This is a genomic window from Mesobacillus boroniphilus (assembly GCF_018424685.1).
Classification (GTDB): domain Bacteria; phylum Bacillota; class Bacilli; order Bacillales; family Cytobacillaceae; genus Mesobacillus; species Mesobacillus boroniphilus_A.
The window spans coordinates 1-57,671 of the sequence record NZ_QTKX01000003.1; the positions used below are offsets into that span (position 1 = coordinate 1).

Sequence of the window (57,671 nt, forward strand, 5' to 3'; positions counted from 1 at the left end):
AAGATGAGATTTCCCATAGCGCAAGCTAGTAAGAACCCTGAAAGATGATCAGGTTGATAGGTCAGAGGTGGAAGCGCGGTGACGTGTGGAGCTGACTGATACTAATCGTTCGAGGACTTAACCAAATAGATTACTCGTTCTTCTAAATTCTTCTTACACATTATCTAGTTTTGAGGGAACAAAGTTTTTGCGCAAGCAAAATAATTTTCCTCAAACCAAATAGTCTGGTGGCGATGGCGAGAAGGTCACACCCGTTCCCATACCGAACACGGAAGTTAAGCTTCTCAGCGCCGATGGTAGTTGGGGGTTTCCCCCTGTGAGAGTAGGACGCCGCCGGGCACTGATAAGAACAGCTGTAATGGCTGTTCTTTTTTTGCGTATTAAAAACAAGAAAAATATTATAAATGATCTTCTTAATGGTGTACATTTTATGAAATACCTTGGCTGTTAATGAACATATCCCTCAACTCTTCCGATATTACTCTAGCATGTAGTAACAATTAGCTTCCTGGAGGAAATAACGGCATCAGCAAATAACCTATCTACAATGGCAAAATCGTTAAAAGATACAGTCAGCCAATTTACGATATAAATAGAGAACATCAAGCCAATCCGGTCACGGTTTTAGGCTTGATGTTTTTTATGATTTTTTCAATGCTGTGTCAATCGTCGAATATAACTTCTCATTTATGGCTGCCACAAAGTATTGTTTTTGAACAAACTCCTTACCGCCATGTTCTTCGTACCAATTTTGAATCCGTATAAGATGCTCTTTATCGCTTCTGACATGGTTTTCTATACTGACGTAATCCTCGTAGCTGTCATACTCCCAGATCGCGAATATTTCGGTTGTTGTTTCATTATGGGGCAGCATCCATCTCCCGATCAACCTGGATCCATGCTTCAGTTGATTTGGCATGTTTATTTCAGTAAAAAGCCTATTGAATGGTTCTACAAAATCATTTTTTATTATGTAAAATTTCCGGCGATAAAACAATTCTTCCAGCCCCTTTTTGAAATGGTATACTCTTCCATATTATTCAGCCTATTTTCAAAGCCGTCAATGCCCTTATTATTTTTCATATAAAATAGTTTCAAATCCATAGCTTAAGGAAACCTTAAAATGAGATATCTTTTTCGTTAAAATTTTGCAAGTTGCTTTACAAGCGGTTTGATTAATGCGAACATAAGGGATTATTAGAAGAGATGTCTGGAGGGTTTTGAATGCTGGAGAATAGTTTTGTCATGGTAGCCATCATCTTAATCATTAATATTGTGTATGTGTCATTTTTTACAATCAGGATGATCTTGACGTTGAAAGGTCAGCGTTATATGGCTGCTGGGCTCAGCACGATTGAGGTCGTGATATATGTTGTTGGGCTTGGATTGGTGCTAGAGAACTTGAATGAGATACAGAATTTAGTTGCTTATGCTGTTGGTTATGGCATTGGTGTCATTGTAGGGATGAAGATTGAGGAGAAGCTGGCGCTTGGGTATATTACGGTTAATGTAATCACAAAGGAATCTGACGTTGATTTGCCGAAGGCTTTACGAACACGGGGCTATGGAGTGACGGACTGGGCTGCGCATGGACTTGAAGGCGAGCGGATGGCAATGCAGATTTTAACGCCAAGGAAGTATGAGCTGAAGCTGTACCAGACCATCAAGGAGCTGGACCCTAAGGCATTTATCATTGCCTATGAACCGAAAGCGATCCATGGCGGGTTCTGGGTAAAATCGGTACGGAAAGGAAAGCTGTTTTCATGAGCAAGGGTAAAAAGAAGCAGATGTATGAAGTCGGTGAACATGAATCAATCGATGACTGTCTTAATAGAATGAAGAAGGATGGATTTGCTCCTGTCCGCAGGATGGAAAAGCCGTTTTTTAAAGAAGTCGAAAAGAATGGTGCGGTTGAATATGAGCCTGCTGGCAGGCAAATCATTTTTGAAGCGAAGTTGATTGAAAGCTGACTTGCGTTAGTTGTTTAAAGTCCTAAACACGAACAATACAAAATATAAATTATTTAATGTTCGATTATTGATTGACAACAAGTCGAATTAGTTGTTAATATGTAGTTGTCGAAAGTGAAATTAAGTTTTTCCCTCGTATAATAATGGGGATATGGCCCATGAGTTTCTACCTGGTAACCGTAAATTGCCGGACTATGAGGGAAAGTAGTTGTTAAGTGAAGGGAAAAGAAATCGCATTCACTTATGGATTTCTATGCTTGCGCACCCGGACGGACTACTTTCTCTTCTAATCAAGAGGAAGAAGTCTATCCGGGTTTTTTGTTTTAATACTCCACGGGGAGGTTAGAGAAATGACGGTTGCGGTCATTATGGGGAGCAAATCGGATTGGGAAACGATGAAGCATGCGTGTGACATACTTGATCAGCTGGAAGTTTCATATATAAAAAAGGTGGTTTCGGCCCATCGTACACCTGATTTGATGTTTCAATTTGCGGAGAGTGCGAGGGAAGCGGGAATTAAAGTGATAATTGCGGGTGCTGGCGGTGCAGCACACTTGCCTGGAATGGTAGCGGCGAAAACGACATTGCCTGTGATCGGGGTACCAGTTCAGTCAAAAGCACTTAATGGATTGGATTCACTGTTGTCGATTGTCCAGATGCCGGGTGGTGTGCCGGTTGCGACAGTAGCGATTGGCAAAGCTGGAGCGACGAATGCAGGTTTGCTCGCAGCACAGATTCTTGGAGCATTTGATAATGAGGTTGCAGAGAGACTCGAACGGCTGAGGGAAGAGACGAAGATGTCGGTGATGGAAAGCAGTGATGAGCTTGTCTAGAGTGATTTTACCAGGCCAGACGATTGGGATTATCGGGGGCGGACAGCTTGGCAAGATGATGGCGCTGTCGGCAAAATCGAAGGGTTTCAGAGTTGTGGTGCTTGACCCGACTGAGGATTGCCCGTGCGGCCAGGTGGCTGATGAGCAGATTGTCGGCGGTTACGATGACCTTGATAAAATAAAGCAGCTATCTGAAAGCAGTGATGTAGTTACTTATGAGTTTGAGAATATTGATGCAGATGCCCTTGCATGGCTGAATAAACATGCCTATGTGCCGCAGGGGACGGAATTGCTGCGAGTCACTCAGGACAGGATAGAAGAGAAACGAAACATCCAAGCAGCTGGCGTTAGCGTGGCTCCATATGCGGTAGTGACAAGAGTGGAGGATGTCAGGGCTGGAGTTGATGAACTAGGATTGCCTGCGGTTCTGAAAACAGCACGCGGCGGGTATGATGGCAAGGGACAGCTGGTCATCAGGTCAGTTGATGATATCGATTTGGCTGAAACATTAGTCAGCCAAGGTGCGTGTGTACTGGAAAAGTGGATTCCTTTTGAAAAGGAAATCTCGGTGATCATCACTCGTGGTACGAATGGTGAAACAGGCGTATTCCCGGTGGCGGAGAATGTTCATAAGGAAAACATTTTGCATCAGACAATTGTTCCGGCAAGAATCAGCTCTGTGGCAGAAGCAAAGGCTATAGAAGCAGCGAAACAAATTGCGTCAGCATTTAGGTTAGTTGGAACACTGGCAGTTGAGATGTTTTTGGCCAAGGATGATGAGCTTTACATAAATGAATTGGCGCCGAGGCCTCATAACTCGGGGCATTACAGTATCGAGGCCTGTGAGACATCGCAGTTCGAGCAGCATATTAGGGCGGTTTGCGGCTGGCCCTTGGGACGCACGAATTTGCTGAAGCCATCGGTGATGGTGAATATTCTGGGTGAACATCAGCAGCCATTGCTGGATAAAATCGGAGAGTTGCAGGATTGGAAAATCCATTTATACGGAAAAAAGGAAGCTAAACATAAACGCAAAATGGGGCATGTTACCCTTTTGCGAGAGACAGTGGAGATTGCGCTCGAGGAAGCTGAACAAAGCGGCATCTGGGAAGTCGCAGCAGAAATGATCGGAGGACAAAAGAGATGATAGATCGTTATACAAGACCGGAAATGGGAGCAATCTGGACGGAGGAAAACCGTTTTAAGGCATGGCTGGAGGTTGAAATTCTTGCTTGTGAAGCATGGGCTGAGCTTGGGGAGATTCCTAGTGAAGACGTAAAGAAATTGCGTGAGAATGCCTCTTTTGATATTGACCGGATTAAGGAAATCGAAGAGGAGACACGTCATGATGTGGTTGCTTTTACAAGAGCGGTTTCTGAAACGCTTGGCGAGGAACGCAAATGGGTGCACTATGGCCTGACTTCAACGGATGTGGTCGATACTGCGCTTTCTTATGTGCTTAAGCAGGCGAATGAAATTTTGCTGAAAGACCTTGAGAACTTCGTTGAAATCCTGACTAATAAGGCCAAAGAACATAAATACACGGTTATGATGGGCCGCACGCATGGGGTGCATGCGGAGCCGACTACCTTTGGCTTGAAGCTGGCGCTTTGGCTGGAGGAAATGAAGCGTAACCTTGATCGCTTTAAAATGGCATCGAGGAACGTTGAGTTTGGAAAGATTTCCGGAGCTGTTGGCACTTATGCGAATATCGATCCATTTGTTGAATCATATGTTTGTGAAAAGCTTGGACTGCAGCCTGCACCAATTTCGACACAGACTTTACAGCGTGACCGCCACGCGTTCTATATGTCAACACTGGCATTGATTGCAACTTCGATTGAGAAGTTCGCGGTTGAGATCCGTAGCTTGCAAAAGAGCGAAACACGTGAAGTCGAAGAGTTTTTTGCAAAAGGGCAGAAAGGATCTTCGGCAATGCCGCATAAGCGCAACCCGATTGGTTCTGAAAACATGACAGGGATGGCGAGGGTCATTCGCGGTTATATGACAACTGCGTATGAAAATGTGCCGCTATGGCATGAGCGCGATATTTCACATTCCTCTGCAGAGAGAATTATTTTACCAGACGCAACAATCGCATTGAACTATATGCTGAACCGTTTCGGCAATATCGTGAAGAACTTGACGGTTTATCCAGAAAACATGAAGCGCAATATGGACCGGACGCTCGGCTTGATCTACTCACAGCGTGTGCTGCTTGCTTTGATCGACAAGGGCATGTCCCGCGAGGAAGCTTATGATACTGTACAGCCACGCGCGATGGAAGCGTGGGAGAAGCAGGTGCAGTTCCGCAGCCTGATCGAACAGGATGAAAAAATCGCTGGACTTTTGAGCGAAGCAGAAATCGATGACTGCTTTGATTACAATTACCATATCAAGCATGTTGATATGATTTTTGAACGACTGGGTCTTTAATTCAAAGGGGCAAGATATCTTGCCCTCGTTTTATCTCTAGGTGACTGAAGATTGCCAATTATCTCAATCGGGGGCGTTGAAATGGAAGAGCAGGCACTGTTGTACGAAGGAAAGGCAAAGCGGATTTACGCAACGGATGATGAGCAGGTAGTAAGGGTGCAATACAAGGATTCGGCGACGGCATACAATGGCGAGAAAAAAGCGGAGATTATCGGCAAGGGCAGGCTGAATAACGAGATTACGAGTTTACTATTTTTAAAGCTTAACGAAGCGGGAATTCAATCCCATTTTATCGAAAAAATTTCCGAGAATGAGCAGCTGGTGAAGCGAGTTTCAATCATCCCGCTTGAGGTGGTTGTGAGGAACTTCGCTGCAGGCAGTTTTTCTAAGCGGCTTGGCGTCGTGGAAGGAAATAAACTTTCAAGGCCAATCGTTGAGTTTTACCTGAAGGATGATTCACTGGGTGATCCGCTGATCACAGATGAACATGTTGATGTGCTGAACCTGGCAACTGCAGAAGAAGTGGCTGAGCTGAAAGAAGCCGCTTTGAAAATAAATGATGTTCTTAGTGGGTTTTTCAGGGAAATTGGAGTTACTTTAATAGATTTCAAGCTTGAGTTCGGAAAGGATGCTGACGGCAATATCTCGCTTGCAGATGAGATTTCGCCGGATACATGCCGCCTTTGGGATATGGAAACGCAGCAGAAGCTGGACAAAGACGTTTTTCGCCGCGATTTAGGGAATTTGACAGATGCTTACGAAACCATTTTAACGAGATTGGGAGGACAACAGCATGTATAAAGTAAAGGTGTTTGTAACGTTAAGGGAAAGTGTTTTGGATCCACAGGGGACGGCTGTTAAAAATGCGCTGGCGACACACGGTTACGAAGGCATACAGGATGTCCGCATCGGCAAGTATATGGAGCTTACTTTGGATGAGTCTGTTAAGGATATCGACGCAGCGGTGAAGGAAATGTGCGAGCGCCTGCTGGCAAATACGGTGATCGAGGATTACAGGTACGAGGTTGAGGAGGTTGTTGCACAGTGAAATTTGCGGTGATCGTATTTCCTGGTTCGAACTGTGACATCGACATGTACCATGCTGCAAAGGATGAGCTTGGCGAAGAGGCGAAGTATGTATGGCATGATGCTGAAAGTCTGGAAGGCTATGATGCTGTGCTATTGCCTGGCGGCTTTTCATATGGAGACTACTTGCGTTCTGGTGCGATTGCGCAATTCAGCAATGTCATGAAGGAAGTCGTAAAAGCGGCTGAGGCTGGAAAGCCAGTTCTTGGCGTCTGCAATGGATTTCAAATTTTGCTTGAGGCTGGACTTCTTCCCGGGGCAATGCGCCGCAATGACAGCCTGAAGTTTATCTGCAAGCAGGTCGAGCTTAAGGTCGAAAATAACGAAACGATGTTCTCGGCAGGCTATGAAAAGGGTGAAGTCATCACGATTCCAGTTGCGCACGGTGAAGGCAATTATTATTGCGACGAAGAGACTCTTGCTCGTTTGAAGGCAAACAATCAAATCGTATTCACATACCATGGCGAAAATCCGAACGGTAGCCTTGAAAATATTGCGGGAATCATCAACGAAAGCGGAAACGTGTTAGGGATGATGCCTCATCCAGAACGTGCCGTCGACGAACTGCTTGGCGGCGCGGATGGACTGAAGCTTTTCAAATCAATCGTCAAACAATGGAGGGAAGCAAATGCGGTTAATGCTTGAACCAAGTCCAGAGCAAATTAAACAGGAAAAGATTTATCGGGAAATGGGACTGTCAGACAGCGAGTTTGCTTCTGCCGAAAAGATTCTCGGGCGAGTGCCGAACTACACGGAAACAGGCTTGTTCTCCGTAATGTGGTCGGAGCACTGCAGCTACAAGAACTCGAAGCCTGTGCTGAGAAAGTTCCCGGTCACTGGTGAGCGAGTTTTACAGGGACCAGGCGAAGGTGCAGGAATTGTTGATATCGGTGATGGCCAGGCGGTTGTTTTTAAAATCGAAAGCCATAACCATCCTTCGGCTATTGAGCCTTACCAGGGTGCAGCTACAGGTGTCGGCGGAATCATCCGCGACGTTTTTTCGATGGGAGCAAGGCCAATTGCATTATTGAATTCCCTCCGTTTTGGCGAGCTTGAGTCGCCAAGGGTGAAATATTTGTTCGAACAGGTTGTAGCAGGGATTGCAGGCTACGGAAACTGCATCGGCATTCCGACTGTTGGCGGTGAAGTGCAGTTTGACGCTGCTTATGAAGGTAATCCGCTTGTGAACGCAATGTGTGTTGGGCTGATCAACCATGAGGACATCAAGAAGGGGCAGGCGCATGGTGTTGGTAACACTGTCATGTACGTTGGCGCGAAGACTGGCCGCGATGGAATCCATGGGGCGACATTTGCTTCTGAAGAATTGAATGAGTCATCTGAAGATAAGCGTCCTGCTGTACAGGTTGGCGATCCATTTATGGAAAAATTGCTGCTTGAAGCTTGCCTTGAGCTTGTGAAAAATGATGCGCTTGTCGGCATCCAGGACATGGGTGCAGCTGGTTTGACCAGTTCATCTGCAGAGATGGCGAGCAAGGCTGGTTCAGGCATTGAAATGAACCTTGACCTCGTGCCGCAGCGTGAAGCGGGAATGACTGCTTATGAGATGATGCTTTCCGAATCCCAGGAGCGTATGCTGATCGTCGTGGAAAAAGGACGTGAGCAGGAAATCATCGACCTTTTCTCAAAGTATGAACTTGAAGCAGTCGCGATTGGCAAGGTAACGGATGACAAGCAGCTTCGTCTTTTACATAAAGGGGAAGTGGTTGCTGATGTTCCGGCAAATGCGCTGGCTGAAGAGGCACCTGTATATTACAAGCCATCCAGCGAACCAGCTTATTTCCGTGAGTTCCAATCGATGGACAATGATATTCCTAAAGTTGAAGACTATGAAGCTACTCTCTTGCAGCTGCTGCAGCAGCCAACAATCGCAAGCAAAGAGTGGGTCTATGACCAGTATGACCATATGGTGCGAACGAGCACGGTTGTTTCACCTGGCTCGGATGCGGCGGTCGTAAGGGTTCGCGGTACAGAAAAAGGATTGGCGATGACGACGGATTGCAACTCCCGTTATATCTACCTTGACCCGGAAACAGGCGGGAAGATAGCTGTGGCAGAAGCTGCAAGAAACATCGTCTGCTCGGGCGGCGAACCGCTGGCGATCACGGATTGCCTGAACTTTGGAAATCCTGAGAAGCCGGAAATCTTCTGGCAGTTTGAAAAAGCGGTCGACGGCATGAGCGAAGCGTGCCGGACGCTGAGCACACCTGTAATTGGCGGAAATGTGAGTTTATATAACGAAACGAATGGAACGGCTGTCTACCCAACTCCGGTTGTCGGCATGGTCGGTCTCGTTGAAAATCTAAAGCATGTCACGACGCAGCAGTTTAAAAATGCAGGCGATTTGATTTATCTGCTTGGAGACACAAAAGATGAGTTCGGCGGCAGCGAGCTTCAGAAGCTTGTGTATGGCCGGATTTTTGGCAAGGCACCTTCACTTGATTTGGAAGTGGAAGCTAGCTATCAATCACAGATTTTAACAGCGATTAAAAATGGTCTGGTTGCATCTGCACATGATGTCGCGGAGGGCGGAATGGCTGTTGCGCTTGCTGAATCGGTGATTGGCAGCAAGGGTCTGGGAGCAACTGTTGAATTGGATGGCAATGCTGTATCGGCGTTGTTCAGCGAATCGCAATCCCGCTTTATTCTATCTGTAAAACCAGAGAACCAGATCGAGTTTGAGAGTTTAACAGACGCAGTGCTGATCGGTAAAGTAGTCAAAGCGCCAGTTTTAAAGATTGATATAAATGGCACGAATGTGATCAAACATGATGCAGAGGGGCTGAAAAAGGCCTGGAAAGGAGCCATCCCATGCTTGCTGAAATAAAAGGCTTGAATGAGGAATGCGGCGTTTTTGGTATTTGGGGTCATCAAGAGGCAGCACAAATCACCTATTACGGACTTCACAGCCTCCAGCATCGCGGTCAGGAAGGTACAGGAATTGTTGTAAGTGATGGTCAGCAGCTTAAGGGCCGTAAAGGCGAAGGGCTTGTTACTGAAATTTTTACAGCAGACGCAATGGAAGACCTTCAGGGTGTTGGCGCAATTGGCCATGTCCGCTATGCGACGGCAGGAGGCGGCGGCTATGAAAATGTACAGCCGCTGCTGTTCCAATCACAAAACGGAGGACTTGCGCTTGCGCACAACGGCAATCTAGTGAATGCGGATGCTTTGAGAAACCAGCTTGAGGCACAGGGCAGTATTTTTCAAACGAGCTCTGATACTGAGGTCCTGGCTCATCTGATCAAGCGCGGCGGTTTCAGCCAGCTGAAGGATCGCGTGAAAAATGCGCTTCCGATGCTAAAGGGTGCTTACGCTTTTTTAATCATGACCGAAACAGAAATGATGGTGGCGTTAGATCCACATGGACTGCGCCCACTGTCTTTAGGACGGCTTGGGGATGCTTATGTGGTCGCCTCTGAGACTTGTGCGTTCGATATTGTCGGCGCTGAGTTTGTCAGGGATATCCTTCCTGGGGAATTGTTAGTGATTGATGCAGACGGCCTTCATTCTGAAATGTACTCAATGAATTCAAATACTGCCATCTGTACGATGGAATACATTTATTTTTCACGGCCAGACAGCAACATCCACGGCATCAACGTCCATGCAGCCCGTAAAAATCTCGGCAAACAGCTGGCGAAGGAAGTGCCGATCGAGGCGGATGTCGTGACAGGTGTTCCGGATTCAAGTATTTCAGCAGCAATCGGTTATGCGGAGGAATCAGGCATTCCTTATGAAATGGGCTTGATCAAGAACCGTTATGTCGGCCGGACGTTCATCCAGCCTTCCCAGTCTTTGAGGGAGCAGGGCGTTAAAATGAAGCTTTCTCCGGTGCGCGGGATTGTAGAAGGCAAACGTGTCATCATGGTCGATGACTCAATCGTGCGCGGTACGACGAGCCGCCGGATCGTCAATATGCTAAAAGAAGCGGGTGCGACCGAGGTCCATGTCGTCATTAGCTCGCCGCCAATACAGAATCCGTGCTTCTACGGAATCGATACATCGACGCGTGAGGAATTGATTGCTTCCGATCATTCGGTCGAAGAGATTCGTGAATTGATCGGTGCGGATTCGCTGACGTTCTTGAGTGTCGAGGGTATGCTTGAGGCGATTGGACGCAATGAACCTGGCGAAACACGAGGCCAGTGTCTTGCTTGCTTTACCGGGAAGTATCCAACGGAGATTTACCCGCAAGCAACACCTGCCGGGCAGAAGTGTTGATGAGTATTAAGGTGGATTTACCAAAATTAGGATGGAATTGCAATTGTGTCAGGTCATTGCGCAATTATGTGAAAAGACCGTGCAATTATAGGGTATGTTCGTCCAATTAGCCCGGATGACCGTGTAATTAACGCGAGTTTTCGTGCAATTAACCTTTATGGGTGTGCATTTAGACAACTTTCGTTGAATTCCGCTATATAGCAGGGCGGCGAATATCATATTTAATCAGGAACTATGAAGCTGAATGATAGATAAACAGCCAAATCGGAGGTAGTGAACATGGCAAATGCGTATAAGCAGGCTGGTGTGGATATTGAGGCCGGGTACGAGTCGGTCGAACGGATCAAAAAGCATGTGAATCGGACGGTCAGGCCGGGTGTGATGGGGGCATTGGGTGGATTTGGCGGAATGTTCGACCTTTCCAGCCTTGGGCTGAAGGAGCCGGTCCTCGTTTCTGGCACGGATGGTGTCGGCACGAAGCTGATGCTGGCGTTCATGATGGACCGGCATGATACAATCGGCATAGATGCTGTCGCAATGTGCGTGAACGATATCGTTGTCCAGGGAGCGAAACCTTTGTATTTCCTTGACTATATCGCCTGTGGGAAAGCCGAGCCGCAAAAAATCGAAGCGATTGTCAAAGGGATTGCTGATGGCTGTGAGCTGGCCGGCTGTGCGCTGGTCGGCGGGGAAACCGCGGAAATGCCAGGGATGTACTCTCCGGAAGAATACGATTTGGCTGGCTTTTCGGTCGGTGCCTGTGAAAAAGCTGATATCATCAGAGGGCAGAAAATCAAAGAGGGCGATGTGCTGATCGGGCTTGCATCCAGCGGCATCCACAGCAATGGCTATTCGCTTGTGCGCAAGGTGTTTTTCGAGCAGGCTGGCTGGGAGCCTGACCGTTACGTAGAAGAGTTCGGCTGCACACTTGGCGAAGAGCTGCTCAAGCCAACCCGTATTTATGTAAAATCGGTGCTTGCCGCAATGAAGCAGTTCGAGCTTAAAGGACTGGCCCATATTACGGGTGGCGGCTTCATCGAAAATATTCCGCGGATGCTGCCAGAAGGACTTGGTGCAAAAATCGAAGAGGGCAGCTGGGAAATCCCGCAGGTGTTCAAGACGATTGAATCCCTTGGTGAAATTGAACGCCACGATATGTACAATATCTTCAATATGGGGATTGGCATGGTAGCGGCTGTTGATGCAGGTATTGCGCAAGAAGTTGTGGCGTTTTTTAACGAAAACGGAGAGCGTGCTGCAGTAATCGGCACAGTTACTGGTACTGAAGGAATCCAGGTGAAAATGGCTGGTGAGGAACTATGAAAAAAATAGCTGTTTTTGCATCGGGAAGCGGGAGTAATTTTCAGGCAATTGCCGTCGCTGTTCAGTCTGGAAGTTTGAATGCTGAAATCAGCTTGCTTGTATGTGACAAGCCTGGTGCTTTTGCCGTTGACCGTGCGGAAATGCTTGGGATTCCTGCACTGGTCATCAGCCCGAAAAGTTATCCTTCAAAGGAAGCATATGAGGCTGAGATTTTACAAAAACTAACCAACCTTGATGTGGATTTAATTGTCCTTGCAGGCTATATGCGCCTCATTGGACCGACATTGCTAAAAGCATATGAAGGGGAAATTGTGAACATCCACCCGTCTTTATTGCCGGCGTTTCCTGGGAAGGATGCGATCGGCCAGGCGCTGGCAGCGGGAGTAGAGAAAACGGGAGTGACCATCCATTACGTGGATGAAGGAATGGATACCGGGCCAATCATTGCGAGCGCTTCGGTAAAAGTAGAAGCAGGTGAAACAAGGGAGTCACTTCAGAAGAAAATACAGCGGATTGAACACAGCATGTATCCAGAGGTCTTGGAGGAGCTGTTGAACGGAGAAGAGGAGGCAGTACAATGGGAAAAAAGCGTGCATTGATCAGTGTTTCGAATAAAGAAGGAATTGTAGAGTTAGCGAAAGAGCTTGTCGAGCTTGGGTTTGAAGTCGTCTCGACTGGCGGCACAAAAAATGCACTCAAGGAAGGTGGCGTTCCTGTCATTGGAATCAGCGATGTCACAGGGTTTCCGGAAATCCTTGAAGGGCGTGTGAAGACGCTGCACCCTAAAATACATGGCGGCTTGCTAGCTAAGTACGATGATCCTTCTCATCAAGACCAGCTGGCTGAAAATGAAATCGAGAAAATCGAACTTGTCTGTGTCAACTTGTACCCTTTTAAAGAAACAATTTCAAAGCCTGGCGTGACAGCAGAAGATGCGATTGAAAATATTGACATCGGCGGTCCTGCGATGCTGCGCGCGTCAGCTAAAAATCACCAATACATAACAGTGCTCGTTGACCCTGCGGATTATAAGCAGGTAATTGAAGAGTACAAGAATCAGAATGAAACCACGCTGGAAACCCGCCGACGCCTGGCTGCGAAAGTTTTCCGCCACACGGCTGCGTATGATGCATTGATTTCTGAGTACATGACAAACCTTGCTGGCGAGGAACAGCCGGAAAAAATGACCGTGACTTACGAACTGAAGCAAAGCTTGCGCTATGGAGAAAATCCGCATCAGAAGGCTGCTTTTTACCAAAAGCCACTTGGTTCGGCATTTTCAGTGGCGGCAGCTGAACAGCTTCACGGAAAAGAGCTTTCCTATAACAATATTAATGATGCCAACGCAGCCTTGCAGATTGTAAAAGAGTTCACTGAACCCGCAGCGGTTGCGGTCAAGCATATGAATCCTTGCGGAGTTGGTACTGGTAAGGACGTATTCGATGCGTTCGGAAAAGCTTTTGAAGCGGATCCGGTTTCGATTTTTGGCGGCATCATCGCCTTGAATCGGGAGGTGGATGGTGAGACTGCCCGCAAGCTTTTTGAAATCTTCCTTGAAATCATTATTGCGCCTTCTTTTAGCGACGAAGCACTTGAAATTTTAACAGCGAAAAAGAATCTTCGTTTGTTGAAGGTCTCATTTGATGGCGAAGCTTCAAAGGAAAACACACTTTCCTCAATTGAAGGCGGATTGCTCGTTCAGGAGCAGGATGCTTATGGATTTGACGATGCAGAAATCTCTGTACCGACAAAGCGTGAACCAACTGAGGCAGAGTGGGACGCACTTAAGCTTGGCTGGAATGTTGTAAAACATGTAAAATCCAACGCGATTGTCGTGGCGAATAAGGATATGACATTAGGAATCGGCGCAGGTCAGATGAACCGGGTTGGCGCGGCAAAGATTGCGCTTGAACAGGCTGGTGTGAAAGCGGATGGAGCTGGGCTCGCATCTGACGCGTTCTTCCCGATGGATGACACCGTCGAAGCGGCAGCAAAAGCCGGAATCACGGCCATTATCCAGCCAGGCGGATCCGTCCGCGATGCAGATTCAATCAAAAAAGCGGATGAATATGGTATTGCGATGGTGTTTACAGGCGTAAGGCATTTCAGACATTAATGGCTGGCAGGACGCAGGTTTGGTTTGAGATTAGGCGTCAAGTTAAATAGCTATCCTGAAATTAACGGAGGTGCGATTTATGAAGGTTCTTGTGGTTGGTAAAGGCGGACGGGAGCATGCGGTTTGCCGGAAGCTCAGCGAGAGTCCGCTTGTCACGGAGGTTTTTGCGGCTCCTGGCAATCCTGGAATGGAGGACTGCGCGAAGCTGGTCGACATCAATGAAACCGAAACAGAGGAGCTTGTTTCATTCGCGAAGGAACAGGGAATCGGCCTGACGATCATCGGGCCAGAGGTGCCATTGCTGGAAGGCTTGGCTGATCTTTTCATTGAGAAAGGCCTCAAGGTTTTCGGCCCGCGTAAAGCAGCGGCCATTATTGAGGGAAGTAAGTCGTTCGCGAAGGACCTTATGAAAAAATACGGCATCCCGACTGCCGCATACGAAACATTCACGGATTATGCTGACGCAAGGGATTATCTTGCGAAGGTCGGCGCCCCGATTGTCATCAAGGCAGATGGGCTTGCGGCCGGCAAAGGTGTTGTCGTGGCAATGACTATGCAGGAAGCTGAAAAGGCCTTGCAGGAAATGATGCTCGACGGGAAATTCGGTGATGCATCGGCAAGCGTGGTCATAGAGCAATTTTTAACAGGGGAAGAGTTTTCGCTGATGGCTTTTGTGAACGGGGAAACCGTCATTCCACTGGAAATTGCCCAGGACCATAAACGGGTGTTCGATGGTGATAAAGGTCCGAACACCGGCGGGATGGGCGCCTATTCACCAGTCCCGCAAATACGCGAGGAATCAATCGCGGTTGCAGTGGAACAAATCCTTCAACCGGCGGCGATTGCGATGGAGATGGAGGGGCGGAGCTTTACAGGGATCCTGTATGCCGGTCTTATAGAGACCTCTGAAGGACCAAAAGTAATCGAATTCAACGCGCGATTCGGAGACCCGGAAACCCAGGTGATTTTACCGCGGATGAAATCAGATTTGGCAGAGGTCATTCTCGAATTGCTTGAAGGCAAAAAACCTGAGGTTGAATGGCATGAGGAAGCAATGGTCGGTGTAGTCGTGGCGGCCAAGGGCTATCCTGAGGAATATGAAAAAGGTGCTGTATTGAAGGGCATCGAAAACATGTCACAGGTGTTTCATGCAGGCACAGCGAAAAACCGCGATGGTGAGTTAGTGACCAACGGCGGCAGGGTGCTACTTGTCGGTGCGAAAGCGGCATCGTTAAAAGATGCGCAGCAAAGGGTGTACGCAGAGCTTGAAAAGCTGGACTGCCCGGAAACCTTTTACCGCAGGGATATCGGCAGCAAGGCTATCGGGCACGTCTCTTGTTAGAGCCTTTCATATAAACGAGCAGCAGGGCGATGATGCTGCCAATCAACGCGATCCAGACGAAGCTGACGTCCATGATATATTCCCAGAACATAATATCATCTCCTTTTGGTGAAGCCCCCGGTTTAATGGGGGCTTTTTATTATTGCAAAAGCATCACATTTCACTTCGAGCATTGTTTAGCTCCAGCGCATGTCGAGGCTGACTAAGGTGCATGCGCTTTTCAATTTAACTTGGGTTATAAGGGATCCATCCTTCAGAATCACCATTTTCGGCATTCTGCTGTTCCATCATACCCTGGCCCTTTTCATAGGCAGCAGTCAACGGGCAATAGCGGACAATCCCTTCTCCGACTTTCATCGCGCCAAGCATCGCCATGAAAATGTAGGAATCTCTCCAAGGGCGTTTTACCATTTTCGAGGTTGACCAGGCAAGGACGGTCAAGCCAATTGTAATTCTTACAAGTGCATTGATGATTCCGATATTCGGGCGTACATTCATATTCTCATCGCTCCTTACTCCATTTTTACAATTAATTTGAAATTCTTTAATGCGTTAAACAGTGAAATATGTTACGATAGTACAATAATGTAAGGGCTTTCTTTTTTTGCGAATAGCTTTGTTGAAATTCAATTTGGTATTAGATCCTGTTGTTTGTAGTGGAAGGCGAAGCGCTTGTAACGAAAATCAACAGTCAATTGATTGAATATAACTTTTTAACATAGAGAAAAGGGGAACATGGTATGGAACAACGTTATCGATGGAAAAACAAACAATTGCGCAACCATGCTGCTGTTTTGGACGGCACCCTTTCACCGACGGTCTTATTGAAGAATGCAACGTATTTGAACCAGACATTCCGGAAGTGGATGACTGCGAACATTTGGATTTACAATGACAGGATTGTGTATGTTGGTGAAAACCTGCCTGAAAATACGAAGCAATGCGAAATAGTGGATTGCACCGGGATGAAGCTGGTGCCGGGCTATATTGAACCTCATGCCCATCCATTTCAACTTTATAATCCCCATTCTTTCGCTGCCTATGCATCGCAGACGGGGACGACGACGCTGATTAATGATAATATGGTACTCGCTTTACAACTAGATAAAAAGAAAGCGTTTTCTTTTATCAACGAGCTCAATGATAATCCTGTCACAATGTACTGGTGGTGCCGTTTTGATGCGCAGACCGAAATCCAGCATGAGGAAGAGGTCTTCTCCAACAGCAATGTCAGGGCCTGGCTTGAGCATGAGAATGTAGTCCAGGGTGGGGAACTGACATGCTGGCCGAAGCTGATGAACGGCGATGACATGATTCTACACTGGATGCAGGAAACAAAGCGCCACCACAAAAAGATTGAGGGGCATTTCCCTGGTGCATCAGAAAAGACGCTCGCGAAAATGATGCTGTTCGGCGCAGATTGCGACCATGAAGCGATGACTGGTGAGGAAGTCCGCAGAAGGCTGATGCAGGGTTATATGGTATCGTTGAGACATTCCTCGATCCGTCCGGATTTGCCGAAGCTGCTTGATGAGATTCATGAACTGGATATTGCGGTGTACGATCGTTTCATGATGACGACTGACGGGGCATCCACTGCTTTTTATGAAAATGGTGTGATCGATGAATTGATTCGCATCGCAATGGAGAAAGGCGTTCCGGTCATTGATGCTTACAATATGGCAACGATCAATGTGGCCCGTTACTATAATTTCGAGCATCTTCATGGCAATATAGCGACAGGACGAGTTGCAAATATCAATATTTTGAATGATGAAATGAACCCGACGCCTGTTTCAGTGCTGGCAAAAGGCCAGTGGGTGAAGCGGGATGGTGAAGCAATCGAAGCAGCGAAGGAAATGGACTGGTCCGAAATGGGCTTCGAGCCGCTAAAAATGGATTGGGACCTGACTATGGATGATTTGCAATTCTCGATGCCGTTCGGAATCAAGATGGAGAATTCGGTCATTACGAAACCGTATTCAATTTCAATCGATGTGTCCGATGATGAACTGTCCTCAAACCATGATGAGTGCTTTTTCATGCTCATCGACCGTCATGGCAAATGGCGCATCAATACGGTGTTAAAAGGCTTTGCGACGGATTTGCAGGGTCTGGCAAGCTCGTTTTCAAATACCGGCGACATCATACTGATTGGCAAAAATAAGCAGGATATGATTGCTGCTTTTAACAGGATGAAGGAGCTCGGCGGAGGGATTGTGGCCTGTGAAAATGGAGTGCCTGCCAAGGAGATTCCTTTGAGGCTTCAGGGCATCATGTCCAGCCATCCTGTGACGGAGCTGATGGCGGAGGAGAAGAAGCTGCTTGAATATTTAAAGGAAAAAGGCTATAAATTCGCCGATCCGATTTATTCACTATTATTCTTCAGTTCAACGCATTTGCCATATATCCGTATCACACAAGAAGGCATCTATGATGTGATGAAAAAAACGGTACTCTTTCCAACGATAATGCGTTAAAATATAACAGTGCATCTAGAGATAGACAGCCATGAACGAACTTGGAGTTCAAGGGGTGGCGAAAATGAGAAAAAAATGGATCGCTGTGCTGGCGGCCGCCGTGGTGCTTATGGCCGGGTGCAGCAGTAAAGAGACAGATAAAAAAGAAGTAACAGAACATAAAGAAAAAGAAGTTGAAGTGGAAGAGAATGCTTCACCGGAGGAACTTCCGTATCAATTCCCGCTGACCGGGTTGGGAACTGACGAGGAGAGTTCCGATCGGGCAGTGGCCGTGGTGGTGAATAATCATCCAAAGGCACGGCCGCAATCAGGTCTTCACAAAGCTGACATCGTCCACGAGGTCCTTGCTGAAGGAGACGTGACAAGGTTCGTGGCGATTTTTCAAAGCGAACAGCCTGAAAAAATAGGGCCAGTCCGCAGTGCGAGGGAATACTTTATCGACCTGGCATCCGGGTTTGACAGCTTTTTCATTGCCCATGGCTACAGCCCGGAAGCGAAGGAAATGCTTGAACGCGGAGTGCTCGATAACATCAACGGAATGCAATATGATGGAACATTGTTCAAACGGGCCGATTTCCGGAAGGCACCCCATAATTCTTATATTACCTATAAGAATATCGTGAAGGGTGCAGAGAAGAAAGGTTACGGACTTGATGAAGCACCATCTCCTGCAGTATTCTTGAGCAGTGAGGAAGCTGGACAGCTGGACGGTACTCCGGCTGAGGAACTCATGGTAAAGTACGGTTCGCCGTCGTTCGATGCGATTTATGAGTACGACGCGGAAAATGAGAAGTATCACCGCTTTAATGGCAGCGAAGAGACTGTTGATCTTGAATCGAAGGAACCTGTCCTGCTCGACAACATCCTTGTCGTGCAAATGAACCATCAGGTAATCGATAATGCCGGGCTCAGGGAAATCGATATGGCAACTGGCGGCAAGGGATACCTGTTCCAAAAAGGCAAAGTGAATGAGATACAATGGAAAAATGAAGCTGGCAGGATCGTCCCTTATAAGGATGGGGTAAAAGCTGGTTTCGTTCCCGGGAAAACATGGATCAACATTGTCCCTTCAATCAGCGATGTCTCATTCGACTCTCAACAATAAAATTCTGAGTGAATTAAGGGGTAGACTATATGCAAATTGATAAATTAAGAGGAAAAGAACTCGATCAATTATTCAAGGCAATTTTATCGCTGAAAGATCTCGACGAAGCGTATCGCTTTTTCGATGACCTGGCGACAGTGAACGAAATCCAGTCGCTAGCACAGCGCCTTGAGGTTGCCCGCATGCTTCGCGAAGGCAAGACCTACCATAAAATCGAGACAGAAACAGGCGCGAGCACTGCAACAATTTCCCGTGTCAAGCGATGCCTGAATTACGGAAACGATGCGTACGAAATGGCGCTCGAAAGATTGAAAGAGCAGGAAAACGCTGGAAAAGCGCAATAGTTGTTTGATGAGGGCGGAACCGATTTTGGTTTCGTTCTTTTTAATTGGAAGGCTCTGTTATAGCCCATTGTTGTTTTATATCCCGGTTGATTGTAGTGGAAGGCGCGTAGACTCCTGCGGGCTTAGCTGGTCAGATGAGACCCCGCAGGAGCGAAGCGACGAGGAGGCTCATCGCCAGCCCCGCGGAAAGCGAAGCGCCTGGAACAAAAATCAACAGCCAAGTTTAACAGAGCCAGTTGGAAAAAAACGCAGGTAATTTCCAATTCGCTATAAAAATGAAAATTTCGCTATAAAAAAATTGTTTTCGCTATAATATTTAGATTTTCGCTATAAAATCCAGTTTTTCGCTATAAAAAGTTTATTTTCGCTATAAAAGTATTATTGTCGAAGCAATAACCAGGTTGGGTAATTAACCGCAATGAATGGAGTGTTTTTCTCACATGTTTCCTTTTTTATATATACAAAACAAATGCTATAATGATGGAATGGATATATAGAATGGGGGCAATTCTGGAATGTACGATGTTCGCGAGTGGAGACATGTGTTCAAACTCGATCCTAATAAAGAGATAACTGATGAAGAATTAGATAGAATTTGCGAGTCTGGAACCGACGCGATCATGGTAGGAGGGACAGATGGAGTCACTCTCGAAGGTGTCCTTGATTTGATGTCCCGAGTCCGCCGTTATACGGTTCCTTGCATTCTGGAAGTTTCGACGATTGACTCGATCACACCGGGATTCGATTTTTATTTTATTCCAACGGTGCTGAACAGTGGAAACCCACAGTGGATCACAGGGATGCACCATGAAGCGGTCAAGGAGTATGGCGACCTGATGGAATGGGACGAGGTAAAAATGGAAGGCTATTGCATCCTGAATCCGGATTGCAAGGCGGCAAAGCTGACCGATGCGAAGACGGAGCTATCGATTGAGGATGTACGGGCCTACGCAATGATGGCGGAAAAGATGTTCAACCTGCCGATTTTCTATTTGGAATACAGTGGGACATACGGCAATCCCGAGTATGTGGAAGCAGCCAAAGGTGTTCTTGACAACACTGTCCTCTTTTACGGCGGCGGAATCGAAACAGCACAGCAGGCAGAAGAAATGGCCAGGCATGCAGATGTCATCGTGGTTGGTAATGTCGTTTACAGCAACCTTAATGAGGCCTTGAAGACAGTAGCTGCGGCGAAAAAATAAGATTATAGACAAGTTGTTTGTTACAGTGTTTTGAGATAAAATAAGAACAAATGTTTGTATGGTGGTGACGAGTGTGCAATTTTTAACGGATAAATTATTGAATGGCTTGAACCCAGAGCAGCAGAAGGCTGTCAAGACAGTGGATGGACCGTTGTTGCTGATGGCAGGAGCAGGCTCCGGTAAAACAAGAGTTTTAACTCACAGGATTGCGTATTTGATGGTGGAAAAAGGGATAAATCCTTATAACATCCTTGCGATTACGTTTACGAATAAAGCAGCACGAGAAATGCGCGAGAGGATCCAGAAAATGATGGGCGGCGCGGCAGACGATATCTGGATTTCGACGTTCCACTCGATGTGTGTGCGGATTTTGCGCAGGGATATTGACCGTCTCGGCTATAACCGCAATTTCACAATCCTTGACTCGACTGACCAGCAATCGGTCATCAAGTCAATTTTAAAGGACAAGAACATGGATCCGAAAAAATTCGACCCGCGTGCCATTCTCGGTACGATTAGTTCTGCGAAAAACGAATTGATTACACCGGAAGAATACGCAAAGACGGCGGGCGATTATTTTTCACAGAAAGTCAGCGATGTGTACGAGGAGTACCAGCGCAAGCTGCGCAAAAATAACGCACTTGATTTCGATGATTTAATCATGACAACGATCACGCTGTTCATTCGTGTCCCGGAAGTGCTGGAGTATTACCAGCGTAAATTCCAGTACATCCATGTGGATGAGTATCAGGATACGAACAGGGCACAATACATGCTGGTAAAATTGCTTGCGCAAAGGTTCCAGAACCTTTGTGTCGTCGGGGATTCCGACCAGTCGATCTATCGTTGGCGCGGTGCAGATATTACAAACATCCTTTCATTTGAAAAGGATTATCCAAGAGCGAGTGTCATTTTGCTAGAGCAAAACTACCGTTCGACGAAAAAGATTTTGCTGGCGGCGAATATGGTCATCCAGAACAATATGAACCGCAAGCCAAAAAATCTTTGGACAGAGAACGCAGAAGGAAACAAAATCATGTACTATCGCGCGGACAGCGAACAGGGCGAGGCGCAGTTTGTCATCGGCAAAATCCAGGAGCAGATTCGCAATGGCCGCAAGCTGTCTGATATCGCGATTCTTTACCGTACGAACGCCCAGTCCCGTGTAATCGAGGAATCTTTCCTGAAGTCGAACATCGATTACTCAATCGTGGGCGGCATCAAGTTCTATGACAGGAAGGAAATCAAGGATATCCTTGCGTATCTTCGCTTGATTTCGAATCCAGATGATGACATCAGTTTGCAGAGGATCATCAATGTTCCGAAACGCGCGATTGGTTCAACTTCGATCGATAAAATCGCCAACTTCGCGACAATGCATGACCTGTCGATGTTCCAGGCGCTAGAAACGATTGAAATGATCGGATTGAGCCCGAAGGCCGAAAAAGCTGCGGCAGAATTCCGCAACTTGATCAGCAATTACACTCACCAGCAGGAATATCTTTCAGTGACCGAGCTGGTGGAGGAAGTCCTTGATAAAACAGGCTACCGTGACATGCTGAAGGCGGAGAAATCGCTAGAGTCACAGAGCCGACTTGAAAACATAGATGAATTTTTAACGGTAACAAAAAGCTTTGAAGAGAGCAGTGAAGACAAGAGTCTGGTCGCGTTCCTGACAGATTTGGCACTTGTCGCTGATATTGATCGCCTGGATGATGACGGCGAGCAAAAAACAGACTTCGTCACATTGATGACATTGCACTCAGCTAAGGGACTCGAGTTCCCGGTTGTTTTCCTCATTGGAATGGAAGAGGGAGTATTCCCGCACAGCCGATCCTTGATGGAAGAGGATGAGATGGAGGAAGAACGCCGTCTTGCGTACGTAGGGATCACCCGCGCTGAGGAAGAATTGTTCATCACGAATGCACAGATGCGCACCCTTTTTGGCCGTACGAATATGAATCCGGAGTCAAGGTTCATTAAGGAAATACCGGCTGATTTGGTTGAGGACGCTGTGCCAAAAGTAAGAAGACCAGCACCAACCAGCGGCGGCAGGCCAGGCACTTCAGCAAGACCGTCAATGCCAACACGCGGTGCTGTATCTCGACCGGTTGCTGCAGCCAGCGGCGGTGAAGGTATCGATTGGAAGGTTGGCGATAAAGCTCAGCATGGTAAGTGGGGAACAGGAACCGTTGTCAGCGTAAAAGGGTCAGGAGAAGGAACAGAGCTTGATATCGCGTTCCCGAGTCCAACAGGAATCAAACGTTTGCTGGCGAAGTTCGCACCGATTACGAAGGCGTAAAAATTTTTATTATTACACATTGAGTACTGTTTAGCTCAAGTGCCTAGCCAGTTATCATCCCTGTGAGTGCTTCCTCGAGTATCTTGCGAGAAGCGTCAGCTTCCAGCAGCTCGGGTCGCTTGTCGGGGCTGACCAAGGCGCTTGTGCTTTTCGGTTATGAAAGGGCTGGATTTATGGATTTTCAGAGCGCTGAGAAAAAAGCCAAGGATTTGCAAAATCTGCTTAATCAATATAGTTATGAATATCATGTGCTTGACCAACCGTCGGTTCCAGATGCGGAATACGACCGGCTGCTGAGGGAACTGATTGAAATCGAGGAGCAATTCCCAGAACTGCAGACTCCCGATTCCCCTACACAGCGTGTTGGGGGAGAGATTTTAACGATGTTCAACAAGGTTCAGCATGCCATTCCAATGCTGAGTCTTGGAAATGCCTTTGACGAGCAGGACCTTCGCGATTTTGACCGCCGTGTCCGCCAGGGTGTTGGCGACAATGTTTCTTATGTTTGCGAGTTGAAGATTGATGGGCTCGCAGTATCGCTTATTTATGAAGACGGGCTGCTTGTCCGCGGTGCGACTCGCGGCGATGGAACGACAGGTGAGGATATTACGTCTAATCTGAAGACAATCCGTTCTTTGCCAATCCGCCTGAAAGAGCAGGTTTCGCTTGAAGTGCGCGGAGAGGCTTTCATGCCGAAGAAATCATTCGAAGCATTGAATAAAGCAAGGAAAGAAAAAGAGGAAGAGCCATTTGCCAATCCGCGCAATGCGGCCGCCGGCTCCCTTCGCCAGCTTGATCCGAAGATTGCCGCATCGAGGAATCTGGATGTGTTCCTTTATGGAATCGCAAATGTCGGGGATACGGGCATCCGTGCGCATAGCGAGGGACTAGATTATCTGGAGAAGCTCGGATTTAAGGCGAATAAAGAGCGACGAAAAGTGGATAGCATTGAAGGTGTCATTGACTATGTGAACAGCTGGGTCGAAAAGCGGCCTGATCTTCCGTATGATATTGATGGCATCGTCATCAAGGTGGATTCTCTTGATCAGCAGGCCGAGCTTGGTACGACGGCGAAAAGTCCTCGCTGGGCAATCGCCTTTAAGTTCCCTGCCGAAGAAGTCGTAACGACTTTAAAGGATATAGAATTGAGTGTCGGCCGTACAGGTGTTGTCACGCCAACTGCCATTCTTGAACCGGTACAGGTAGCAGGTACGACGGTTGGACGTGCTTCCTTGCACAATGAAGACTTAATCCGAGAAAAAGATATCAAAATCGGCGACAAAGTCGTCATCAAAAAAGCAGGAGATATCATTCCGGAAGTCGTCAATGTCCTTGCCGAGCAGCGTACAGGCGAAGAAATTGAGTTCCATATGCCAAGTGAGTGCCCTGAATGCGGCAGCGAGCTTGTCAGGATTGAAGGCGAAGTAGCGCTTCGCTGCATCAATCCAAAATGCCCGGCCCAGATCAGGGAAGGATTGATCCACTTTGTTTCCCGCGATGCGATGAACATTGACGGACTTGGTGAAAGAGTGGTCAGCCAGCTGTTTGCTGAAGAGCTGATCAAGGATGTTGCTGATATTTACAAGCTGACGCGCGAGCAGCTGCTGGCTCTTGAACGAATGGGAGAGAAGTCAGTCAACAATTTGCTGTCAGCGATTGAAGCCACGAAGGATAATTCTTTGGAAAAGCTGTTGTTCGGACTCGGCATCCGTCTGGTTGGAGCAAAAGCCGCGAAGACATTGGCACAGGAATTCGAAACAATGGATAACCTGATGAAGGCAACGAAGGAAGAATTGACGGCCATCAATGAAATCGGCGACAAAATGGCCGACTCCATCGTCACTTATTTTGACAGTGATGAAGTGAGCGAACTTGTTTCCGAACTGAAGACTGTTGGCGTCAATATGGAATATAAAGGGCCTAAGAAGGTTAACGCAGAAGAATCGGATTCATTTTTTGCCGGTAAAACAATCGTGTTAACTGGGAAACTCGAGCAAATGGGCCGAAATGAAGCCAAAGAAAAAATCGAGGCGCTTGGCGGCAATGTGGCCGGCAGCGTCAGCAAGAAAACCGATTTAGTCATTGCCGGTGAAGATGCAGGTTCGAAGCTTACAAAAGCAGAAAGCCTGGGGATTGAAGTGTGGAACGAGGAGAGAATGCTTGAAGAATTAAAAAAATAAGAGGTGTACTCGCCATGAGAAAGCTCTCAATGGTCGCTCTATCTCTTGTCCTTCTGTTGACGGCCTGTGCTCCTAATTTTCAAAAACAGGAAGAGGTCGTCCAGGAGAAGGATGATGATACAAAGGAAAAAGCGATTATCCCGAAATACAAGATTTCGGACAAATATTACCGTACAATCATGCCGTTCGAGCCAGGGGAAGCACGCGGCATGGTCGTCAACAATCTGAATTCACGCTATGATATTACTGAATTTGAGACAGGTCTGATGAGGATTGCCCAAAATACATTTCCTACAGATCAGTACGTTTTCAAGGAAGGCCAGTATCTTGACGGCAGTACCGTGTCATCCTGGCTGGAGCGCGAAATGACCCCTGCCCAGGTCGAGGCCAGGGAAAAAGAATTGAAGGCTAAACCCGAAAATAAAAATAAGAAGAAGATTGAAGTGAAAAACCTGGGACTGAATCCTGCCGACCCTGGCAAGGGAGATGTCCACGACCGGAATAAAAAGAATCCTATTTATCTTGCGCACATCCTGGAGCATAATTATCTCGTCCAATCAGGGGAAAAGGATACGTACCAGCTTGGCGGCATCGCAATCGGACTGGCGCTGAATTCCGTCCACTATTATCGTGAGGAAGCTTATGGGGCAGTGTACGAAAAAAACATTACTCGTAAAGTTCTTGAAGCAGAAGGCAAAAAAATCGCCCAGGAAGTCGTCAACAGGATAAGAGGAATCGAAGAGTTGAATAATGTTCCGATTACGATTGGGTTGTTTGAACAAGAAAGTCGATCATCTGTTGTCCCAGGAAACTTTTTCTCCTATACAGAAGTTTCCCAGGGCAGCAACAAGATCGGCAACTGGAAAGATGTAAAAGAAGAATATATCCTGTTCCCGTCAGATAAAGCCGAGAAGGACCACAGGGATGACTTGACATTCTTCCAGAACTTCAAGCAGGATGTTGAGGAATATTTCCCTAACTTCAACGGCGTCATCGGCAAAGGCTTTTATCTCGATGGCCAGCTTCAGGAATTAAACATTGAAATACCTATCCAGTTTTACGGCGAAGCAGAAGCGATTGGATTCACCCAGTATGTAACGGGACTGGTCATGGAGCACTTCCCTAACTATATGTCCGTGCAGGTCAGCGTATCATCCGTACTGGGACAGGAAGCCTTGATCGTTAAAAAGCCGGATCAGGATGAACCATTTGTGCATATTTATCAGTAAGGTGTAGCAAAGAGCATTGGGCTCTTTGCTTTTTTTGTTACCGCACAGCACGGAATTATTAATACCATCACAGAGCATAAGCCGCGGCAGAGCAGAAGCAGAAGTGATTCTATAAATCTCATGTTTTTAAGCAAAGAGCATCGCCTCTTTGCTTTTTTTATATATTAAGCTCGTCCACATTAAAAAAATGCAGACGATGTTAAAAGAGTACTAGTGATAGCGCTTTCACGTTTATTTCCCCAAGCTATAATTATCATGTAAGCAAATAAATACAAGTTTGAAAGGGGAATGGGAATGAAGAAAGCTTGGAAATTGATTTCTCTTATGCTAACCGTGCTTATGTTTACGGTGCTGGCTGCTGGATGTAACAACGGTGGAGGCGAGGTTAACGTTGGTATCGTTCTTCCGACTAAGGATGAACCTCGTTGGGTACAGGATGAACAGCGTTTCAAAGATGCTTTAGCAGATACAAAGTACTCGACTGAAATTCTTTTTAGTCAGGGATCTTCTGCAAAGGAAAAGGAAAACGTTGAAACTTTGATCAACAAAGGAATCAAGGTTCTGATCATCAGCCCTCAGGATGGCGATGCTGCAGCGGCTGCAGTAGAAGCTGCTAAAAAGGAAGACATCACAGTTATTTCTTATGACCGTTTGATTACGAATACAGATGCAGTTGATTACTATGTAACGTTTGACAGCCTGGCTGTAGGTGCTGCACAGGCACAATATTTGATCGACAACGCAAAGGGTTCTGAAGTTCCACTATACCTATATGCTGGTGCTGCTTCTGACAATAACGCGTTCTTGTTCTTCGAAGGTGCATGGAAGGTGCTGCAACCTAAGATTGCAGATGGAACATTCAAGATCGCAAACTCAAGCGAAGCTGAAGCTTTGAAGGATAAGGCTGATTTGACTCGTGATGAGCTAAGCAAAATCCTTGGACAGGTTACAACAAACTGGGATCCAAATGAAGCAAAAAACAAAGCACAAACACATCTTACTGCTGCAGGCGGTGACATGAAGGGCGATGTAGCGATTCTTGCACCAAACGATGGAACAGCTCGTTCAATCGCTGACGTATTTGCTACAGATGGCGATGTATCAAGCTTTGTTGTAACAGGACAGGATGCGGAAAAGGCATCGATCCAATACATTATCGATGGCAAGCAATCTATGACAGTATTCAAGGATGTTCGTACTCTTGTAAAAGATGCAATCGGTATGGCGGTTACAGTACTTGACGGCAAACAGCCTGAAACGACTGGTACTTACGACAATGGCAAAGTAGAAGTAAAAGCTAAGCAAACAGACGTAATCGTTGTAGATAAGGAAAATGTAAAAAAAGAACTTATTGACTCTGAGTACTATAAAGCAGACGATTTTACCGGATTAGAATAAAACTCATGATCTATGCGGAATAGTGGCGGAGCAATCTGCCACTATTCTGTAAATGCAACAGTTGTTTGGTTAAGGGAGGGATCAGGATGAGCGACTATATTTTGGAGATGAACCAGATATCAAAGGAGTTTACAGGAGTCAAAGCGCTCTCCGATGTAAATTTTAAAGTGAAAAAAGGCGAGATTCACTGTTTGATTGGGGAGAATGGTGCCGGCAAGTCCACCCTGATGAAGGTGCTCAGCGGTGTATATCCCTATGGCACATACGACGGGGATATCGTGTTCGAAGGGGCCGTGCAGCAGTTTAATAGAATCAGTGACAGTGTAAATGCTGGGATCGCAATTATTTACCAGGAGTTAGCATTGTTCCCTGATCTAACGGTTTATGAAAATATTTTCGCAGGCAACGAAGTAAAGCGCGGTTCGATCGTCGACTGGAACCAGACCATCGTGAAAGCGAAGGAAATGCTGCAAAAGGTGAAGCTGGATGTGAGCCCTGAAACGCTAGTGAAGGACTTGAGCGTAGGGAAGCAGCAGCTCGTCGAAATCGCCAAAGCGCTAAGCAAAAACGTAAAACTGCTCATTCTTGACGAACCAACTGCGGCATTAAATGAGGACGATAGCGAAAACCTGCTGGAGTTATTGGGGGACCTGAAAAATCAGGGCATCACAAGTATCATGATCTCGCACAAGCTGAAGGAAGTTATCTCCATTGCCGACCAGGCGACAGTTCTGCGGGATGGCCGGACGATCTGTACACTCGACGCCTCCAAAGGGGAAGTAGCCGAAAGCATCATCATTAAAAACATGGTTGGACGGGAAATTGAAGATATCTATCCAAAGAGAGCGAATAAAACCTTTGGGGATACCATCCTTGAATTGAGGAACTGGTCAGCATATGATGCTCAATTGGGCCGCCAGGTGGTAAAGGATGTCGATCTCCATGTGAAAAAGGGAGAAATCATCGGGATTGCCGGATTAATGGGCTCAGGACGGACTGAGCTTGCATTAAGTATTTTTGGCAACCCAAGGTTCTATAAGGTTCAGGGTGATTTGCTGTTAAGCGGCGAATCGAGAAAGCTAAAACACCCAAGAGAAGCCATCAAAGCAGGCATAGCTTATGTTACGGAAGATCGTAAGGGAGATGGGCTGTTTTTGCTTCAGGATATCAAAAGCAATGTTTCCGCTGCACATTTGCAGGGTGTCTCAAAAAATGGTGTCATAAATGATAATGAAGAAATAAAAATTGCAACGGACTATAAAAAATCCTTGAACATCAAATCATCTTCACTCGAGCAATTGGTTGGCAACTTGAGCGGAGGCAACCAGCAGAAGGTGTCCCTTGGCAAATGGCTGTTCGTTGGGCCGAAGCTGCTGATCCTGGATGAACCGACCCGCGGGATCGATGTTGGAGCTAAATTTGAAATCTACACAATCATGAACAAGTTAATAAGCGAAGGCATGAGTATTATCATGATTTCCTCTGAGCTTGGCGAGGTGCTCGGAATGAGTGACCGAGTGTATGTCATGGCGGAAGGGCAAATCAAAGGCGAATTGTCCATAGATGAGGCAAATCAAGAAAAAATCATGCAGCTTGCTACGCAATAGGAGGTTATCCCTTTGAACTTTTTCACAGAATTAAGGTCGTTGGTCAAAGTCAATATCCGTGACTACGGAATGTATATCGCATTGCTATTCATCATGCTTACTTTCTCTATCATGACAGATGGGCTGTTCATGTCCTCGCGGAATATAAGCAATCTGCTTGATTCTGCAGGTTATATCGCTGTCCTCGCGGTGGGGATGACACTTGTTATCGTCATCAGGCATATTGACTTGTCTGTTGGCTTCCTGGCGGGTTTCCTCGGTGCAATCGCTGCAATCCTGCTTACTCAGCAAGGCGTGCCCGTGTATTTAACAATTCCAATCATCCTTGTGCTTGGAATCATCATCGGAATGTTCAATGGCTTGCTAATCGCGCAAATCGGAATTCCTTCTTTTGTGGCGACACTTGCAGGGATGCTCATTTTCAGGGGAGCTTTGCTCCAGGTGACGGAAAAATCAGGAACAATCATTGTCAAGGACGATCATTTCAATGCCATCGGGAATGGGTTTATTCCATCTATCATTGAAGTGAATGGTTTGCATCTGCTCTCTTTAATTGTTGGGGTTATTGGAATATTAATCTATATTTATAGTGAAATCTCGACACGCAAAAATAAACTCAAGTACCAATTTGATGTAGTTTCTAAAGGAATCTTCACTCTGAAACTAGTATTCGTATCAGCAATCATTGCCTATATTACTTGGATTCTTGCAGGCTATAACGGTTTCTCCTGGACAGTAGTCATCATGCTGCTTGTGGTCCTTGTGTATCACTTCCTGACGACTAAAACCGTGATTGGCAGACATATTTACGCTGTCGGAAGCAACCCGGAAGCAGCCCATCTTAGCGGAATCAATGTCAAGAAAATTACTTACATGGTCTTTGGCTCGATGGGAATGCTGGCTGCTCTGTCAGGGATTTTATTCACTTCCCGTCTGCAATCAGCGACGACGACTGCTGGAACATTGTTTGAGCTTGACGCCATTGCGGCTGCTTATGTTGGCGGGGTTTCGTCAGCAGGCGGCGTTGGTAAAGTAACAGGCGCCATTATCGGTGCCATCGTAATGGCTTCCCTGTCAAACGGGATGAACCTGCTTGGCGTTGGCATTTCTTATCAGTACATCATCCGTGGCGGGGTGTTGGCTGCAGCCGTTATTTTTGATGTCATGACGCGCAGGAAAAAAGCCTAACCATACTAAATTGCAGAGGCTATGTGTAATATCGTTTGATGAAAGAACGATCCATTTCACATGGCCTTTACTTATTAAAATTACCTTCCAACAATCCCCGGGCACTGTTCCCTAAAGTTTCGTTCTTCAGCTATTGAACATTCTCAAGCAGATGGTATTATGAAACTAATTTACTAGTAGAAAAGGAGATTCTTCTTTTGCGAAAAATAGGCATATCCCTCCTTACTGTTATAACTCTGATTCTTTGTTATTTTACATTTTCATCAGCGGGAAAAGTCTTTCGGTCTGATTGGGATGTACCTGAGAGGGCTGCATCAAAGGTGTCTCAATACCGTCTAGTGCTGATTACGCAGGAGCTGGATACACCTTTTTGGGATAAAGTAGGAGCTGGCGCAAAAAGGCAGGCGGAAGATGAGGGAGCGAGCCTTGAGGTGTGGGGCAGTTATGGGAAGAACCAGGAGGACTTCCTGAAAAAAGTTGAAATAGCTATTCATTCAAAGGTTGATGGAATCATTGTCCAGGGTTTGGATTCAGATGAATTTAAAAATCTGACGAAGGTGAAGGCGGCTTTTTACGGGATTCCGATCATCACGGTTGCCAATGATGTGCCAATGACAGAAAGCCTGAGAAGGACTTATGTGGGATCCGATCAATATATGGCCGGAAGGATGATTGCGAAACAGATAGTCTCAGATATTGACTCCAAGGGGAAAATCATCCTGATGTCTGACAGCCGCCATGAATATTATCAGAATCAGCGGTTAACTGGAATGCAGGATGTATTCAAAGACTATCCAAACATCAAGATTATCAATGCAGAAACAACCGAGGCAAGGGACCAGATCATTGCGACGACCAGGGACATGCTGAACAAGACGCCTGACGCAGATGGGTTTATTGCCGTCAATGCAAATATTGCAGGGTCGATGATCCAGGAAATCAGCAGACGCTCGCAAGTAGAGCCTTTCCATATTTATACGTTTGACGATGCCCCGGACTCACTGTCGCTGCTGATGCGCGGGCAGGTGGACGGAGTAATCGAACAATCCCCTGAGGAGATGGGGATTGTTAGTGTCAATTTAATCATGAAATGGCTAAGGAACGAAACAGTTCCTCTTGATAAAAATGGCTACCTGACGGATATTCGGATGCTGAAAGCGATGGACAGAAAATGAACAAAATACAGAAAAAAATATGGATGCTCGCCATGGTCGTCCTGGTTTTTATGTCGGCAATTTGGATAGCGCTTACATATTACAACCACAAAACACAAAGCCAATATAACAATATTTTGCAAAGATATCTGGGGTTTAATGAAGTATCGATAGCGAGTCAGCAGCTTGTCACGGACCTGAATAATTACCTGCTGCTTCCTTCGCCGGCGAATTTAGAAAATATCAGCCACAGCAAGGAAAAAATCCGCAATGCAAAATACGAGGTCTATAAGCTGAAAAATGCAGAAAATGATTTCGCGCTTACAAACTATTTGAATCTTATTGATAGTCTGATGGAAACGGCAGACAGAGCTTTGCTGTTTCAGTCGGAAAAGGAAACCGAGGATTCTGCGAAGGAGTTTTCCGAAGCGACAAGGATTTCGATGTATATTTCCGAGACATCGCTCACTCTTCTCGACAAAGAATTGAAGACATACGAGTTGATGTACCGGGGAATCATTGCCCAATCTAAGGAACTCAACAAGCTGGGTGTCTGGCTGTTCCTGCTGGTCACAAGCTTAAGTATGCTATTAACCTATTGGATCTCGTTAAGTATTACGAGACCGGTAGAAAACCTGACGAGGGCAGCCAATGAATTGTCGAAGGGGCGATTCGACCTGCAGATCAAGGTTGATTCCAACGATGAAATTGCCTTCCTGGCCAAGACCTTCGATCATATGAGGGTCAATATCAATAACCTTATTTCAGAAATCCAGGAGAAGGCCCAGCTCGAGCATGAACTCCAGCAAAACAAGCTTCTCCTTCAGGAAAGTCAGCTAATCAGCCTTCAAAGCCAGATTAACCCGCATTTCCTGTTCAATACTTTGAATACCCTTTCAAAGAAAGCCTATCTGGAAGGATCTGAAGAAACGAGCGATATGATTGTGAATGTTGCTGGTTTATTGCGTTACAGCCTAAAACGGCTGGACAGGGCTGTTACGTTATTTGAGGAAGTAGCGGTTTTAAAACAGTATATTGACATTCAGAAAGCCAGATTCACCGAGCGTCTGCAGCTGCATATCGAGGTTGACGATGCTTGCCTAGGTGTGCAGATTCCCGGCCTGACCCTGCAGCCAATCATCGAAAATGCTGTCATTCATGCAGTCGAGCCTGAGGAGAATGGCGGTGTCATTTGGTTTCGTATTTCAGATGATGGAGACAAGGTACGAATTGAAATAGAAGACGACGGTTCGGGAATGCCAGAGGAGAAAATCAGGCAAATCCTCGAAGGGCAGCAGGTCATCCAAACAGGAGGCCACTCGACAGGGATCGGACTCAGTAACGTCGTGAAGCGCCTGCGGTTATTTTACGAAAATGAAGATGTGCTCGAGATACAAAGCGAAATGGGTTGCGGAACAAAAGTAGTCTTAAACATACCGAAAACGAGGAGGGACGGACATCATGATAAAACTCCTGATCGTGGATGACGAACAAATTGAACGGGATGGAATGCAGGTGATTCTGCAAAGAGCCTATCCGGATATAATCGTTGAACAAGCGAAAAATGGGAAGATAGCTGTTGAATTGGCTGGAGAATTTAAGCCAGATTTGATCCTGATGGACATCATGATGCCAGGAATGAATGGACTGGAGGCGATTGAGAAGATAAGTGCCGATTATCCAGAAGTGAAATTCGTAATGGTGACTGCCTATGATATGTTTGACTATGCCCGTACCGCTTTGAAGCTTGGCGTAAAGGATTATTTATTAAAGCCAAGTAAACCACGTGAAATCGTCGAAACTGTTGGGAAGGTACTGGAGGAAATTGAAGCCGAAAGGGCATCGCTTGCCGTAAATAAGCTTCAGCAAGAGGCACTGGAAAAAGCCTTGCGCGTCGTCGAGACTGATGTGGTGACACAGCTGCTTTATGACCATGTGCATGAGGTCCATATCGACCTGCTGATGGAAATGCTTGATATTAAATCCACAAGAGAAAGCTTTGTCATGGTTGTCATGCTACCAGCGGGCTCTGAACACCTTTATCAGGTGATTAAGGAAAAGGTTCGCAAAAACGGAAGCGGTTGGGTAGGAGCGTTATCAGGCTGCCAGCTGCCGATCATTGTTTTCCGACAACCAGACAAGTCTTACCGGACCCAGGCAGTTTTCCTGGCAAGGGACATACTCTCATCAGCGACAGCGGACACAGGTGCTAGGTGGTTCATCGGGATCGGGGATGCCTACGGCTCGCTGGATCAAATCAGACAATCCTATCAGGAAGCATTGAACGCTACAATGGATTTATCAATCCCTGTCAAATACCGCTTTTATTCGGATATGCCGATCCTTGGTGCCGTCAGTGACGGACAATTGGGAAGGCAAAGGGAAAAGCAGTTATTTGATCAAGTCCGGCTCGGACAATGGGACCTCGTCGTTGATACAATCATGGAAGTGATTCATAGCTACGCAAACGCTGGAACAAATCTTTTACAAGCGCAGCAGCGGATTCTGGAGCTGCTTTGGATGGCATCCCGCGTGATGAGCGAGCTGGGCATTGAGATCGATACGCCTACCTATTCGCTCCAGGCACAGGATTACCGCCAGCTTCGGATTGAAACAAACCATTTGCTTGAGCAGATGAGGCAGGTACATGAAGAATCCTATGACCGGCTTGAAGCCGACAAAATCCAGCAGATCAAACAATACATTACCGAACATTCGAATGAGGACATTTCGCTTGATGCCCTGGCGAATAAGGTGGGCTTAAGTCCAATCTACATCAGTAAAATGTTCAAGGAAAAGCTGGGTGTAAACTATATCGACTTCTTGACGGAATGCAGGATTGAAAAAGCAAAGAAACTGCTCGCAGATTCAGAGAAAAGCTTGAAGGAGATCACCTTCGAAATTGGATACCATGAACCGAATTATTTTAGCAAGGTATTCAAAAAAATGTGCAGTATTTCGCCAACGGAATACAGGAAGACTCTTTTGAGCAAAAAGTGATTTTTCAGAGGATGGGAGATGGACAATGAAAAGGGTTATTTTTAAATTTGCCGTAATCATAAGCATCCTGTCCCTGGTATTCGCTGTCTCTGCATGCGAATCGGAAAAAGAACAAGCTGTCGCTCCAGGACATTCCACCTCTTCCCAAAAAGTGAAACAGGCAGATGGTGAAAAGATCAAAGTCGGTTTTACGATGGATACTCTCGTCGAAGAACGCTGGCTGAGAGACAGGGAATTGTTCAGGGATGCAGTTCGGGCGCTTGGTGCGGATGTAGAGATTTTAGCCGCGAATGGGGACGACGTCCTGCAAATCGCGCATGCGGAATCATTGATCAGCCAGGGAGTAGACGTGCTGGTGGTCGTTCCTCACAATGCTGAGGCAACCGCGACCATCGTCAAGAAGGCACATATGGCGGGAATCAAGGTGATGGCCTACGACCGGCTTGTGAAAAATGCTGATATTGATATGTATGTTTCTTTTGATAATGAACAGGTAGGCGAGCTCCAGGCGGAAGCGATTACGCAATTAGTTCCTAAGGGAAGGTATGTCTATATTGGCGGAGCCATCACGGACAACAACGCGCACTTGTTTAAAAAGGGTGTCTTCAATGTGCTTCAGCCATATATCGATAGCGGGGATATTACCGTCGTATTCGATCAATGGACGAAGGACTGGACCCCGGCTAATGCAAAGGAAAACATGAGGGCTGCATTGAAGGCGAACAACAATCAAATCGATGCGGTGATTTGTGCCAATGACGCAACGGCTGGCGGCGTGATCGAGGCGCTCGCCGAGCAGGGAATGGCAGGTAAAATTCCGGTATCCGGCCAGGATGCGGAGCTGGCGGGAGTCCAGCGGATTGTGGAAGGAACCCAGACGATGACCGTTTACAAGCCGCTCAAAGAATTAACCCAAACAGCAGCCAAAATTGCCGTCCAGATGGCAAAAGGCGAAACCGTCGCGATCAACAGAAAAGTGAACAACGGAAAGATCGAAGTCCCATCGGTCCTTTTGCCGCCAATAGCTGTAGACAGATCCAATATGGATGAGACAATTATTGCTGATGGTTTTCATTCAAGGGAAGATGTCTATAAAAAGTGAGGTTTGAAAAAGCAAAGAGCGCCCGCTCTTTGCTTTTTTAAATACACTTTTTTATATCGAGTATCGTCTGCAAATGCATCCCTTCATGGAAGATCGTTCGTGTTAATACTTGCTCGATTGTATGCATGCCCATCTCAGTTGGTTCGAATTCCTCTTCCAATCGCTCTCCATAGGATTCTTTTATCCTGGCAGGCTGTGTTTTCAGCAATTCTTTTAGCTCACTGAAGGAAGGTGTTTCCTCTGTGAAATCGGCGGGGGAGGTACCGTAGCCAAACCAGGATTTGAACTTTTCAGGGACATCTGCCGGTTCCTTGGTGACCGCCTGGATCCATAAAAATTGATCAAGGTAAATATGTCCGAGGTTCCAGCGGATATTATTGTTGAAGCCTGCAGGGATTTTCTCCGCATCCTCATCAGAAACCGTATCTGCCACAACTAAAATATAGCTGCGATAGGAATCCAGCTGATTGAACAACACTTCATGGCGTTTTTTCATGTAAAATAGACTCCTTTTTTGAATGATAGATAAATATTCGTGAGATTAATTGAAATAACCTTCTAAAAAGAGTGTGAAAGTGGTTCGGGTTGAAACACTTTTAATTTTATTGGCGAAAACGAGATTATTTCGACCACATTTCAGGATATTTCGACCACTTTAACGATTAATTCGACCACATCTGGAATTAATTCGACCACATTCACTAATATTTCGACCAACTCGATAGAAAGATCAAAATACGAGCGAATTACAATATTGCCATAATAAAAATTTAGAAAATTCTCAATCCAAGACTTGCTAGTACGTTGGCATTGAACACTACGAGACTCTCATGATAGAATGGGAAAGGAATGAAAACGTTTTAATACATAGGAGGGGATAGAATGGTTCAGCCATACAAACACGAGCCTTTCACGAATTTTAAAGATGAGGTAAACCGTGAAGGATACCTGACTGGATTGAAAACTGTAGAAGGCTATCTTGGCCAGGATTACGACTTGGTGATTGGCGGAGAGAGAATCTCGACTGAAGACAAGATTGTATCTTACAACCCATCCAATAAAGAAGAAGTTGTTGGACGCGTATCAAAGGCAAACCGCGATCTAGCTGAAAAAGCGATGCAAGCGGCAGTTGAAGCGTTCAAGACTTGGAGAAAAGTGAAGCCTGAAACGCGTGCAGATGTATTATTCAAGGCTGCTGCAATCATTCGCCGCCGCAAGCATGAGTTCTCAGCGCTTTTAACAAAAGAAGCAGGCAAGCCATGGAACGAGGCAGACGCTGATACAGCTGAAGCAATCGACTTCCTTGAGTTCTATGCCCGCCAAATGCTTAAAATCAAAGACGGTGTACCAGTAGAGAGCCGTCCAAATGAATATAACCGTTATGATTACATTCCTCTTGGAGTAGGAATCATCATTTCACCTTGGAACTTCCCGTTGGCGATCATGGCTGGTACAACAGTAGCAGCGATCGTAACTGGTAATACAGTTCTATTGAAGCCAGCTTCAACTACTCCAGTCGTTGCGGCTAAGTTTGTTGAAGTAATGGAAGAAGCAGGTCTTCCTGCAGGCGTCCTTAACTTCGTACCAGGAAGCGGCGCTGAAGTGGGCGACTACCTTGTTGACCACAAAGACACTCGCTTCGTAAGCTTCACAGGTTCACGTGATGTGGGTCTGCGAATTTACGAGCGCTCTTCAAAATTGAGCGAAGGCCAAATTTGGCTTAAGCGCGTAATCGCTGAAATGGGCGGAAAAGACACGATGGTTGTCGACAAAGATGCTGATCTTGAATTAGCTGCTCAAGCAATCACTGCTTCTGCTTTCGGCTTCTCAGGACAAAAGTGTTCTGCATGCTCACGTGCTGTTATCGTTGAAGATGTATACGACCAGGTTCTTAACCGCGTCGTTGAATTGACAAACGAGCTTAAGCTTGATGATCCTACAGATCAAAGCACATTCATGGGTCCTGTAAACGACCAGGGTGCATTCGATAAGATCATGAGCTACATCGAAATCGGCAAGGAAGAAGGCCGTTTGATGACTGGCGGCGAAGGAGACAGCTCAAAAGGCTACTTCATCAAGCCAACAGTATTCGCTGACCTTGACCCTAAAGCTCGCATCATGCAGGAAGAAATCTTCGGTCCAGTTGTGGCATTCGCAAAAGCGAAAGATTTCGACCACGCACTTGAAATCGCGAACAACACTGAATACGGCCTGACTGGAGCGGTTATCACTCGCAACCGTGAAAACATCCAGAAGGCACGTGAAGATTTCCATGTCGGAAACCTTTACTTCAACCGCGGCTGCACAGGCGCAATCGTAGGTTACCAGCCATTCGGCGGCTTTAACATGTCAGGAACAGATTCAAAAGCTGGCGGACCAGACTATCTGCTTCTTCACATGCAAGCTAAGACTACTTCTGAAATGTACTAATACAAAATTGGAATCCCCTTCTCGCTTGAGAGGGGGATTTTTTCATTTTATGGGAATGGAAAGGCGCGTCCTTTGATATAATTAGGTAAAATTACCCTATGATGGAGTTGATGCTTTGCTGGGCATAATAGTACAACTATTGATATCATGGATTTTACTTCGTGTTTTTTACAGGGAAAACCTTAATGTATTAGGTATCACACCAAGTAAATCAAGAATGTCCCAATTTGCTCTGGGGTTCATTTTTACCGCATCACTTTGCACATTGATACAGCTGCTCGATTCTGCACTAACAAATACGGACTGGAAGTTGAATGAACATCTAACTGTCCTTGGCACATTAAACTTCTTCTGGTGGAATGTTAAGTCTGTTGTCTTTGAGGAGTTGATTTTTAGAGGAGCACTTCTCTATATCTCTATCCGAAAATGGGGAGCGAGGACAGGAATTTTATTATCCGCAAGTGCCTTTGGAGTCTACCACTGGTTTACTTTTGGCGTATTAGGAAATATAGTTTTAATGCTTGTTGTGTTCCTGATGACATCGATTTCTGGATTAGTTTGGGCGTATGCATTTGAAAAAACAAAATCAATGATGCTCCCAATTGGTCTGCATTTAGGATGGAACTTTGTTTTTAACTCTGTTTTTTCAAAAGGACCCTTGGGCCAACAAATACTAATCCTTCAACCTGATCAGAATTACATCCAACTTTCAAACGAGCTCTCCTTCTTCGTACAATTCCTGCTGCCAAATTTAATTGTACCCGCTCTCACATTTTTCTATATAAAATTCATGATGAAAAAGAATGCAAAGAAACCCCTGTAATCAGGGGTTTCTTTGTGTTTTTTTTATGGTTATGCCTCAGTAGGACATTTTCCTAATTATAAAAATTTTTCAGAAAAATTTAACAAAATAGTTGCAATATAAATCGTCTGTTATATAATACAAATTAGAGGTATTGATACTGTACTATAACAAAATACTTAAAAACAAAAGCGGGAGGAATATTTAAATGACTCAAGATCGTGTAAAGCAATTGCAGGAAAGCTGGGAATTGGATAGCAGATGGGCTGGAGTAGAAAGGACTTATACAGCGGAGGATGTCATCAAGCTTCGCGGTTCGATTGATATCGAGTATACACTGGCACGCCGCGGTGCGGAGAAGCTTTGGAAGCTAGTGAATGAAGAGGATTTCGTCAATGCACTTGGCGCTCTTACAGGCAACCAAGCGGTCCAGCAGGTAAAAGCAGGACTGAAGGCAATTTATTTGAGCGGCTGGCAGGTTGCAGCGGACGCTAACCTTTCAGGGAATATGTATCCTGACCAGAGCTTGTACCCTGCGAACAGTGTTCCAGCTGTAGTAAAGCGTATCAATCAAGCTTTGCAGCGTGCTGACCAAATCACTCATGGAGAAGGAGACGATTCCATTGACTGGTTCGCACCAATCGTGGCGGATGCAGAAGCAGGATTTGGCGGACAGCTGAATGTATTCGAATTGATGAAAGGCATGATCGAAGCTGGCGCGGCTGGCGTTCACTTTGAGGATCAGCTTTCTTCTGAAAAGAAGTGCGGACACCTTGGCGGAAAGGTACTTCTTCCAACACAAACAGCGGTGCGCAACCTGATTGCAGCGCGTCTTGCAGCTGACGTCATGGGCACGCCAACGCTGATTGTTGCACGTACGGATGCGAACGCGGCAGATTTAATCACAAGCGATGTCGATCCATATGATGCTCCATTCATCACTGGTGAAAGGACGCCTGAAGGATTCTTCCGCGTGAAGGCTGGTCTTGACCAGGCAATCGCCCGCGGCCTTGCTTATGCTCCATATGCTGACCTGGTTTGGTGTGAAACATCAGAGCCGGATCTGGAGGAAGCCCGCCGCTTTGCAGAAGCTATCCATGCAAAGTACCCTGGCAAACTGCTTGCTTACAACTGCTCGCCATCATTTAACTGGAAAAAGAAGCTGGATGACGAAACTATCGCGAAGTTCCAGGTCGAGCTTGGCAAGATGGGCTACAAGTTCCAGTTTGTTACACTTGCAGGTTTCCACGCATTGAACCACAGCATGTTCGAACTGGCTCGTGGCTACAAAGAGCGCGGGATGGCAGCTTACTCAGAACTGCAACAGGCTGAATTCGCAAGCGAGCAGCATGGATATACAGCAACAAGACACCAGCGCGAAGTCGGAACAGGCTATTTTGATGATGTATCAATGGTCATTTCCGGAGGAACTTCTTCAACCACCGCGCTAAAAGGATCTACGGAAGAAGCGCAGTTTACAACTTCTTGATCAGCTTGATATTTAGTCACGGGTTTTCTCGCTGCCTGGGCCCTCCAACTCAGGTGGCGATACACCATAATCGTTTTTGATTTTTTTACCTTGCATTCTCCTATTTGTGTCCTTCTCTTCAGCATGAAGAGAAGGTTTTTTTTTGCTCAAAATAGGTTAACCTTAAACTAGCACAGACTTCTGGGCAGAAACATACATAATATTATTGAAGTTTGAATTTGGTCAGCTATTACGGACATAAAATGAAGGCAAAGCGTGGTTTGTGTCCGTCATCAAGGTCATGACGGACAGAAATTAGAGGCAAAGCGTATTTTGTGTCCGTCATAGAGGCTTAAGCAGAGACTTAGCTCAAAAGGAATTGGAAGGGTAAAATCGAAGTAGTTAGTAATAGGAAAGAAAGCTGCAATATGGTGGAGGTGGATCGGTTGAGCAAAAGCAATGTGGATGATTACTTACAGCAAGGAATCCACGGGGCAAAGCAGACGAAGCCTGATGAGAGACGGCGTTTCCTTACGACACTTAGGGAGCGGGTGGTCATTGCACTTACTCAGGGGGAGGTAATGAGAAAGGGTGTTGAACCTGAGGTCGAGCAGCTTATGGATGAAAACGGAGAAGCCCATCTCTTTTTAAATGGCAATATATCATATTCTTATTTATCTGAATACATCAAAGCGGCTGAAAAACGGGGCATCGAGTTTACGATCGTGACCAATAAAGATTATGATTCTGAGCTGGGGCTCGTTTTAGCACACGACCATGCAATTGATAAAGAGGAAATTTATCTTGGCAAAAAGAAACCAGTAATTCAAACAGCTGAGCCTAAGAAGAAAAAGGGTTTCTTATCTGGGTTTGGTAAGTTTTTTAGAAAATAGAGACGGAAGAGCAGCCTTGTAGGTTAGCTCTTTTTTTATGGTTGTTTTTCAATGAAACCAAGCTATTTAAAATTGAAAACGATATGAAATCCAGAAGTTTACAAAAAGGGGTTGAAAAACGACAAAGGTGTCGTTATAATTAAATCAAACAAAACGACAATAATGTCGTTATAATCTGGAGGGATCAGGATGAACGGTCTTTTAAAAAATAAGGGGTTTATCACCTTAATGCTGGCGCAGTTAATTTCAAGTATTGGTGACTGGTTGAGTGTTATTGCAATCATAACGATGGTTGGCTTGAAATGGGAGGCTTCTCCAATGGAAGTTAGCTTCATCATTCTATGTTTGGCGGTCCCAATGGCGCTTCTCGGACCATTTACCGGAACAATTGCTGACCGCTTAAACAGAAAAGCGTTAATGATTGTTTCAGACTTAGTGAGAGCAGGACTTATTTTAGTTCTTGCATTTGCTAGTTCGTTAGTGACTGTATATGTATGCCTCTTCATGGTCGGAATGCTCTCAGCAATATTTGTCCCGGCAAAGAATGGAAAGCTTAAAGAACTGATAGCTCAGGAAAATATGAAAAGCGCCATGTCCATTACCTCCATGATTGATTCAGGGACGAAGGTGCTGGGACCTTTGTTAAGCGGACTTCTGGTCGCGGCTTTTGGTACACAGCTGGTGTTCTTTATTGACTCCGGAACCTTTATCATTTCAGCGCTTCTGCTGCTCGCTTTACCAAAGGCATCAGCACCAGCAAGGAACGATTCAGATGGAAAAAATGGAGCTTCATTTAAAGAAGATTTTTTGGAAGGTATCAGGTTTATCAAGGGAAATCGTTTCTTGATTGTTGGGATTACGGTGTTAGGGGTGAGTCTGTTGATTTTACAGCTTTCCGACTCCCAAATCATCGTATTACTCAGGGAACTATCGAATGTTTCACCTGATCTCTTTGGTTATATTGTTACGGCATCGGGGGTCGGTATGTTTTTTACAGGATTGCTGCTGGCTAAAAAAACAGATTACAACGCTCTCATTCTATTGTTTATTGGAGTTTGTGGGATTGGGGTCAGTTTTAGTATGATGGCTGTATTGACTCAATTGGATTTAGCGCTTCCGGCTTTATGGGGGCCTGCTTTGGGATTGGTTGCTGGATTTTCTGCCGGATTGGTGTTCATCCCTTTCCAAGCTGCTGTCCAGACGGATACTCCAGTACACATGACAGGCAGGGTATTCGGCGTTTTAAATAGTGTAACTACCACGGCAACAATCATTGGGCCATTGGCTGGCGGGTTGCTTGCCACTGTACTGGGAGTCATCCCGACATTTGTGATTACTGGCTTATTGTTGGTTGGGGTCTCGATTATCGGATTGGTTTTTAAAAGTAAAATAGAACGGGGGAGAGCAAATGTCTCCGAAAGTCAGTCAGAAACACATGGAACAGCGTCGAGCTGAAATATTGAAGGCAGCACAGGAAGTTTTTATTGAATATGGTTACGAACGAGCTACAATGAAGCACATAATGGATGCTGCGAACGTCAGCAGAGGCGGACTGTATCAATATTTTTCAAGTAAAGAAGCTGTGTTTGAAACGATCCTGGAAGAATCACTAGCCATGGAGATAGATGATACGTTGGATATGGTAAAGGAAAATGCAACATCTTATTGGGATATGCTCATGAAAATCATCTTTGGCGAGGACGGAGAGCCTGATGATGATATGGATCCTCTGGCTCCGGCAAAACTTGAGTTTTTTATAATAGGAAGAAATGATGAACATAGGAGAGAATACGGGACAGTCCGATACAATAATGGCTTGAAATTGTATGCCCATATTATTGAACATGGACAAAGAAGCGGTGAATTCAGCACGAAATTCGATCATGAAATCATTGCCCGTTCGATCATTGCTTTCATCGACGGCTTAGCAGTAGAGGATGCCATGTTATCGAAGGAAGATTTAAAGATCAAAGAGCAATCGATCTTATTTGTGGAATATTTAAAAATGGCTTTAGGAATCGGCGATCATTCGACAAAAGGCGAATAAAGTATTGGCTTGGGTTGGCGAGAGTCCTAGCCTACTTTGCCACCTAGGTTATTTTGCTGGAGACCGGGCTTGCTTTGGCAATAGGGAGTGGTGTTATTCACCATTCCCTATTTTAATTGCTTTTCCAATAGTCTTAAAAGCTCTTGCCGGGAATCTATATTGCGAATCATTCTGTTAACCCGGATAGAGCTTTGCAGATACGCCCTCACATGCCGGTTAACAAAAAATAAACGACGGTACTTCTCGTCATCGTATATCTTTTTGAACCAGTCATGCTGATTCAACCGAGCGATATTCCGATCGATTTTTTGGGTGTTCAATGACTGACCGTACCCTGAACTGGCAAATAAGTCACCAATGAAATCGAATATGAAATGAAGAATAGGAATCTCTCCTTTATTTAAATAGTTTAATCAGTTTGGCAATACTTTTTTCTCCCGAAGATGGTTTCTGACTGTATTAAGTAATATTCCACAAAAATGTATTCTTTCCTGCGATCAACTGTCGGTCATGTTAAAATAGTACAAACAGCAAGGCTTGTATTGCTTTAACGTGGAAAACTTTGCTATGATCAGTATTATTATTGTCTGACGATTTAAGATGGAGGTGCTATTATGTCAAGGATTTCAGAGGAGCAGGTGAAGCATGTCGCGCACCTGGCGAGATTGGCGATTACCGAAAAAGAAGCGCAAATGCTGACCGATCAGCTGGATAAAATCATTACATATGCGGAGCAGTTGAATGAGTTGAACACGGACAATGTTGAGCCAACTGCACATGTACTTGAAATAAAGAATGTCATGCGTGAGGACCGTGCAAATGAGGGCCTTCCGCGTGAAGAGGTTTTGAAGAATGCGCCTGAGCACCAGGATGGGCAGATCAAAGTACCTGGAATTATGGAGTAGGAGGACCGGCGATGAGTTTATTTGAACATAAGATTTCGGAGATTCATGAGCTTTTACATAAAAGAGATCTAAGCGTTTCCGACCTGGTCGATGAATCGTTCAAGCGAATTGGCGAGGTTGAAGGCAAGGTCCAGGCATTTTTAACATTAGATGAAGAAAATGCAAGAGCAGCGGCGAAGGCATTGGATGAAAAGGCAGTGCAAAGCGCTCCAACCAATAAATTATATGGCCTGCCAATCGGAATCAAAGACAATATCGTTACAAAGGGTTTGCGCACGACGGCGGCGAGCAAGATTCTCGAAAACTTTGATCCTATATACGATGCGACTGTCATTCAGAAGCTGCAACAGGCAGAAACGGTGACCATTGGCAAGCTGAACATGGACGAGTTCGCGATGGGATCATCGAATGAAAACTCCGGCTTCAAGAAGACGCTTAATCCCTGGAATCTAGACCGTGTACCTGGTGGTTCTTCGGGTGGTTCAGCTGCATCGGTAGCGGCCGGTGAAGTGCTGTTCTCTTTGGGCTCTGATACAGGCGGATCAATCCGTCAGCCGGCATCTTTCTGCGGAGTGGTTGGTATGAAGCCAACTTACGGATTAGTTTCACGCTTTGGATTAATCGCATTTGCATCTTCTTTGGATCAAATCGGTCCAATCACACGCAATGTAGAAGACAATGCTTTTCTGTTAAAAGCGATTGCGGGACACGATGAAATGGATTCGACTTCCGCAAATGTGGACATCCCTGACTATATTGGTTCATTAACTGGTGATATCAAAGGATTGAGAATTGCGGTACCTAAGGAGTATCTTGGCGAAGGTGTTAATGAAGAGGTACGTAAATCGGTAATGGATGCTCTTGTGATCCTTGAACGTCTGGGCGCAACATGGGAAGAGGTCTCTTTGCCTCATTCTAAGTATGCTTTGGCTACATATTACTTGCTGTCTTCATCCGAAGCATCCGCGAACCTGGCTCGCTTTGATGGCGTTCGATATGGCTATCGTACACCAAACGCGGAGAACCTGATTGAAATGTATAAAAAGACCCGTGCAGAAGGCTTCGGCGAGGAAGTAAAGCGCCGTATCATGCTCGGTACGTTCGCTCTTAGCTCTGGCTACTATGATGCTTATTATAAAAAAGCACAGAAGGTCCGTACGCTGATCAAGCAGGACTTTGAAAATGTATTCGAGAAATACGATGTGATTGTCGGGCCGACTGCACCTACGCCAGCCTTCAAAATCGGCGAGAACACAACAGATCCGATGACAATGTACGCAAATGATATTCTAACGATTCCGGTTAACCTTGCAGGCGTGCCGGCAATCTCTATTCCATGCGGCTTTGATAAAGGGCTGCCGCTTGGCTTGCAAATCATCGGCAGTCATTTCAATGAAAGTACTGTATATAAAGTTGCCCATGCATTCGAGCAGGCAACAGATTTCCATAAAAAACAACCTGAGCTGTAAAGGGGTGAAGACGATGAAGTTTGAAACGGTAATTGGCCTTGAGGTCCATGTTGAATTAAAAACAGAATCGAAAATATTCTCGGCGAGCCCGAACCATTTTGGTGCTGAGCCGAATACAAATACAAGCGTGATCGACCTTGGGTATCCAGGGGTACTGCCTGTCGTGAATAAGAAAGCAGTTGATTACGCTATGAAGGCCGCTATGGCGTTGAATTGTGAAGTCGCAGAGCATACGAAATTCGACAGGAAAAACTATTTTTATCCAGACAATCCGAAGGCCTATCAGATTTCCCAGTTCGATAAGCCGATTGGCGAGAACGGCTGGATTGAGATTGAGGTCAATGGCTATAAAAAGAAGATTGGCATTACCCGTATCCATATGGAAGAGGACGCTGGCAAGCTGACGCACGGCAATGGCTACTCCCTCGTTGACTACAACCGCCAGGGAACCCCACTCGTTGAGATCGTATCGGAACCCGATATACGCACGCCGGATGAGGCATATGCTTATCTGGAGAAATTGAAGTCGATCATCCAATACACAGGAGTTTCCGACTGCAAAATGGAAGAGGGATCACTCCGCTGCGACGCGAATATTTCCATCAGGCCTGTCGGTCAGAAGGAATTCGGAACGAAAACCGAGCTGAAGAACCTGAACTCGTTCAACTTCGTCCGCAGAGGTCTTGAGTACGAGGAAAAGCGCCAGGAAGAGGAAATCCTCGCTGGCCGTGAAATCCAGCAGGAGACAAGACGCTTTGACGAAGCGAGCAACACGACGATCCTGATGCGTGTCAAAGAAGGATCTGACGATTATCGTTATTTCCCTGAACCGGATCTTCCTGACCTCTATATCAATGAAGAGTGGAAGGCGAAGATTCGTGCGGAAATTCCAGAGCTTCCAGACGAGCGCAAGAAGCGCTATGTCGAGGATATGGGATTGCCAGCGTATGACGCTGAAGTTTTGACTGTTTCGAAGGAAATGGCTGATTTCTTTGAATCGACTGTGAAGGCAGGAGCCGATCCGAAGCAGGCATCCAACTGGCTGATGGGAGAATTCTCTGCCTACCTGAAGGCTGAATCGAAAGAGCTTCACGAAACAACATTGACCTCCGAAGGACTTGCTGGATTAATTAAGCTGATTGAAAATGGCACGATTTCTTCCAAAATTGCGAAGCAGGTGTTCAAGGAATTGGTTGAGAACGGCGGCGACCCGGAGACAATCGTCAAGGAGAAGGGACTAGTCCAAATCTCCGACGAAGGAGCCCTACTCAAAATCATCACCGAAATCATCGACGCCAACCCGCAGTCTGTAGAAGATTTCAAAGGCGGCAAGGATAAGGCGAAAGGCTTCCTCGTTGGCCAGATCATGAAAGCCACAAAAGGCCAGGCGAACCCGCCATTAGTGAATAAATTGCTTGTTCAAGAATTAAATAAAAGATAATAGCGAAAGCTGACGATTTGTTCGTCAGCTTTTTTGTCGGTATTTCCCGGAAAATGATATAAGGGCCAACATCCTAATTTCCCATCTGTAATTCATGATTTAGTATGCTGCTAATCAAGGGATCCTGATCAGCAACGGACTGTTGGTGAAATTCACTATTGAATATTAAATAAACAGGTGTTAAATTCGTGTGCAGTTCTGGATACTGGTTCTTCAGTCCTTCCATATCATCTGAAATGTGAAAGGAATCGAGTTTTTCCTTTACTTCGTCAGGTATGTCTTACTTTTCTGACTCTCCACGTGGAACAATCGCCAGGACTGATAGTTTTTCTGGATTCTTTGAAAGGAAATCATTGTAAGGCGGCAGATCTTCTGTATCGGTTTAATATAAAATATGCTGATATACATTCCGACAGTGCTTATGTAATTTCCTGTAAGAATTTAGCGAGGAATGAAATAAAAATACCACAGAGAAAAGTTCTCTGTGGTATGGCTGTTATAATTTTAAGTTCTCGATACTCATGTCGAATTCTTTTTCAATCTCAGCATTTGGTTTGTAAGTTGCCAAGCTGACGACTACTGAAATAATCAGGTTGATGATGAAGCCTGGGACGATTTCGTACATTACATCGCTCAAGCCGAGATTGCTCCAGATAACCACTGTAGCCGCACCGGCAATCATACCGAGGATCGCGCCCCAGTTGGTCATCTTTCTCGAGTATAAGCTGAGGAGGATGATTGGTCCGAACGCTGCGCCGAAGCCTGCCCATGCGTAAGCAACCAGGCCAAGGATTGTGTCGTTCTGTACCCAGGCAAGTGAAGCGGCGATAATTGCTACTACGAGTACAGCCATACGTCCGAAAAATACGTACTGCTTATCTGATTTTTCTTTTTTGAATATGATCTTATACAAGTCCTCAGTCAGTGCGCTGGATGTAACGATCAGTTGGGACGAGATGGTGCTCATGATTGCAGCAAGTACCGCTGCCAGCATTAGGCCTGCAAACAATGGATGGAAGAAGAGTTGCCCGAGTACGATAAAGACTGCCTCAGGGTTATCTAGCTTCACATCAGGATTTTGTGTGAAATAAGCAAGACCTATCAAGGCTGTCACCATGGCTCCAATCAACGAGAAGATCATCCAGCCCATGCCGATTCTTCGGGCACTTTTTGTTTCTTTTATTGAAGTGATTGCCATGAAGCGGGTGATGATATGGGGCTGGCCGAAGTAGCCAAGACCCCATGCTGCAGTTGAAATGATGCCGAGAACAGTTGTACCTTTGAATAAATCAAGCAATGCAGGGTCGATAGAACGGATGGTATCGAACGTTTCTGCAGGTCCCCCAGTTTTTGAGAAACCGATTATTGGCACGAGCAGCAGGGCGAGAAGCATCATCATCCCCTGGATGAAATCGGTGTAACTTACCGCAAGGAAGCCGCCGAATAATGTATACGCCACAACAACAGCGGAAACGAGCAATAAGCCGGTATGATAATCAAGGTCGAATGAACTCTGGAAGAAAACAGCTCCGGCGACCATTCCGGAGGATACGTAGAAGGTAAAAAAGAGTAGGATAACAATTCCGGATACAATTCTTAAAAGCTTTGTATCATCTTTAAAACGGTTTTCAAGGAAGCTAGGAATCGTGATGGAGTCATTTGCTACATGTGTGTAAGAACGAAGTCGAGGTGCTACATAAAGCCAGTTGAGATAAGCGCCGACGGTCAATCCAATGGCAATCCATGCATTCGCTAAACCGCTAACATAAATTCCCCCTGGAAGACCCATCAAAAGCCAGCCGCTCATGTCAGCTGCACCGGCGCTCAGGGCTGTGACTGCCGGACCAAGTGATCTGCCGCCAAGCATGTAGTCAGTCAGATTGCTTGTTTTTTTGTAGGAGTACCAGCCGATATAAAGCATCGCGGCCATGTAAATCCCGATGGCAATGATTTGGTACATTTCATTGGACATAATCTTTCCCCCTTTATTATCGTGAAAAATCATTAAAAAAATATTGCTAATACAAATAATATTCTATCATTTCAATTAAATGAATAACAATCTCTTTTTTCTCTAAAATTACTATTCTATAAATAGTAATTTATTTTACTAATATATCTAGAGGGTAAAAGAATACCCATGGCTCGAGAAAGCCATGGGTAAAGGTTAAGTTTTAAGATCTTTTGGTGGCAGACGGTCGCCTTTCACTTTTTTATCATTGATTTTCGGTTCCTTGCCGCTAAAAAAGTTCTGCAAATTAGAACGATGGAGGAAAATTAAAAATAAAATAAAAGCAGTAAAGATCAGTGGTTCATTAATTTCCGGAGAGAAGAATGAATAAACGAGCATTGCAATTCCCACCGAGATCGAACCCATGAACACATACTTGGTCACCAATATGACGGCAAAAAAAGTCACATAAGCGGCCAAAAACATTCCGAAATCAACAATCAGTAGCGCCCCCGCAGTTGTGGCAATCGCCTTTCCCCCGCGGAATCCCGCAAATATAGGGAAGCAATGGCCTATTACCGCAACCAGTCCGGCATACAGCGGCTCAACTGAAGTATCGAATATCAGCGGTAGAGAAGCGGCTAGCATCCCTTTTGCGACATCGACAAGCAGCACGACAATGGCAGCCCGCTTTCCCATGACACGCAATGTATTCGTCGCGCCAGGGTTTTTGCTGCCATGATCCCTGATATCAACGTGGAAAAAATATTTGCCAATCAATAAAGCAGTAGGAATGGAACCAACCAAATAAGCTGCCAACAGACAAATCCAAGTCATATAGTGTCACCCTTTTAATCTAGTTAAAGAATTTTATTCTGAGATAGTCCTGGTCAGAAGGTTTATTTTACCGAGCCGATCGATTCTTGATAAGTATGTAAAAATCTTTCTGCCGCCTGATCAGCCTGGTGAGGATAAGGATAGTTAAGACTCTCGCCAACTTCGACAGCGAGCAGCCTAAAAATACTCATTGTTTCTTTCATGGCAAGGAACATACTGTTGCGGTCATAGATTGCGAACATCTTAGAAAAACAGCTTACTAGCCTCGCATCAGCCCAATTTTCAATAAAACGCCCATTATGCCAGGGGGAATTGCCCAGAACGGAGACTGCATGCCACTCAGCCATCACACGAACAAGATTCTTTAAGTTGCTGTCAAGGCATTCCTTTGCCACCCAAATTTCGCCCCGCAGCATTTTCTTGCTGACCCACACAACATGATACCAGAAGTCTTGAACAAGATTATCAAATTGAGTCTGTGTAGGCAGCAATTGAACCGGCGCAGAATCTTCGGGAACTATAATGCCGTTTGTAACGTCTGTTTTATCGAATAACACTTTGTATCCTTTCTGAAAAACCTGCTGGACTTCCTTTATTTGAAGCATTCCGGAAAAGTATTCAGGTGTGAGGATGACAAAGTCGACATCAAGATGGGGGTTGAACATGACACGGCGTTCAATCCCATCGCCTACCGCCGTTTTTTCTAAAAAGCTGATGGAATAAGAGTGGATGTTTTCCAGCCAGTCCTCCGAATCGATGAATTGTTCGGGTGTGTCCGTCAGTAAAATAATATCAAGATCTGACCATTCATCTGCCGGGACTTCAGTTCTGGCTCTCGAGCCAATGACGATTGCGGCTTGAATAGTCTCTTGTACTTTTGCCCAGTTTGTAAATCGGGTAATGAGGTCTTTATAGTTCATCATTTGCACCTCCATATCACGGTCGCTGTCTTCCAATTTATGTAACCATTCTCCTTGTATTGTAAAAAAGAATGAGTATGAATGGAAGAGTTTTTCGAAAAATACGATAGTTAACACTTTGGTTAAAAAGTAGATTTCTTTTTGGCAAATAGATTGAAATTAGTTTATGATATATCCGGTACTATCAATGTTTGGGTAATTGCCTCCATAGTCGTAATGGGCTATGATGTAAGAGAATGGAATTAAAAACCATATTAAGTAGGATGATGGGTATGAAAAGAGCAAGAATTATTTATAATCCGACTTCGGGTCGTGAAATTTTTAAGAAGCATCTTGCGGAGGTCTTGGTGAAGCTGGAGAATGCCGGCTATGAGACATCATGCCATGCAACGACAGGTGAGGGGGACGCGACGCAGGCTGCGAGGATTGCAGTTGAACGACGCTATGACCTGGTGATTGCGGCTGGCGGAGATGGCACGATCAATGAAGTGGTCAATGGAATCGCTGAACAGGAATACCGCCCGAAAATTGGCGTCATTCCGGTCGGCACAACAAATGACTTTGCGCGCGCGCTCCATATCCCGAGGGATATCGATGCTGCGGTCGACATCATTGTAAAAGGCGAAACGATTCCGGTCGATGTAGGCCGGATCAACGATAGATATTTCATAAATATTGCTGGCGGCGGCAGGATGACGGAGCTGACATATGAAGTGCCGAGCAAGCTCAAGACAATGCTTGGACAGCTCGCTTATTATCTAAAAGGAATTGAGATGCTGCCGTCCATTCGTGCTTCTGAAGTAGCAATTGAGTATGATGGCAAGCTGTACGAAGGTGAGGTCATGATGTTCCTCGTCGGGCTGACAAATTCCGTCGGCGGCTTCGAACGCTTGGCACCGAACTCATCAATTAATGATGGAATGTTTTCTTTATTGATTTTGAAAAAGACGAACCTGGCTGATTTTATCAGGATCGCCTCACTCGCTGTCCGCGGTGAGCATATCAATGACCCGGGCGTAATTTACACACAGGCAAACCGCATCAAGGTGCAATCCAAGGAAACTGTTCAATTGAACCTCGACGGCGAATACGGCGGCAACCTGCCAGCTGAATTCGAAAACCTGTTCAGGCACATCGAAGTCTACGTGCCACTCGACGAAATCCGCCCTGAAGACCGTCCGGAGAACCTGGAATTGAACTTTAAAGCAGAATAATGGGAAACCACTCCTGTATCGGAGTGGTTTTTTTGTGCTCTGAAATAGGGTATAGAAGGATATTCCTTAAACTTATGGTTTTATTCCTTAAAATTAAATTATATTCCTTAAATCTACAGATATATTCCTGGAAAGTTGAATATATTCCATAAATTTTGATTTCATTCCTAAAACAAAATTTATGGATGAATGGTCACCTTCCGATATGAAAAATTTGCCTGTAAAACATAAATGGAAGAAAATAATAGATAATAAGATAAAAGGATGTGGATACATAATGGGGAACAGGGCGTTGATCAATATCGACTATACATATGATTTCGTGGCGGACGATGGTCAGCTGACTTGCGGCGAACCAGGCCAGGCGATCGAGGAGAAGCTAGTCAGCATCACCAAGGATTTTATCAAAAATGGTGACTACGTTGTATTCGCGATTGATGTCCATGACGAGGGCGATGAATTCCATCCGGAGACGAAGTTGTATCCGCCTCACAATATCCGCGGTACGAAAGGGAGGGATTTGTACGGCAGCCTGCAGGGTGTTTATGAAGAAAATAAGCATCTTGACAACGTGCATTATATCGACAAAACGAGGTATTCTGCTTTTGCCGGGACGGATCTTGAGATAAAACTGCGTGAGAGAGGTATTACTGAAGTGCATCTTGTCGGTGTGTGTACGGATATTTGCGTCCTCCACACGGCAGTAGATGCTTATAATAAGGGATTTAAGGTTATTGTGTATAAAGATGCGGTTGCTTCCTTTGACCAGGTTGGCCATGATTGGTCGCTCCGCCATTTTGAGAGCTCGATCGGCGCTGAGGTAAAGTAGCCGCCATTTTGAGAGCTCGATTGGAGCGGAAGTAAAGTAACAGCCATTTTAAGGATTGATTAGTGCGGAGGTAAGTTCTCAATTAGATCAGCGGATTGGCCGCAAAGCTAATTTATTGGTGGCAGTAAATTTGGAGGTTTTTTGATGAGTACTAAATTCACAGACGATAGCTTAATGCTACACACGGACTTATACCAATTAAATATGATGGAAACTTACTGGCGAGATGGCGTCCATAATCGCCGTGCGGTGTTTGATTTATTTTTCCGGAAGCTTCCTTTTGGCAATGGCTATGCCGTTTTTGCCGGCCTTGAAAAAATCATTAATTATATCGAAAACTTTGGTTTTACAGAGGGTGATATTCAGTACTTGCGAGAGGAAGGGAAGTTTGATGAGGATTTCCTTGCCTTTTTAAAAGATCTGAAGTTCACTGGCTCGATTCGTGCAATGCAGGAGGGTGAGATTGTTTTTGCCAATGAGCCGCTGGTTAGGGTCGACGCGCCACTTGTTGAAGCGCAATTGATTGAAACGGCGCTGCTCAATATCGTGAACTATCAGACTTTGATCGCGACAAAGGCTTCACGGATCAAACAGGTCGTAAAAGATGAAATCGCGATGGAATTCGGGACTCGCCGTGCTCATGAATTGGATGCGGCGCTTTGGGGCACTCGTGCTGCTTATGTTGGCGGCTTTGATTCGACAAGCAATGTTCGTGCGGGCAAGCTTTTCGGAATTCCGATTGCCGGTACTCATGCCCACTCGATGGTCCAGGCCTATAAGGATGACTACACCGCTTTTAAAAAATACGCCGAAACGCATAAGGACTGCGTCTTCCTCGTTGATACGTATGATACGCTGAGATCCGGAGTGCCAAACGCAATCAAAGTAGCAAAGGAATTCGGCGATAAGATAAATTTTATCGGCATCCGACTCGATAGCGGAGACCTCGCTTACCTTTCAAAGGAAGCTCGTAAAATGCTTGATGAAGCAGGATTTAAAGATGCGAAAATCGTAGCATCCAGCGACCTGGATGAGTATACAATCATGAACCTGAAAGCCCAGGGTGCGAAAATCGATACTTGGGGAGTTGGCACGAAGCTGATCACCGCTTACGAACAGGCAGCCCTTGGAGCGGTTTATAAAATCGTCTCAGTCGAGCGGGGGGACGGAACGATGGAGGACACAATCAAGATTTCCTCCAATCCGGAAAAAGTGACGACCCCTGGCATCAAAAATGTCTACCGGATCATCAACAAAGCCAATAATCGTTCCGAGGGGGACTACATCACGCTTGAGGGTGAAAATCCGCAGCAGGAAAAGCGCTTGAAAATGTTCCATCCGGTCCATACCTTCATCAGCAAATTTGTTACCAATTTTGACGCGCGGGATCTGCATCACGATATCTTCAGGGAAGGCAAGCTTGTGTACACTCAGCCGAGCCTGGATGAAGTCCGCAGACATTCAAAATACTGCCTCGGAGTGCTATGGGAAGAATATACGCGTATGCTCAATCCGGAAGAATACCCAGTCGACCTCAGCCAGAAGTGCTGGGACAACAAGATGCGCAATATAGAAGAAGTGAAAGAAAAGGTCATGGAGATGACTGGAGAAAATATGTAATGTAAGCCCGTCTTCTCCGGGTGTAAGGAGGCTTTTTCAATATCCCCTGCTAATTACCTATTTTTACTAAAGGAATTCCCATAAAAATAAAGAATTATTAGAGAACGAATTCTTTTCTTTTACTAAGGGGGTGGCCGTGTGAATGACCAGGAGTGCAAGGTGGATTATGAACAATTCATTCCGAGAGAAACTGGCTTTATTTTCAAGTTTGAAAAAAAGAACAACACCTTCATCCATACATTTATTGAAGGCAAACTGATCGAAAAAGTGGGTCTTTGCCCTGAATTAGTAGTGGGAAAATCGTTGTTTGAGTTCCTTCCGGCGGATCAAGCTCTCCGCAAAGAGGCTTTTTATGAAAAGGCTTGGAATGGTGAGCATGTCAACTATGAAGGAAGTTTTGGCGGGGTTCAATACCTGGCCATCCTGAATCCTATTCGTCATAACGGAGAGACAGTGGAGGTTATTGGGACGACCATAGACATCACGAAGGAAAAAGCGAGAGAAAAACAGGTTCAGCAAATGGAGAAGCTTTCTGTAGTAGGAGAACTTGCCGCAGGCATCGCGCATGAAATCAGGAATCCGCTTACTTCGCTGAAGGGTTTTGCAAAAATCGTAAAAGAGAGCGTTTCGGATCAAACATTGGTGCCGTACCTGGACATCATGCTGGACGAAATGAACCGGATCAATGAAATCGTCAATGAGTTCATGTTCATTGCAAAACCAAGTGAAAATGTTTATTTTCAGCATACGAATTTTAATAACCTGTTGGCAGAATGTATTCACTTTATGGAACCGCAGGCCAACCTTAAGAGCATAAAGATTGAGTTCGGGTCCGAGGACGACATTTTTCTTGATTGCGACCGGAAACAAATGAAACAAGTGCTGATCAACTTGCTGCAAAACGCGATTGAAGCGACAGCAGAAAGCGGACATTTTATCGAAGTAAGACTGGAGGAAATGGGCCTGGAATCCGTTATGGTTACGATTGTCGATAAAGGCTGCGGAATATCGGAATCAAGATTTAAGCGTTTATTCGAACCTTTTTATTCAACAAAGGAAAAAGGGACCGGACTAGGGCTGATCATCTGCAAAAGGATTATTGACCTTCACCGGGGACATATAGATATTGAGAGCAAGCTTGACGAGGGCACAACGATCAGAATCAGTTTGCCAAGACTTCATAGTGTCGATTTGTAGAAGATTGCTAAATAGCTGAATGCCTTGTTTCTTTAGGAAGCAGGGCATTTTTGCTGTCGTTTGCTGGGGATTATCTGTTACAATGAAGGAGATTTCCCCTTTATCCCCTCAATTTTTCTCACTGAAAGGAGCCACCCCAATATGCTGCAAAAAGCCCATGAATTATTGCAAAATCATTTTGGATATTCCTCATTCCGCCTTGGCCAGGAACAGGCGATCACCTCTGTACTTGAAGGAAACAACACGGTCTGTGTCATGCCAACCGGCGGTGGTAAATCGATTGTCTATCAAATCCCGGCGCTCGTGCTGCCTGGAACAACCATCGTCATTTCACCGTTGATCTCACTGATGAAGGATCAGGTCGATACGCTCACACAGCTTGGCATTCCGGCAACATATATCAATAGCTCGCTGACCGCGGGTGAAGCTGCCGCACGAATGGATGACGCAAGGAACGGAAAGTACAAGCTGTTGTACATCGCTCCCGAGCGTCTTGGGTCCTGGGAGTTCATCGATGACCTGCAGAACATGGAAATACCGCTGATCGCCGTCGATGAAGCCCACTGTATTTCGCAGTGGGGACATGACTTCCGCCCGAGCTATCTGCAGATATCGGGACTCGCTGACCGTCTGCCACGAAAGCCGATTGTCCTTGCTTTGACGGCAACTGCAACTCCTAAAGTACGGGAAGATATTTGCGCGTCTTTAAAAATAAACCCGGAAAATACAGTGATTACAGGATTCGAGCGCAGCAACTTAAGTTTTTCCGTGGTAAAAGGTCAGGATCGCCAGGCGTATTTAAGGGATTTTATCAAAAAGAACGAAAAGGAAGCCGGCATCATTTATGCAGCGACAAGGAAGATTGTCGACCAGCTTTATGAATCGCTGCAAAAGGAAGGCTTCAGTGCCGCCCGCTACCATGCCGGCATGAAGGATGAAGATCGAAACGGCGAACAGGAACGATTTTTACAGGATGAAGCTACTGTGATGGTTGCAACATCAGCCTTCGGTATGGGAATCGATAAAAGTAATATCAGATATGTTCTTCACTTCCAGCTGCCAAAGAATATGGAGAGCTATTATCAGGAAGCCGGCCGTGCCGGTCGTGACGGCTTGGACAGTGAATGTGTCGTGCTGTATTCTTCACAGGATGTCCAGGTGCAGCGCTTCCTGATCGACCAGTCAGCTGACCGCGAACGAATTGCGCCTGAGCTAGAAAAATTGCAGCAGATGGTCGGCTACTGCCATACCGAAGAATGCCTGCAATCCTATATCCTTCATTACTTTGGCGAAACAGAGACGGTGGCATGCGGACGCTGCGGCAATTGTACAGATAGCCGGGAGACCCAGGATGTCACGAAGGATGCGCAGATGGTGCTGTCGTGCATCATACGGATGGGGCAGAAATACGGAAAGGCTATGACAGCTAATGTCTTGACTGGCTCGCGTAATAAAAAGGTGCTTGAGTTCCGCCTCGATAAATTGCCGACTTACGGATTGATGAAGGATCGGAATGCCAAACAGGTCAATGACCTGATCGAATTCCTGATTTCACAGGAGCTGATTGGCGTCGAGCACGGCACCTACCCGACGATTTATGTACCGGAAAAAGGGAAGGATGTCTTGCTTGGAAAAATGGAGGTTTTCAGGAAGGAAGCCGTGCAAATCAAGCAGGTTTCCAATGATGACCCATTATTTGAAGAGCTGCGGGAGTTGCGGAGAAATGTAGCCGCGGCAGAAAAAGTCCCGCCGTTTGTGATTTTTTCAGATTCCTCGCTGAAGGATATGTGCCTGAAGTTGCCGCTGACGGATGCAGAGTTCCTTAATGTCGCTGGAGTGGGAGAACACAAGCTGCAGAAGTATGGCGCACCTTTCATTCAGCGGATAATTCAGTTCTGCGAGGAGAATCCCGAGCGCCAGCCAGTGATGAATGCTGTTGCGGAGCCGGTGAGGAAACCGGCAAAGAAAGCCGTCGGAGATTCCCATCTTGAAACATATAAGCTGCATCA

Annotated in this window: 49 protein-coding genes, 2 rRNA genes and 1 riboswitch (1 of these 52 running past the window's edge); of the genes, 44 read left to right on the forward strand and 7 right to left on the reverse strand. The window is 45.8% G+C overall.

All coding sequences use genetic code 11. The features are described from left to right. Together DYI25_RS17380 and rrf are read left to right on the forward strand one after the other, a co-directional pair. A 23S ribosomal RNA gene (locus tag DYI25_RS17380) occupies positions 1-125 on the forward strand; the annotation flags it as partial. A gap of 98 nt (positions 126-223) precedes the next feature. Continuing rightward, positions 224-339: ribosomal RNA gene (gene rrf / locus DYI25_RS17385) — 5S ribosomal RNA — on the forward strand. Positions 340-640: 301 nt separating this feature from the next. On the opposite strand, the gene DYI25_RS17390 is transcribed toward rrf, so the two are convergent. Further along, positions 641-997 (reverse strand): NIPSNAP family protein, encoded by a 357-nt coding sequence (locus DYI25_RS17390; RefSeq protein ID WP_213371316.1) that lies wholly within the window; start codon positions 995-997, stop codon positions 641-643. Between the two features lie 227 nt (positions 998-1,224). Here DYI25_RS17390 and DYI25_RS17395 point away from each other — a divergent pair, with 227 nt between their 5' ends. The 14 genes from DYI25_RS17395 to purD all read left to right on the forward strand — a co-directional run bounded on the left by DYI25_RS17395 (position 1,225) and on the right by purD (position 15,348). Then, positions 1,225-1,767, forward strand: a complete 543-nt coding sequence (locus tag DYI25_RS17395) for a DUF2179 domain-containing protein (protein ID WP_213371318.1) — start codon at positions 1,225-1,227, stop codon at positions 1,765-1,767. Next, entirely contained in the window at positions 1,764-1,970 is a 207-nt protein-coding gene (locus DYI25_RS17400) for an NETI motif-containing protein (protein WP_213371319.1), read from the forward strand. Before DYI25_RS17395 ends, DYI25_RS17400 begins: the two co-directional genes overlap by 4 nt. Before the next feature lie 113 nt (positions 1,971-2,083). Then, positions 2,084-2,185: riboswitch (purine riboswitch) on the forward strand. A 135-nt stretch (positions 2,186-2,320) separates the two neighbouring features. After that, entirely contained in the window at positions 2,321-2,803 is a 483-nt protein-coding gene (purE, locus tag DYI25_RS17405; RefSeq protein WP_213371320.1) for a 5-(carboxyamino)imidazole ribonucleotide mutase, read from the forward strand. Next, positions 2,790-3,950, forward strand: a complete 1,161-nt coding sequence (gene purK / locus DYI25_RS17410; RefSeq protein WP_213371321.1) for a 5-(carboxyamino)imidazole ribonucleotide synthase — start codon at positions 2,790-2,792, stop codon at positions 3,948-3,950. Before purE ends, purK begins: the two co-directional genes overlap by 14 nt. Then, positions 3,947-5,239, forward strand: coding sequence for an adenylosuccinate lyase (purB, locus tag DYI25_RS17415; RefSeq protein ID WP_213371322.1), 1,293 nt, complete (start codon positions 3,947-3,949; stop codon positions 5,237-5,239). The genes purK and purB overlap by 4 nt, the downstream gene beginning before the upstream one ends. 81 nt (positions 5,240-5,320) lie before the next feature. Then, on the forward strand, positions 5,321-6,040 hold the full coding sequence (gene purC / locus DYI25_RS17420) for a phosphoribosylaminoimidazolesuccinocarboxamide synthase (protein WP_213372480.1): 720 nt from the start codon (positions 5,321-5,323) through the stop codon (positions 6,038-6,040). Beyond that, positions 6,033-6,287 carry a phosphoribosylformylglycinamidine synthase subunit PurS gene (gene purS / locus DYI25_RS17425; protein WP_213371323.1) on the forward strand — a complete coding sequence of 85 codons (255 nt, stop codon included), beginning with the start codon at positions 6,033-6,035 and terminating at the stop codon, positions 6,285-6,287. Before purC ends, purS begins: the two co-directional genes overlap by 8 nt. Further along, positions 6,284-6,970 carry a phosphoribosylformylglycinamidine synthase subunit PurQ gene (gene purQ / locus DYI25_RS17430; RefSeq protein ID WP_213371324.1) on the forward strand — a complete coding sequence of 229 codons (687 nt, stop codon included), beginning with the start codon at positions 6,284-6,286 and terminating at the stop codon, positions 6,968-6,970. The genes purS and purQ overlap by 4 nt, the downstream gene beginning before the upstream one ends. Continuing rightward, positions 6,954-9,170 carry a phosphoribosylformylglycinamidine synthase subunit PurL gene (gene purL / locus DYI25_RS17435; protein WP_213371327.1) on the forward strand — a complete coding sequence of 739 codons (2,217 nt, stop codon included), beginning with the start codon at positions 6,954-6,956 and terminating at the stop codon, positions 9,168-9,170. Before purQ ends, purL begins: the two co-directional genes overlap by 17 nt. Beyond that, entirely contained in the window at positions 9,155-10,567 is a 1,413-nt protein-coding gene (gene purF, locus DYI25_RS17440; RefSeq protein ID WP_213371328.1) for an amidophosphoribosyltransferase, read from the forward strand. Before purL ends, purF begins: the two co-directional genes overlap by 16 nt. Positions 10,568-10,846: 279 nt before the next feature. Continuing rightward, positions 10,847-11,890, forward strand: a complete 1,044-nt coding sequence (gene purM, locus DYI25_RS17445) for a phosphoribosylformylglycinamidine cyclo-ligase (protein WP_213371329.1) — start codon at positions 10,847-10,849, stop codon at positions 11,888-11,890. Beyond that, the gene (gene purN, locus DYI25_RS17450) at positions 11,887-12,489 is read left to right on the forward strand and encodes a phosphoribosylglycinamide formyltransferase (protein ID WP_213371330.1); all 603 of its coding nucleotides are present in this window, start codon (positions 11,887-11,889) and stop codon (positions 12,487-12,489) included. Before purM ends, purN begins: the two co-directional genes overlap by 4 nt. Then, the gene (gene purH / locus DYI25_RS17455) at positions 12,468-14,006 is read left to right on the forward strand and encodes a bifunctional phosphoribosylaminoimidazolecarboxamide formyltransferase/IMP cyclohydrolase (protein ID WP_213371331.1); all 1,539 of its coding nucleotides are present in this window, start codon (positions 12,468-12,470) and stop codon (positions 14,004-14,006) included. Before purN ends, purH begins: the two co-directional genes overlap by 22 nt. A gap of 79 nt (positions 14,007-14,085) precedes the next feature. Beyond that, positions 14,086-15,348 carry a phosphoribosylamine--glycine ligase gene (purD, locus tag DYI25_RS17460; protein WP_213371332.1) on the forward strand — a complete coding sequence of 421 codons (1,263 nt, stop codon included), beginning with the start codon at positions 14,086-14,088 and terminating at the stop codon, positions 15,346-15,348. Here purD and DYI25_RS22740 read toward each other — a convergent pair. After that, complete coding sequence (locus DYI25_RS22740; protein ID WP_342032538.1) at positions 15,326-15,439, reverse strand: EYxxD motif small membrane protein; 114 nt, start codon at positions 15,437-15,439, stop codon at positions 15,326-15,328. The genes purD and DYI25_RS22740 overlap by 23 nt on opposite strands. A 134-nt stretch (positions 15,440-15,573) precedes the next feature. Then, a complete protein-coding gene (locus DYI25_RS17465) occupies positions 15,574-15,846 on the reverse strand; it encodes a YgaP family membrane protein (protein WP_213371333.1) in 273 nt (90 codons plus the stop codon). Between the two features lie 242 nt (positions 15,847-16,088). On the opposite strand from DYI25_RS17465, the gene DYI25_RS17470 reads away from it, so the two are divergent. The 14 genes from DYI25_RS17470 to xylF all read left to right on the forward strand — a co-directional run bounded on the left by DYI25_RS17470 (position 16,089) and on the right by xylF (position 35,639). Continuing rightward, the gene (locus DYI25_RS17470) at positions 16,089-17,828 is read left to right on the forward strand and encodes an adenine deaminase C-terminal domain-containing protein (RefSeq protein ID WP_213371335.1); all 1,740 of its coding nucleotides are present in this window, start codon (positions 16,089-16,091) and stop codon (positions 17,826-17,828) included. Between the two features lie 64 nt (positions 17,829-17,892). Beyond that, a complete protein-coding gene (locus tag DYI25_RS17475) occupies positions 17,893-18,933 on the forward strand; it encodes a DUF3048 domain-containing protein (protein WP_213371337.1) in 1,041 nt (346 codons plus the stop codon). Positions 18,934-18,962: 29 nt separating this feature from the next. Further along, on the forward strand, positions 18,963-19,277 hold the full coding sequence (locus DYI25_RS17480; protein WP_213371339.1) for a YerC/YecD family TrpR-related protein: 315 nt from the start codon (positions 18,963-18,965) through the stop codon (positions 19,275-19,277). A 515-nt stretch (positions 19,278-19,792) separates the two neighbouring features. Next, the gene (locus DYI25_RS17485; RefSeq protein WP_213371341.1) at positions 19,793-20,479 is read left to right on the forward strand and encodes a heptaprenylglyceryl phosphate synthase; all 687 of its coding nucleotides are present in this window, start codon (positions 19,793-19,795) and stop codon (positions 20,477-20,479) included. Between the two features lie 73 nt (positions 20,480-20,552). Continuing rightward, positions 20,553-22,781: a DNA helicase PcrA gene (pcrA, locus tag DYI25_RS17490; protein WP_213371343.1), complete on the forward strand. Its 2,229-nt coding sequence runs from the start codon at positions 20,553-20,555 to the stop codon at positions 22,779-22,781. 173 nt (positions 22,782-22,954) lie between these two features. Next, positions 22,955-24,961: an NAD-dependent DNA ligase LigA gene (gene ligA, locus DYI25_RS17495; RefSeq protein WP_213371345.1), complete on the forward strand. Its 2,007-nt coding sequence runs from the start codon at positions 22,955-22,957 to the stop codon at positions 24,959-24,961. Positions 24,962-24,975: 14 nt separating this feature from the next. Next, complete coding sequence (locus DYI25_RS17500) at positions 24,976-26,190, forward strand: CamS family sex pheromone protein (RefSeq protein ID WP_213371347.1); 1,215 nt, start codon at positions 24,976-24,978, stop codon at positions 26,188-26,190. Positions 26,191-26,484: 294 nt separating this feature from the next. Continuing rightward, the gene (locus DYI25_RS17505) at positions 26,485-27,588 is read left to right on the forward strand and encodes a sugar ABC transporter substrate-binding protein (RefSeq protein WP_213371349.1); all 1,104 of its coding nucleotides are present in this window, start codon (positions 26,485-26,487) and stop codon (positions 27,586-27,588) included. A gap of 86 nt (positions 27,589-27,674) precedes the next feature. Further along, a complete protein-coding gene (locus tag DYI25_RS17510; protein WP_213371351.1) occupies positions 27,675-29,195 on the forward strand; it encodes a sugar ABC transporter ATP-binding protein in 1,521 nt (506 codons plus the stop codon). A gap of 12 nt (positions 29,196-29,207) precedes the next feature. After that, the gene (locus tag DYI25_RS17515) at positions 29,208-30,383 is read left to right on the forward strand and encodes a sugar ABC transporter permease (RefSeq protein WP_249745534.1); all 1,176 of its coding nucleotides are present in this window, start codon (positions 29,208-29,210) and stop codon (positions 30,381-30,383) included. A gap of 197 nt (positions 30,384-30,580) precedes the next feature. After that, positions 30,581-31,558, forward strand: coding sequence for a sugar ABC transporter substrate-binding protein (locus DYI25_RS17520; RefSeq protein ID WP_213371353.1), 978 nt, complete (start codon positions 30,581-30,583; stop codon positions 31,556-31,558). Continuing rightward, entirely contained in the window at positions 31,555-33,024 is a 1,470-nt protein-coding gene (locus DYI25_RS17525) for a sensor histidine kinase (protein ID WP_213371355.1), read from the forward strand. The genes DYI25_RS17520 and DYI25_RS17525 overlap by 4 nt, the downstream gene beginning before the upstream one ends. Continuing rightward, positions 32,999-34,537 (forward strand): response regulator, encoded by a 1,539-nt coding sequence (locus tag DYI25_RS17530; RefSeq protein ID WP_213371357.1) that lies wholly within the window; start codon positions 32,999-33,001, stop codon positions 34,535-34,537. The genes DYI25_RS17525 and DYI25_RS17530 overlap by 26 nt, the downstream gene beginning before the upstream one ends. Before the next feature lie 25 nt (positions 34,538-34,562). Continuing rightward, positions 34,563-35,639: a D-xylose ABC transporter substrate-binding protein gene (gene xylF / locus DYI25_RS17535; protein ID WP_213371358.1), complete on the forward strand. Its 1,077-nt coding sequence runs from the start codon at positions 34,563-34,565 to the stop codon at positions 35,637-35,639. A 37-nt stretch (positions 35,640-35,676) separates the two neighbouring features. Here the strand turns inward: xylF and DYI25_RS17540 are convergent, their stop codons facing one another. Further along, positions 35,677-36,135, reverse strand: coding sequence for a DinB family protein (locus tag DYI25_RS17540; RefSeq protein WP_213371360.1), 459 nt, complete (start codon positions 36,133-36,135; stop codon positions 35,677-35,679). Positions 36,136-36,521: 386 nt separating this feature from the next. Between DYI25_RS17540 and pruA the strand changes: the two genes are divergently transcribed. The 9 genes from pruA to gatB all read left to right on the forward strand — a co-directional run bounded on the left by pruA (position 36,522) and on the right by gatB (position 47,094). After that, positions 36,522-38,069 carry an L-glutamate gamma-semialdehyde dehydrogenase gene (gene pruA / locus DYI25_RS17545; RefSeq protein WP_213371362.1) on the forward strand — a complete coding sequence of 516 codons (1,548 nt, stop codon included), beginning with the start codon at positions 36,522-36,524 and terminating at the stop codon, positions 38,067-38,069. Positions 38,070-38,184: 115 nt separating this feature from the next. Further along, positions 38,185-38,892 carry a CPBP family intramembrane glutamic endopeptidase gene (locus DYI25_RS17550; protein WP_213371364.1) on the forward strand — a complete coding sequence of 236 codons (708 nt, stop codon included), beginning with the start codon at positions 38,185-38,187 and terminating at the stop codon, positions 38,890-38,892. A 187-nt stretch (positions 38,893-39,079) separates the two neighbouring features. Further along, entirely contained in the window at positions 39,080-40,360 is a 1,281-nt protein-coding gene (gene aceA / locus DYI25_RS17555) for an isocitrate lyase (RefSeq protein WP_213371366.1), read from the forward strand. 425 nt (positions 40,361-40,785) lie between these two features. Beyond that, positions 40,786-41,232 carry a YueI family protein gene (locus DYI25_RS17560; RefSeq protein WP_249745535.1) on the forward strand — a complete coding sequence of 149 codons (447 nt, stop codon included), beginning with the start codon at positions 40,786-40,788 and terminating at the stop codon, positions 41,230-41,232. Between the two features lie 189 nt (positions 41,233-41,421). Next, positions 41,422-42,687 carry an MFS transporter gene (locus tag DYI25_RS17565; RefSeq protein ID WP_213371369.1) on the forward strand — a complete coding sequence of 422 codons (1,266 nt, stop codon included), beginning with the start codon at positions 41,422-41,424 and terminating at the stop codon, positions 42,685-42,687. Next, positions 42,641-43,279, forward strand: coding sequence for a TetR/AcrR family transcriptional regulator (locus tag DYI25_RS17570; protein WP_213371371.1), 639 nt, complete (start codon positions 42,641-42,643; stop codon positions 43,277-43,279). Before DYI25_RS17565 ends, DYI25_RS17570 begins: the two co-directional genes overlap by 47 nt. Positions 43,280-43,893: 614 nt before the next feature. Then, positions 43,894-44,184, forward strand: a complete 291-nt coding sequence (gene gatC, locus DYI25_RS17575; RefSeq protein WP_213371373.1) for an Asp-tRNA(Asn)/Glu-tRNA(Gln) amidotransferase subunit GatC — start codon at positions 43,894-43,896, stop codon at positions 44,182-44,184. An 11-nt stretch (positions 44,185-44,195) separates the two neighbouring features. Continuing rightward, positions 44,196-45,653 carry an Asp-tRNA(Asn)/Glu-tRNA(Gln) amidotransferase subunit GatA gene (gene gatA, locus DYI25_RS17580; protein ID WP_213371375.1) on the forward strand — a complete coding sequence of 486 codons (1,458 nt, stop codon included), beginning with the start codon at positions 44,196-44,198 and terminating at the stop codon, positions 45,651-45,653. A gap of 13 nt (positions 45,654-45,666) precedes the next feature. Next, the gene (gene gatB / locus DYI25_RS17585; RefSeq protein WP_213371377.1) at positions 45,667-47,094 is read left to right on the forward strand and encodes an Asp-tRNA(Asn)/Glu-tRNA(Gln) amidotransferase subunit GatB; all 1,428 of its coding nucleotides are present in this window, start codon (positions 45,667-45,669) and stop codon (positions 47,092-47,094) included. A gap of 496 nt (positions 47,095-47,590) precedes the next feature. On the opposite strand, the gene putP is transcribed toward gatB, so the two are convergent. From putP to DYI25_RS17600, 3 genes are all read right to left on the reverse strand, one after another. Then, positions 47,591-49,066, reverse strand: coding sequence for a sodium/proline symporter PutP (gene putP, locus DYI25_RS17590; protein WP_213371379.1), 1,476 nt, complete (start codon positions 49,064-49,066; stop codon positions 47,591-47,593). Positions 49,067-49,261: 195 nt separating this feature from the next. Next, entirely contained in the window at positions 49,262-49,882 is a 621-nt protein-coding gene (gene plsY, locus DYI25_RS17595; protein WP_213371381.1) for a glycerol-3-phosphate 1-O-acyltransferase PlsY, read from the reverse strand. A gap of 62 nt (positions 49,883-49,944) precedes the next feature. Next, positions 49,945-50,805, reverse strand: a complete 861-nt coding sequence (locus DYI25_RS17600) for an aminoglycoside 6-adenylyltransferase (protein ID WP_213371383.1) — start codon at positions 50,803-50,805, stop codon at positions 49,945-49,947. Positions 50,806-51,074: 269 nt separating this feature from the next. Between DYI25_RS17600 and DYI25_RS17605 the strand changes: the two genes are divergently transcribed. The 5 genes from DYI25_RS17605 to recQ form a co-directional block, all read left to right on the forward strand. Further along, the gene (locus DYI25_RS17605) at positions 51,075-52,016 is read left to right on the forward strand and encodes a diacylglycerol kinase (protein ID WP_213371385.1); all 942 of its coding nucleotides are present in this window, start codon (positions 51,075-51,077) and stop codon (positions 52,014-52,016) included. Positions 52,017-52,293: 277 nt separating this feature from the next. Then, the gene (locus tag DYI25_RS17610) at positions 52,294-52,845 is read left to right on the forward strand and encodes a cysteine hydrolase family protein (protein WP_213371387.1); all 552 of its coding nucleotides are present in this window, start codon (positions 52,294-52,296) and stop codon (positions 52,843-52,845) included. Positions 52,846-52,989: 144 nt separating this feature from the next. Continuing rightward, positions 52,990-54,465, forward strand: coding sequence for a nicotinate phosphoribosyltransferase (locus DYI25_RS17615; RefSeq protein WP_213371389.1), 1,476 nt, complete (start codon positions 52,990-52,992; stop codon positions 54,463-54,465). 138 nt (positions 54,466-54,603) lie between these two features. Continuing rightward, positions 54,604-55,662, forward strand: a complete 1,059-nt coding sequence (locus DYI25_RS22745) for an ATP-binding protein (RefSeq protein WP_213371391.1) — start codon at positions 54,604-54,606, stop codon at positions 55,660-55,662. A gap of 141 nt (positions 55,663-55,803) precedes the next feature. Beyond that, on the forward strand, positions 55,804-57,671 hold the 5' portion of the coding sequence (gene recQ / locus DYI25_RS17625) for a DNA helicase RecQ (RefSeq protein WP_213371393.1). The gene runs 265 nt beyond the window's last position; 1,868 of the gene's 2,133 nt are visible here — the first part of the coding sequence; the start codon lies at positions 55,804-55,806; its stop codon lies beyond the right edge, outside the window.

Excerpts from the sequence above, each read along its gene's own strand:
- DYI25_RS17395 (WP_213371318.1), top strand. The coding sequence starts at position 1,225 with ATGCTGGAGAATAGTTTTGTCATGGTAGCCATCATCTTAATCATTAAT.
- DYI25_RS17400 (WP_213371319.1), top strand. The coding sequence starts at position 1,764 with ATGAGCAAGGGTAAAAAGAAGCAGATGTATGAAGTCGGTGAACATGAA.
- purE (WP_213371320.1), top strand. The coding sequence starts at position 2,321 with ATGACGGTTGCGGTCATTATGGGGAGCAAATCGGATTGGGAAACGATG.
- purK (WP_213371321.1), top strand. The coding sequence starts at position 2,790 with ATGAGCTTGTCTAGAGTGATTTTACCAGGCCAGACGATTGGGATTATC.
- purB (WP_213371322.1), top strand. The coding sequence starts at position 3,947 with ATGATAGATCGTTATACAAGACCGGAAATGGGAGCAATCTGGACGGAG.
- purC (WP_213372480.1), top strand. The coding sequence starts at position 5,321 with ATGGAAGAGCAGGCACTGTTGTACGAAGGAAAGGCAAAGCGGATTTAC.
- purS (WP_213371323.1), top strand. The coding sequence starts at position 6,033 with ATGTATAAAGTAAAGGTGTTTGTAACGTTAAGGGAAAGTGTTTTGGAT.
- purL (WP_213371327.1), top strand. The coding sequence starts at position 6,954 with ATGCGGTTAATGCTTGAACCAAGTCCAGAGCAAATTAAACAGGAAAAG.
- purF (WP_213371328.1), top strand. The coding sequence starts at position 9,155 with ATGCTTGCTGAAATAAAAGGCTTGAATGAGGAATGCGGCGTTTTTGGT.
- purM (WP_213371329.1), top strand. The coding sequence starts at position 10,847 with ATGGCAAATGCGTATAAGCAGGCTGGTGTGGATATTGAGGCCGGGTAC.
- purN (WP_213371330.1), top strand. The coding sequence starts at position 11,887 with ATGAAAAAAATAGCTGTTTTTGCATCGGGAAGCGGGAGTAATTTTCAG.
- purH (WP_213371331.1), top strand. The coding sequence starts at position 12,468 with ATGGGAAAAAAGCGTGCATTGATCAGTGTTTCGAATAAAGAAGGAATT.
- purD (WP_213371332.1), top strand. The coding sequence starts at position 14,086 with ATGAAGGTTCTTGTGGTTGGTAAAGGCGGACGGGAGCATGCGGTTTGC.
- DYI25_RS22740 (WP_342032538.1), bottom strand. The coding sequence starts at position 15,439 with ATGTTCTGGGAATATATCATGGACGTCAGCTTCGTCTGGATCGCGTTG.
- DYI25_RS17465 (WP_213371333.1), bottom strand. The coding sequence starts at position 15,846 with ATGAATGTACGCCCGAATATCGGAATCATCAATGCACTTGTAAGAATT.
- DYI25_RS17470 (WP_213371335.1), top strand. The coding sequence starts at position 16,089 with ATGGAACAACGTTATCGATGGAAAAACAAACAATTGCGCAACCATGCT.
- DYI25_RS17475 (WP_213371337.1), top strand. The coding sequence starts at position 17,893 with ATGAGAAAAAAATGGATCGCTGTGCTGGCGGCCGCCGTGGTGCTTATG.
- DYI25_RS17480 (WP_213371339.1), top strand. The coding sequence starts at position 18,963 with ATGCAAATTGATAAATTAAGAGGAAAAGAACTCGATCAATTATTCAAG.
- DYI25_RS17485 (WP_213371341.1), top strand. The coding sequence starts at position 19,793 with ATGTACGATGTTCGCGAGTGGAGACATGTGTTCAAACTCGATCCTAAT.
- ligA (WP_213371345.1), top strand. The coding sequence starts at position 22,955 with ATGGATTTTCAGAGCGCTGAGAAAAAAGCCAAGGATTTGCAAAATCTG.
- DYI25_RS17500 (WP_213371347.1), top strand. The coding sequence starts at position 24,976 with ATGAGAAAGCTCTCAATGGTCGCTCTATCTCTTGTCCTTCTGTTGACG.
- DYI25_RS17505 (WP_213371349.1), top strand. The coding sequence starts at position 26,485 with ATGAAGAAAGCTTGGAAATTGATTTCTCTTATGCTAACCGTGCTTATG.
- DYI25_RS17510 (WP_213371351.1), top strand. The coding sequence starts at position 27,675 with ATGAGCGACTATATTTTGGAGATGAACCAGATATCAAAGGAGTTTACA.
- DYI25_RS17525 (WP_213371355.1), top strand. The coding sequence starts at position 31,555 with ATGAACAAAATACAGAAAAAAATATGGATGCTCGCCATGGTCGTCCTG.
- DYI25_RS17530 (WP_213371357.1), top strand. The coding sequence starts at position 32,999 with ATGATAAAACTCCTGATCGTGGATGACGAACAAATTGAACGGGATGGA.
- xylF (WP_213371358.1), top strand. The coding sequence starts at position 34,563 with ATGAAAAGGGTTATTTTTAAATTTGCCGTAATCATAAGCATCCTGTCC.
- DYI25_RS17540 (WP_213371360.1), bottom strand. The coding sequence starts at position 36,135 with ATGAAAAAACGCCATGAAGTGTTGTTCAATCAGCTGGATTCCTATCGC.
- pruA (WP_213371362.1), top strand. The coding sequence starts at position 36,522 with ATGGTTCAGCCATACAAACACGAGCCTTTCACGAATTTTAAAGATGAG.
- aceA (WP_213371366.1), top strand. The coding sequence starts at position 39,080 with ATGACTCAAGATCGTGTAAAGCAATTGCAGGAAAGCTGGGAATTGGAT.
- DYI25_RS17565 (WP_213371369.1), top strand. The coding sequence starts at position 41,422 with ATGAACGGTCTTTTAAAAAATAAGGGGTTTATCACCTTAATGCTGGCG.
- DYI25_RS17570 (WP_213371371.1), top strand. The coding sequence starts at position 42,641 with ATGTCTCCGAAAGTCAGTCAGAAACACATGGAACAGCGTCGAGCTGAA.
- gatC (WP_213371373.1), top strand. The coding sequence starts at position 43,894 with ATGTCAAGGATTTCAGAGGAGCAGGTGAAGCATGTCGCGCACCTGGCG.
- gatA (WP_213371375.1), top strand. The coding sequence starts at position 44,196 with ATGAGTTTATTTGAACATAAGATTTCGGAGATTCATGAGCTTTTACAT.
- gatB (WP_213371377.1), top strand. The coding sequence starts at position 45,667 with ATGAAGTTTGAAACGGTAATTGGCCTTGAGGTCCATGTTGAATTAAAA.
- putP (WP_213371379.1), bottom strand. The coding sequence starts at position 49,066 with ATGTCCAATGAAATGTACCAAATCATTGCCATCGGGATTTACATGGCC.
- plsY (WP_213371381.1), bottom strand. The coding sequence starts at position 49,882 with ATGACTTGGATTTGTCTGTTGGCAGCTTATTTGGTTGGTTCCATTCCT.
- DYI25_RS17600 (WP_213371383.1), bottom strand. The coding sequence starts at position 50,805 with ATGATGAACTATAAAGACCTCATTACCCGATTTACAAACTGGGCAAAA.
- DYI25_RS17605 (WP_213371385.1), top strand. The coding sequence starts at position 51,075 with ATGAAAAGAGCAAGAATTATTTATAATCCGACTTCGGGTCGTGAAATT.
- DYI25_RS17610 (WP_213371387.1), top strand. The coding sequence starts at position 52,294 with ATGGGGAACAGGGCGTTGATCAATATCGACTATACATATGATTTCGTG.
- DYI25_RS17615 (WP_213371389.1), top strand. The coding sequence starts at position 52,990 with ATGAGTACTAAATTCACAGACGATAGCTTAATGCTACACACGGACTTA.